We start from the raw sequence: 57671 nt of genomic DNA on the forward strand, positions 1-57671 counted from the left end.
GCCTCCTGGGCGGTGTCGGTGGTGTCGTCGGTGAGTTCCTCGGCGCGTTCGCTGGTGGCGCTTACCTCCTCGGCGTTGGAAGCGATCTCCTCGACGGTCGCCGAGAGGCCGGAGATCTCGCCTGCGATCTCGTTTATCGACCCCTCCTGTTCGTCTGCCAGATCGTCGATCCTCTCCGTCCGCCGTGTGACGTCGTCCGACACCGATCGAACCTCGTCGACCGACGATTTGACGCGCTCCGTCGCGGTTTCGAGGGCTTCTCGGCTGTCTTCGGTTCGTTCGAGTTTCGCTTCGTACTCCTCGATCTGGCGCTCGTAGTCGTCCAGTTTCGATTGCTGGCGCTCGAGTTTTGCCTCGTACGCCTCAACTTCATCGTCGCGTGCACTCGCGTACGCCCGCATCGCGAGTTGTTCGTCGACGTTCGCGACTCGGACGAACGCGAGCGCTCGATCGACGACGGCGTCGACTGCGTCCGAAACCCCGTTCGGTGAGTCGGCGTTGGTCGTGACGGCGCCACCGTCGGTTCGCTCGTCCTCGACCGGTTCGAGGTCGGTCTCGGGAGCGTATTCGGCTTTGACGTCGTCGGCGATCGCCCGGAGAATCCCCTCATAGTAGACTTCCCGAGATCCGAGGTAGGCGTCCGGACCGGCCGCGAGGAGTGTGGCGGTTTCGTCCCCCGAGATCCGACGGTCGAAAAACGCCGCGTCGCACTCGCCGTGGGGGAGCTCCTCGAGTAATTCGCGTTGTTCTCGCTCGAGCGATCCGTCCAGCTCGTCTCGATCGAGGGCGTCGGCCGCTGGGTGTTCGCGAACGGCTTCGACGAATCCCGTGGCGAGGTCGTCGCGTTCCGCCGCGAACACGTGGGCGATCGACTCGAGCGTTCGTTCGTCGTCCGGACGAAGTGACGCAAGTTCTCTCGCCCGGTTCACGTCGGCGGATCCCACGTCGAACGTTTGAATGCGTCGGCCGGTATCGACGTCGGTATCGGTCGCTCCACCGTCGGATCTAGACATAGTCGAGAAAGTGGGAGACAGCTAAATAAGTGTTTTTGCACCTTGGACAGTGGTCGATGGTGCAGTCATGACAGTGTTCGATAGTAGAGTCATGATCGTGGCCGGTGGTTCGGCCAGTGGTAATTCACTCGAGGGGTACGTAACCCACCGCTGGATACGGTGTCCAATAAGAACGATACCGTACAGCTGACCGTCCGATACGGTCTCTCGTCGCTCGGTAGCGGTGATCGATGCTCCCGTTCGAGCGATCTCCGGTAACACGTGACAACAATTCGTATGGACCACGGGATCTCCCGTCCCCGTCGCGGACGGGGAGTTACCCCGTATTTTCGATAATCGCGTCGACGTCGAGCCAGGTGACGAGGCTGGTTTGGTCGTCGGTGTTTTTCTTGATGATCCCTTCGATGAACTCGTGTTGGTGGTCGGTCGTGGTGTCCATGACCGTTCCGGTCTCGTCGATCTGGGATTCCCGGTAGGTCACCGCCTGGGAGACGTCCGTGACGCGAATTCCGAGCTTCTGTTTGTCGTCGTCGCGTTTGAGGACGACGATGTACTGGTCGTCCGAACACTCGTTTCGTTCCACGTCGAGCATGGTCGTTGGATCGAGCACGCCGGTGATCTCTCCGCGGAGATCGGTGACGCCGTCGATCGCGTCCGGTCCGCGAGGGAATCTGGTAATATCTTTCATCTCGACGATGGCGCTGATCCGTTCGATCTCGATGGCGTATCGGTTCTCGTTCAGGTAGAACTCGAGCATCTGAACGGTGTTTTTGGCGTCGTGGGCGGAGTGGATCAGGGTCTCGTCGCGATCGAAGACCCCCTCGTTTTCCCCGATCGAAGCCCTGCTCGCTTCGTCGACGTCGGCCTCGAGGGCGGACGCGTCGACGGTTGGTTCGCCCCCCATCGTCTCGCTCGCCGCCATCATGCTCGAGGTGTCGGGGATCGCCCCTTGGAGGGCGGCGTCGACGCCGCCCTGTGCGTCCGCCCCGGATGGGTCGGTCGACTCCGCTCTCGATTCCGTCTCGGATGGGGCTGACACATTCGCCGTTGACGGAGCGGTCGCCTCCGTATCGGGCGCACCACCAGTCTCCGTGTCGGGCGCACCGCTCGCTGACGAAGCTGGCTCCGATCCGACGTGTTCGGATTCGTCGTACGAGACGGATTCTCCGCTCCCGTCGTCGCTGTTCGAGGCGTCGTCACCCTCGATCGACTGTTCGTCCGCCTCGTCGGTCCGTTCGGATTCGGCGTCGGCGTTTTCGGCTGTGTCGTCTCGGCCGTTTCCGGTTCGGTTCCTGAGGTTACGAAGGCGTTCCGCTCTGTCGTCGGTCATGCGAGTACCTCCGTGTCGGTCATCGATTCCTCGACCTGTTCGGCGACGTCTATGAATACCTCGGCCATATCGATCTCCTCGTCTGCTTCGAACACCGACGTTCCGGCGGTAAACGCCCGCTGGAGTGCGACGCGTTTTCGCACCCGGAAGATCGGGACGTCCGGAAGCGCCTCCTCAAACCACGCGAGCATCGCTTCGTCTTCGCCCGTCGTTTCGATCCGGTTCGCGACGAGTGCGATCGGCTCGATCTCGAGGTCGTGTTCCATCTCGAGTGAGCCGACGTAATCGAACAGCAACTCGAGTGATCGCTTGCTCGTGGGTTCGGTCAGTGCGGGAATTACGATGTTCTCGGTCGCGTATAGGGCGTTGTCGGTGAGTACGCCGAGGTGGGGCGGACAGTCGACGACGACGTAGTCGTAGTCGCCGTCGATCCCGTCCAACAGCGTCGCCAGACGCGTCTCGGGTCCGGACTCCTGTGCGAGCGCCGACGCGGCGGCGTTCATGTCGATGTTGCTGACGACGACGTCCATCTCCGCGTGCGAGTAGACGATATCCTCGGGGGAGACGCCCGTCGGATCGATCAACGCATCGAGCAGCGACGGCGGTTCGGCGTCGTAGGCCTCGAGGAGGCCGAGTCCTTCCGTCGCGTTCCCCTGTGGATCGAGGTCGACGAACAGGACGTCGTGTCCGAGTTCGTTCAACGCACCGGCCAGGTTGACGGCTACGGTCGTCTTCCCGACGCCACCTTTCTGGTTTGTTACACACAGCCGAGCGGGTCCCGCCATTCGCTTGAGTCGTTTCAACTCTGCCTACATAACTGACACGGCCAAATCAGCCAGGGTTCCAGACAGCGAGGCAACTCGATCGTCTCGATCGGCGGTATTGGCCGAATTCTTTATGCGCCGAACCTCACAATCCTGCCCCATGGCAGTGAACGTCTTGATCGTCGACAACTCCGAAGCGGTCCGATCAGTGCTTCGGGGGGCGATCTCCGAGGAGTTTCACGTCGTCGCGGAGGCTGGAGACGGCGAGGAAGCGATCGAGATCGCCCACACGGCGGAGGTCGACGTCGTCGTCATGGATATCGTGATGCCGGGTGTCGACGGAATCGAAGCAACTGCCACGATCAAGGAACTCCATCCGGATGCGAAGATCATCTTCTGTACGAGCGTGACCCAACAGGAACGAATGGAACCGGCAATCGAGGCCGGGGCGGACGGCTACGTGACGAAGCCGTTCGAGAACAGTACGATTCAGAACGCGATCCACGACGTCATCTCCTGATGGTCCGAGCCGTCATTGCGGACGACTCCGCGGTCATGCGCGAAACGCTCGGCAAGATCCTGTCGGACGGCGGAATCGAGGTCGTCGCGCGGGCGAAAGACGGGATCGAAGCGGTGGAACTCATCGCCGACTGCGAGCCGGATATCGCGACGATCGACATCCAGATGCCCGGATTGACCGGCCACGAGGTGATCGAACGCGTGATGGCGGAGAACCCGACGCCGATGCTCGTCATCAGCTCGCAGACGACCAGAAACGCCGACGCCACCTTCGAGGCGTTAGAGGCCGGCGCGGTCGACTTCATCGCGAAACCCTCCGGGGACAACTCGGTCGACATCTGGACCCAACAGGACAAGATCGTCGACCGCGTTCGTGCGGTCGCGGGAGCGACCGTCGACACGAGAGACGACGATCGAGGGCGCACGATCCGGAGCGCGACGCCGACGGTCGACGCTACCGACGAGTTCCCGTCCGATCCGACGCTCGTCATCGGCGCATCGACCGGCGGTCCGCGAGTCGTAGAGCGCGTGCTGTCCGAACTTCCACACCGAGCAGGATTACGAATCCTGGTAGTACAACACATGGCTGATCATTACACGAAACGATTCGCGAAGCGTCTCGACGAACGAACCGACTACGAGATCCGTGAGGCAACCGACGGCGATACGGTCGGGCCCGGCGAGGGAATCCTCGCGAAAGGCGGGTACCACCTCGAGGTGACCGACGTGACCGGCGGTCGGCTCACGGTGGCGAACGACGACGGCCCCAAACGTCACAACGTCAGGCCGGCGATCGACGTGACGATGGAGACTGCAGCGACACACGTCACCGGAAATCTCGTCGGCGTCGTCATGACCGGGATGGGTGCCGACGGCGCGGCGGGCCTCGAGTCGATCGCCGACGCCGGCGGCAAGACGATCGTCCAGGACGAGGAGAGCTCGCGGGTGTACGGGATGCCGAAGGTCGCCGCCGAGCGAGTCGACGTGGATATGGTTCTCCCCGAGGATCGGATCGCCGAGGGAATCACCAACGCGTTCAGGGGGTGGTCCTCGTGAGCGATCCGACGAGTACGTTCGTCCAGGAGAGCCAGGAGGACATCCAGCAACTCAACAACGCGCTGTTGGATCTCGAGAACGCCGACGACCCGGAGAACTCCGATTCGATCGAGACGGTGTTCCGGGTCGCACACAATCTCAAGGGTAACTTCGGCGTCATGGGGTACACCGACGCAAGCGAGATCGCCCACGCGGTCGAGGACTTACTCGACTGTATTCGAAGCGGCGAACTCGCGGTGACGGGCGAGCGAATGGACCTCATCTTCAGCGGCGTCGACCTGCTCGATCGGATGGTCCAGGAGATCTCCGAGGACGGAGAAACCGAGACCGACCCGGAGGCGACGATCGAGGAGATCCGGGCGTCGATCGACGACGAACGAACCGACGGCGAGGACGACGCTGGGGCCGACGAATCCGCCGGCAACGCCGAGAGCTCGGGCGACGTCTCGTCGGGACGGGACGTTCCACTCGCGGCGCTCTCCGAGGAGATCGACGCCGAGTTGCCGGCGGATGCCGACGTCTACCGTGCGGTCGTCGAGTTCGAGGAGACCGGCTCGGAACACGTCGACGCCATGTTCGTCATCGATGCGATCAAAGACGAATACGCCCTCGTCGGCCTCGAGCCGGACAGCGAAACGATCGAGGACGGCGACTTCGACGCCTCGTTCGACGCCTACGTGCTGACCGATCCGGACGTCTCGAGCGACGAGGTGGCGGCGTTTTACGAGAACAACCGATACGTCGATGCAGTTGCCGTCTCCCAGGTGACCGACGAGATCGTCGCCGAGCGGACGGAGGCGGATGAGGACGCCGACTCGGACGGCGAGGACGACGCCTCGACAACCGACTCGGGTTCCGGGTTCGCCCACGCGAGCCAGGAGGTCGAGTCGATCAGGGTCGACGTCGAACAGATCGATCAGCTGTACAACCAGGTCGAGGAGATGGTGACGAGCCGGATCAAACTCCGGAAGATCGTCGAGGAAAACGAACTGGTCGAAGCGGAGGACGAACTCGAGGAACACGGCAAGATTACCGCGAGCCTCCAGGATACGGTCCTCGAAATCCGACTCGTTCCGCTGAAGAAGATCGTCGGTAACTTCCCGCGAGTCGTTCGCGACCTCGCTCGCAAGCAAGAAAAGGAGATCGACTTCCAGATGGACGGCGTCGACATCGAGATGGATCGGTCGATCCTGAACGAACTGGGGGATCCGCTGATGCATCTCATCCGTAACGCCGTCGATCACGGGATCGAGCCGCCGGAGGAACGCGAACGGAAGGGCAAACCGAGAGAAGGGACGATCAAGCTGATCGGCGAACGCGACCGCGACCGCGTCTCCGTTACGGTCCAGGACGACGGTCGCGGACTCGAGGTCGAGGAGATCCGCGAGAAGGCGATCAATCAGGGTGTCCTCACCGAGGAAGAAGCCCGTGTCCTCGAAGACTCGGAGGTGTACGACCTGATCTTCCACCCTGGATTCTCGACGACGGATGAGGTCACGGAGGTCAGCGGGCGCGGTGTCGGCATGGACGTGGTCAACCAGGTTGTCCGCGGCGTCGACGGTTCGATCAGCGTCGAAAGCGAACCCGGAGCGGGAACGAGCGTGACGCTAATGTTGCCGGTGAGCGTCGCCATCGTCCGCGTCCTCTTCGTTACCGTCGGGGACGAAACGTACGGGGTACCGATCAAGAACATCGACGAGATCTCCGAACTCGAGGACGTCACGATCGAATCGGTCGAGGGTCGCCAGACGGTGACACACGACGAACAGATCTATCCGTTGCTCTCTCTTGGCGAGCGACTCGACGTTCCGACCGACGAACCCTCGCCGGACGATATGGTCATTCGGATCACCGAGTCAGTTCGCCAGGTCTGTCTCCGGTGTTCGGACGTCGTCGGCCAGGAGGAGGTCGTTATCAAACCGTTCGAAGGGGTTCTGAGCGGTTCTCCGGGAATCAGCGGCGCATCGGTGCTCGGAGAAGGGGAGGTCGTGATGATCCTGGACGTGGACACGCTGTGACGGTGAACGTGTCCCGGTCTGACTCGAGCGCTGCTGGTCTCTCCGTCGTCGGGGATGTGGACCCGAGTGGGTGTCGGCCGGAGTCGCTGTTCGGGGATGGTGGGCCCGAGTGGGTGTCGGCTCGAGTCGGTGGTGGCGACGATGACTGATCCGGCAGATGGGCCACATCGCCACGACCCGACGGAGGGGGCCATCCTCGTCGGCATTGCCGACTTCGCGGTGACCGACGAGACGGTGTCGCTCAAGACGAGCGGGCTCGGCTCGTGTATCGGCGTTGCGATACACGACGAGTTCGCCGGCGTCAGCGGACTGTTACACTTCATGCTCCCATCGGCGACGGCCGCGAACAGTCGTCACCACCCGATGGCGAAGTTTGCCGATTCAGGGTTGTCGTCGATGCTGTCGGCGTTTCGTAACCTCGGTGGGGAGCCGAGCCGGGCGTGGGCGAAAAGCGCCGGCGCGGCGACGATGGTCGACTTCGACGGTGGCGATCGAACGATCGGCGAACGGAACGTCGACGCGCTCTGTCGTGAACTCGAGGACAACGGCGTAACGTTGGCCGCGACGGACTTTGGCGGACAGTACGGGCGGTCGATCGAGTTCGATCCGGAGACGGCGTCGCTCATCGTCAAGCGGGCGGATGGCGTCGAACGAGTCCTGTGATACGCTCTGCTGTACTGTGAGACTGCTGTGCGTCAGTACCGCCGCACCCGGAAAACGGGGCCCGTGTGCGACAGACAGCGACAGCGATCCGTATCGGTCACGGAGGCGTCTCGAGAGGATTGCTCAGTACTCCGCCACGCGTCGACTGCAGGGTCGACTCGGACCACACCACCGCATTCGACCCTGCAGTGCAGGCGTGTCAAGGCACTCAGTGGACCATCCAGGAAGTTCGTACCCAGATAGAACTGGAACTGTTATTCCTCTTCACCCCTTCTAAATGAGCATTCTCCGCCGAGAGTGCATCTCATGTCGCCAGGACCTCAGCCAGTTACAGTTACATTGACCGCTCAAGATCGAGCCGATCTTGAGGCGGTCACTCGCAAAGCAACCAGTTCACAACGGGATGGATTCCGCGCACGTATTATCCTCCTCGCCGCTAACGGATACAACAATACCGAAATCGCCGTAGAGCTCTCTTGTACACGTAAAACCGTCCGTAAATGGCGCGGTCGCTTTGCCGACGCTGGCCGGGCCGGGCTCGCGGATGCGTCCCGGCCCGGCCGACCACCGATCTACGATGATGCTGTTCGAGCCCATATCACTGCCCTCGCGTGTGAACTCCCCACTACACATGAGCTGCCACTGTCCCGGTTGAGCAGCACCGATATTCACATGATTGCTGTCTGTGAGCTTGATCCTTGTCCCTCGCCATCAACGATCGCCGCCTGGCTCAGGCAGGCGGCGATCAAACCCTGGACCACTACCTCCTGGAAGACACCACGTGATCCAGAATTCGCACAGAAGGCCGCACCAGTCCTTGACCTGTATAACGGTACGTGGAAGGATGAGCAACTCACGGATCGAGATGTGATCATCTGTGCTGACGAAAAGACGGCACTTACCGCCCGGTCCCGGCAGCGCCAGCCGCCGGGACCGGGACGGCCCGTCCGTGTTGAACACGAGTACGAACGCAATGGTGCCTGTACCTATCAGGCAGCACTCTTCGCCACAACGGGTGAAGTCCATGGTCACTGTGTCACTCGGAACACCCGTGCGAACTTTGAGCGGCTTGTTGAGGAGGTCATGGATCACCCGATCTGCACATCGGCAGATCGGGTGTTTTGGGTACTCGACAACGGTAGTGCTCACCATCCAAACACGTTCACGTGGTGGCTGAAGAAACACTACGACAACGTGGAGGTACTGCATCTGCCTACGGGCGCGTCGTGGTTGAATCAGATCGAGCTGTACTTTTCGATAGTGACGCGCAAAGCGTTGACCGGGAGCAGCTTCGAGTCGATTGCTGATCTGATGCGCCAGATGTCTGGGTTTGAAGTGCTCTGGAACGCGGTTCCAGAGCCCTTCGAGTGGACATACACAACAGAGCAGCTGAACAGACGGCTTGAGAACCTCCCTGCGGTAGGGTAAAGCTCGTTGGACGCCATTAGGTAGTATGGCTTCAATTCCTACGATAGAACGTCAGAAACTTGGAGATCGGCTTGAGACCCACGCGCGCACCGCGTGGGACGAGCGGTGCGCGCGTGTAGATGTTCGCTTCCGTGGCGAATATGCATACATTGACGCGCTGGAGAGCGATCCATGGATTGCTCCCTCCGTACCTGAAGAAGAGAAAGAACGGATTCGTCAGATGCCAACGAAACTGTGCCGACTGACGTGGACAGGTGATCCCGACTCGTGGGGCTTTGCCTTCTACAAGTACAGCGATGACCGGTACGAGCCGTCGATTTCTCTCGACGGCTCGTTCGCTGGCTCACCAGAATCGTGCTTTGACACCGCTGCGCAGCTCTACCTCCAATAGGGAGCGCTACTGGGTACGAATTTACTGGACGGTCCACTCAGTACCGTCCCAAGCGTCGACTGATGAGTAAAATCAGTCACCCACACACGGTTTCACCCATCAGTGCAGGCTTGGGACGCCACTCAGTATCGAGTCAGCGGTCGTCGGTTCGGTTCTCGTCGGATCCTCGGTTCGACGAATCGGTCCCGTCCGAGTCGTCTGTCGGCTCTTTCCGTGGTGTCGTCCCGTCACCTTCGTCGCCGCTCGCTCCGGTGGTGTCCCGTTCGTTTGCGGTTCGATCGCCGCCTTCGGCCTCGTTCTCTGGCTCGTCGGTCGACTCCTCGCGGTCGGTGCGCTGGTGACTATCCCCGAGAGACCGACCGAACACCGATTGGTCCTCGTCCGACCCGCTCTGCGGTCTGGCTCCACCGCCCCTCTCGAGAAACGAGGGTTGTCCGACCCGATCGGTGCTGTCGTCCGGTCGGGAATCGACCGCCATACGGCGAAGTGCAGCGGGGACGGTCGTCTCCTCGAAGATATCCGCGTCAGGGTCGATGTCGTCGAATTCGTCGTCCTCACCCCGGTCGGGCGCTTCGACGACTGTTTTTTTCTCGACGAGCATCTCCCAGACCTCGTCGTCGTCGGCCGATTCATGCACTTCTCTCGCCTCGTTTCGCCCCTTCTGGTAGGCCAGATCGACGAAGCTCTGAGCGTAACTCGTCTCCGTCTGGGACTCGAGGCGCTCGAGTTCGCCCGGATGCGTTTCGCCAAGCCGTGCCGCCACGCCGAGTGCGAACGCACGTCGGACGACCTCTTCGCGGTCGTCGATGCGCTCCCAGTCGGTGCCGAAGGCTCGTTCGTACATCTCAGCTCTGGATCTTCTCGCTGGGGTCGACGCGCAGTCCGTGATCCGTGAACTCGACCTTGCGGATATCACAGTCGATTTTCGTCCCCCGCATCTTGATGATCTGGATGCCCCGTGTCATCCCGCCGGACTCGAGGTAGTTGTGCATGAAGATGACGCCGTGAGCGAGATAGTGGCCGTCGGTGTAGGAGGTCGGGTCCGTCATCTCGGAGATCAAAAGCACCGTCGCGTCGGCTCGTTTCAGTTTCGTGAGGAACTTGATTAGCGCGTCGAGGTCGTCGGAGAAGTAGTACTCGAGCAACATCGCGGAGTCGATGACGAGTCGGTCCACGCCTTTCGATTCGACGAACGCGACGAGCTGGTTCGCCAGGTTGTCGACGCTTTTGGGAAACTCGCTCGAGTTCCGTGACGACGACGAGAGGAGACGTTTGGCCTCGCTCTCGAAGGCGTTTATCACCTTCACGTGGCCCGAGTTGACCGCCTGGTCGAATCCGAACGAGTAGTTACCGAGATCCGAGACCAGCTCCGCTTCGGTTTCGTGAAGCGTCAGAAACAGCGTCGTCTCGCCGTCGATCGCCCCTTTCGTCACGAACTGTGCACAGAACGTCGTCTTCCCGCTTCCTGGGGGGCCGCTGATCACGTACAACCGGTCTTTCGGGATGCCGCCGTCGACCAGCGCGTCGAAGCCGGGTACGCCCGTTGTGATTCGCATTATCAACGAACAGGTTTGTCTCGAATAAATAAATTCTGTATTTATATTGAGTTTCACAGCTGGGAAATAACGTCGGACGATACCGTTCCGGCGGAACCGCCGCCCGGGTCGGGGGTGCGCCGGAATTGACCGACAGGAAACCGTATGACTCGCGTGCAACCGCCGGTTACGTGTGGTTCGCGATGAGGATCCCGTCGGTCCGGAGAACGACGCCGATATCGCCGGAAACTCCCTGAAAGACCTCCTCGTGAGCGGTGATGTCGTCGACGCCAGCACCGACTTTGAACTGGCTGACGTTCGGCAACGATCCGAGATCGCGGCGTTCGTCCGGACCCAGTTCCATGTCCTCGAGAACGACCGTGTCGTCGGCGGTCTGACAGCGGACGCGGACGGTCGCCGCTCGAGGCAGTTCGTTCTGGACGACGAGCGTTCCCGGGCCGAGCCCGAGAATCGACTTGAGCGTCCCGACGTCGCCGTTTTTCGCGGCGGTGACGACGGCAGCAAGTGTGGTCTTCGCACGCGATGCGGCGGCCTCTGCGTGTGCCCGAATGGTGTCGCCGTCCGGCGGGAAGTTCTCCGGATCGTTTCGATACAGGAGTGTCGCGGCGGTGACGAGCAAGACCATCACCACGAGTACGAAAAAGACGACGGCTCCCACGGCGACGCGAAGCCAAGAGATCCCACTTTCCGGGTCTTCGACCGCTTCGCTCGGTTCGGATGGTTCGGCCGTTCCTGCAGGTTCGTCGTCGTCGGCGGGCTCGTCGTCGGATTCCGTCTCGTCAGGGTCGGCCGACGCCTCGGTTGGCTCCTGGGTACTGCCAGTGATCGAGAGTGACTCCGTCGCCGTATGGTTCTCGGTCGATACCGAGTACTCGACCGTCTCCTCGCCCTCCGGTACCGTATCGGTGAACGTCACCGTCGTGTTCTCCACCGGGGGAAGGGTGGATCGATCGATGTGGACGAGTTCGTCGGCCGACTCGATTTCGATGTACTGCGTTCCCCCAGCGGCACCCTCGTTCGTAATCTCCGCGGTGATCGGAACCTCTTCTCCCGCTTCGGCGGATTCCGGAAGCTCGATCTCCGTGACCTCGAAGCGTGGTGCGTCCGGTCGGACGGTCGCGGTCACTCGATCCTCGTCGTTCTCGCTTCTCGCGATCAGATCGACGACTGGTGGTTCGTTGCTTCCCGTCCGATAGCTAAACTGCTCGGTCGTCGTCTCGCCGACGCCGAGATTGATACTGGCGTTGTCCTGTCGTCGCTCGAGTCTGTTGTCCGGGTCGTCTCCCGCCCGGTCGACGATCAGCCGCACGTCCTGGGCGTCGGCGATGTCACCGATGTTCTGTATCGCGACGGTGGCCTGCATCCGTTCTGACTCGTTTACCGGCGCGTTCGTCTCGAGGATCTCGACCTGGAAGCCGCTGCCGAACACCCGGACCGATTCGGACTGGCGATCGCCCGGCGTCCGAACGCCGGCAGTCACGTCCGGCGCATCGCCCTGGGTAGTCTCGTAGGTGAACGACTCCGAGACCGAATCGGAGCCCGGACCGGAAAGCGCCACGCTTCGCTCTTCGATCGTCTCGCCGTTCGCGTAGAAGACGACCGGGACGGTGTGAGAGCCGTCCGGCAGGTCGTCGTGTTCGATATCCGCCGTCAGCTCGAGGTCGTCGCCTTCCTCCGGTGCGTTCCAGCTGGTCAGATTCACCGTGGCCTCTTGTTTGTAGGCGTCCTCCGAGACGACCGGGACGGTTCGGTGGTCGACTCTGTTGTGCCACTCCGGATCGTCCGAAATGTCTCCGTCGAACACCGTGAGCCCGACGTCGACGTCCGGCCCGTCACCCTCACTCGTCGAGTAGGTGAACGTCTCCGTCGTCGACGAACTTCCGCCAACCGGATCGACCGCCCTGCTGCTGACACGGCTCCAGTCACCGTCCCGATCCTCGTCGACGAAAAACTCCATCAAAAACTGATCGTCGTAGTCGTCACGCGGAACGTCTCCGATGCGCTCGAGTTCCGCCGTCACCTCGAGATCGTCGCCTTCGGCGGGCCGGTTGTGATCGGCGACGTCGAGAACGATCTTCGCTTCCTCGACGTCGACGCTCGCGTGGTCGGGCGGTGCTGCGACACCGACGGTTCCCGGCGCTCCCCCGATACTGGAACTGATATCGATCACCGGGGCGTCGCCGTTTTTCGTCTCGTAGCTCTCCGTCGTGGTCGTCGACTCCCTGTGTTGCAAGCTGACGCCCGACTCGAACTCCTCGACTGGGCCCGACTCGTTCGCCATAGTCACGGTAACCGTCCCGTCGAACTCGTGGTAGCCGAGGTACTCGACCTCGGTCGTCACATCGAGGGACTCACCCTCGGCGACTTCCGAGGTCGCTTCGAGGATCTCGAGTGACAGCCGGGGATCACCGTCGAAGCGGACGCGGTCGTCGTCCACCCGAAGGTGTTGATCCCCGTCGTCCTCGAGGACGACGAACCCATCGTCGTCGACGACGAGCGACGAGTTGACGAACTCGCCGTCCGAGACGAGGAGATCGGGTTCCTGGCCGTCGAACTGGTGGATCTCCTTCCCGTCGACCGTGGCTTTCTCGCCGCTTTCGGTCCGGACGACGCCGTCGTCGATAGTCAACGTCTCACTCGAGTCCTCGACGTGGACGTACGGATCGGCGGGACAGTCGCCCGCGAGCGAGCCGCTGACGACGTTGTCGTCACCGAATCGGACGACGACGCCGTCCGCCGCGGGATCACACTGCTCGTCGACCTGTAGCGGGACCTCAGGGCCGGCACCCACCGGATCGGCGTGACTCGTACCGGCCGACGCCGCGGCGACGCCGATCGATCCGACTGCCGCGAGAAAACCGACGAGACAGACGATAACTGCGACGCGAACGAGCCGCCGGGACCACCGAGTCGGTCGGCGTGGCGGGACGGCCACCTCGGTCGATCGTCCGATCCGCGACCGGCTCGGCGATGGCTCTTCTTCATCCGGGTGCAGCGGTCCGACACACCCCTGTCCGGTATCGACTCGCCTCGGAGGGATCACGATAGCGGCGATAGGGAACCGACGTTTATTGTATTATCGGCCACGCCCGCGACTCGAGGCGACCGGGTCGACGCATCCCGTGGGAATGGCCGACGCGTTTTTGACCTCCTGGCGTAATTCTCACACAACGTATGCGAAAACCTCCTGTGGACACGGCTGACGCACCCGACGAGTCGGGACGACGCCACGACTCCGAGGAATCCGTGGCGAAATCGCGACTCTCCCGCCGGCAGACGCTCGGTGCGGTCGGTTCGCTCACGCTTTCGCTCACCGCCGGCTGTCTGGGCGTACTTCCGGACGACACACGCGTCGCCGCCGAACCCGAAGCGCCCGGCGACGACCCACAGGCGACCGCCGGGGAGTTTCACCACCTACTCGAGGACAACGGCATCACCGTCGACGAACTGTATCACGACACCGAGGACGACGATCTCGTCCTCTTCTACGAGTCCGACGCGACGAACCGAGAGGAGTCCGACGAGGAGATCGGGCTCATCTACGTCGTGTACCGGGATGGCATCGTCGCCGAAGGGGGATCGTTCGATCACCTCTACACCGAAGTCGGCGATCGGTTCGAGGGACAGGTCGAAGGCTGGGGGGCGAACTCCCGGTGGGCACAGCGCGATCTCGACGGCGAGATCGGCGAAATGGCCGTCTGGAACGCGATCGTCGATACGATGGTCTATCCGGACGGAACGGGCCGCCACGGGGAGGAGTTAAGCGCTACCGGTGTCCACGACCACGAGTACGTCATCGGATCGAACACCAACGCCGACCGTCAGACGCTCTAACATGATCGGGTCTACCCTGCCAGTACCACCCTCCCGGGCGTGGTCTGCCGTGCGAACGCGAGACGGTCCGTCCGATTTCGGCCGGCAGTTCGGACTCGAGACGCCGCCACCGGTTCACCCCTCGACCGTCGGGGAAGATCGGTCCACGCGACGGCGCTCGATCCAGCAGCGACGGCGGGGGCCGGCGTCGTCGAGCAGGGGACCCACCCGTTCGAACTGCCCGCACAGCCGACATGAACAGAACTTTGAATACTCCTGGAGGTCGTATCTCCGCCCAACGTCGACGGTGGGGTCGGGACTGGCGTATACGCACACATGACGCTGTTTGAACTCGAACGAAACGCGGATTTCGAACAACTCACGACGTATCTCGAGCGAAGCTCGAACGCCGACATTCGCCGTCGTGCAGCCGAGATCCTCGGCAGTCTGGCACCGAAGGCCGACGAGACGATCGAGCCCAACAACGACCCCGTCGACGCCCTCATTACGGCGGCCCAGGAAGACGACGAGCAGAAGGTGAAAGCGGCGTCGATCGACGCCCTCGATCAGTACGGCCAGGACGCACTCGAGCAGTTCATCGGCGAGATCTCCGGGCAGGATCTCGACTCCGTCGCGCAGTGGAAGAAAGCGGAACTGCTCGCGAAGGGGTTAGACGCCGACCAGCCGGAGCTTCGGATGGCGGCCGCGACCGGCCTCGGCCGGATCGGCGAGGACAACGTCCTCGAGGCGCTGGTCGACCGCCTCGACGACCCGAACGCTCGCGTGCGAATGCGCGTCTCGCGCGCCCTCGCGCGAATCGAGGATCCACGGGCCATCCCGGCGCTCGCTCGCAAACTCCACGAGGATCAGTACGACGTCCGGGTCGAGATCGCGTACGCGCTCGCGGATATCGGGACCCAAAACGCGCTTCGCGAACTGGTCGACATCGCCGATGACGACGACGAGACGCTCCGTCGGATCGCGGTGGACGCGCTCGGGCGACTCGGGAGCGTCGAGGCGGTCGAGATCCTTGCCGAGGCGTTGAGCGACGACGCGGAGGTCGTCCGCCGGACGGCGATGTTCTCGCTCGTCCAGTTGCTCTCTGAGGCTCCCGCGGATGCGAGTCACACGGTTCGGGAGAAGATCGTCGACGAACTCGAGGAGGCCAACGAACGCGAGGCGGTCCAGCCGCTGATCGAGATTCTCGATCGGAGTTCGGAGACCGCCCAGCGTCGAAACGCGGCGTGGCTGCTGGGGCGGATCGCCGACGAGGAGTACGTCCGCGAGGCCCAGGATGCGCTGATCGAGACGCTGGCAGACGACGACGAGATGACCTCGAAGTTCGCCGCGATGAGCCTCGCGTTGCTCGACGGCGAGGGCCTCGAGAAGCGGTTGCTCGAACTGGTCGAGAGCGACCGGGACGACGGGATGTGCGTGAAGGCGTTGTTCGTCCTCGGGAAGATCGGCGGCGATCGGTCCCGGGAGCGACTGTCGAAGTTCGTCGAGCAAACCGAGAACGATCGGCTGCGAAAGCGTGGGTTCTCCGCGCTGTCGAAGCTGGGTGGATTCGAGATGGCGGGTAGTGATCTCTCATGAGCAAATCCGAACAGAAACTCGCGGACGTGACGGGGCAGTTCACGCAGGTCGTCCGCGACGGGCGCAAGCTGTCGGATACGAACTGGTCGAACGGCCGGATCGTCCTCTCGAACAAGCGGATGGTGATCGTCGGCAACGAGGGAAAAGAGACGGTTCCGCTGTCGAAGATTCAGTCGATTCGGGGCCGCTACGACGTCAATCAGGCGATCGCGAAGGTCTCGAACTACATCAGTATCAACTACGGACAGAACGTGTATCTGATCTCGATGGAGGAAGTCGACACGTTCGAACTCGAGTTACAGAAGGCGATTTTGGACGGCGAGATCGTGTTGATCAAACATCCGGCGGTGAAAGGCGGCGTCGTCCAGGACTCCTCGTGGCAGAAGGCTCGCGTCAAGATCAACCCGGGTCTCGCGAACTTCGCGGTCGAGGACGGCAAACTGGTCCAGATCGAGGTCGACGACGTCGGTACCGTCGAGAGCGACGAGCGGACGGTCCACTCGAGCGAGCGGCCGGTGATCGAAGCCGAGCACACGGAGGAGGGCTCGAGCGTCCAGACCTATCTCTCGGGGTCGCCCCAGAACTGTGCGATTTTGAAGTCGGTGTTGGACCGCGGGGCGGAGAAAAACGCCTCGCAGATCGATCTCTCGGGGAAAGAAGAGGAGGTGTTGATGGCGATCTACTCGGGCGTCTCGCCGTTCGAGGTGCCGGAGTTTCTCGACATGGATATCGACAGAGTCGAGGAGATCTACGAGCGGTTGATCGAACTCGACGTGTTAGAGGAGGTCCGAATTCGTCGCGAGGTCGCGTTGAAACCTCGCGGGCGTAACATCGCGAGCGAGGCGATGAACCACAAGTAGCTGCTCGAGTCGTCTCGATGGTTACTCCGTTTTGAGGTAGCTGACGTCGCGCTCGAGTTCGTACCCTTTCGGAACGCCGACGTTCTGGAGGCAGTCGTTACACAGCGGTTTCGCGTACGTTTGGTTGTTACTCTTTCCGAGGATGTTGGCGTCGTCGAGGTCGATGAGGTCCCCACACCGACTGCACTCGATCTTTTCGCCGTCGACGATATTCATGTGGTGGATATCGCCGGAGGTGGGAAATAAGTCTCTCGGCCGCGGGCGAAAACAGGTACGATAGGTTATACGTCTCGCCGAACTGCTCCTCGCTCGAGTCGCGATAGGCTCCACGCTCGAGGTACGATAGTGTATCCGACGACTACTGTGAAATCAACGCTCGAGGGGGTTTAAGCGGGGTTCCGGCGGCAACAAGATATAACCGTTGCTCTCGCCGTCGGCAAACACAGTTAAGTACCCTGAGGGTCGGCAAGTAGAGTTAAATAGTGTCAGAACGGCGGATACGTTTATTACAGGACAGTCACAAGCCGTATGCACGCTTCGGGAGCCACTGAACTCGAGTCGACCAATCGCCCGCGATGCCGAGCGACCGACGTCGGCTCGAGTGGCTGCCGAAGACGATTGCAAACCAAAACCATGTTCGAACGAATCACAGACGAAGAAGAGCGCGGTCAGGTGGGTATCGGTACCCTCATCGTGTTCATCGCGATGGTACTCGTCGCGGCGATCGCGGCGGGTGTGCTGATCAACACCGCCGGTCTTCTTCAATCGCAGGCAGAGGCAACGGGTGAAGAGAGTACGGCACAGGTCTCGAATGTCGTCCAAATCGAGTCGGCTACTGGGGAGGTAGCTGGTACTGGAGATCCACTCGACAGTGTTGATCTCGAGTTCGAAGCACTTGGTGATAGCGACGAGTTAGCCGGAATCGAGACACAGGTTCTCGTCGGAGAAGACAGTGAAACCAACGACTTCTATGACATCGAGGACGATTTGACAGGACTTTCACTCGATGAAGGAGAAACGGTTACTGTCATGATTGACGAGGATGAACTTACTGACGGCGGCGACGATGTTCAGGCAGAATTTGATGTTTACGAGAGCCTGATCGATGAAGAAGGTGTGGTGACGATATACGTTAATCTCGATGATTCGGCTGGCCCGTCGCTTACACTTACGGATGCCTTCGACGAAGAGGACCTGAGCTCTATCGAAATATACGATCAGACGGGCTCGCTTGACGTTCTTGTCGAAGAAGGAACCAGTCAGGGCGTTGCTAATCTTGAACCACACGATGAGAGCTATGATCTCGATGCCTTGACTGCAGATGACGCGGAGGTCGAATATCGTGTTGATCAGACCAGCGAGGGTGGTGAGCACCTTGACGGTGCTGTCGGGACTCTCGAATTCGACGTGCGTGCTCTCGATAATCAGATTGACATCGTTGAAGACGGTGACGGCGGTATCGACTTCCAGGTTGATGCCGCAGAACGTGGTGGAACCGGCACTGGGGACTACATCGATAGCGTCTCGATGATGGTCTCGCTCGGTCCAGGTGCAGATGCCGTTGACCTCGAAGCAGCAACGTTCGAATACGTCGGCGAAGAAACCGAACGTGGACAGGCAGAGGATCTCGATAGTCTGGATATCCAGAATCTCGAGGGAGACAGTCTGGCTGATGACGAACTCGACAATGCCGTTATGACTGCGGATGATCGATATCAGATCGAACTCGATCTCAACGGCGGCAGCGACAGTTTCACCCCAATCGAAGCGGGTGGATCTGCTGAGTTCACGATCGTCACCGCGGACAGCTCCCAGACCACCGAGGTCCTGATGGCTCCGTCCACGCTCACTGACGACTCGATCAGTCTCTAAGCAGTCTCTAGGGACTGATTATCGATGGTGACAACAGGTGTATCGAACGACCGACGCGGTCAGGTCGGAATCGGAACGCTGATCATTTTTATCGCGATGGTACTCGTGGCGACCATCGCTGCGGGCGCGTTGATCCACACCGCCGGGACCCTCGAGTCCCAGGCGCAAGCCACCGGTGAGGAAAGCGCCCAGCAGGTCTCGAGCGGGCTCGTCGTGTTCTCCTCCGTCGGGGAGGTCTCCGCCGACGGCACTATCGAGACCGTCGAGATCACCGTCGGACCGACGCCCGGTTCGGGCGCGATCGACTTAGAGTCGCTCGTCGTCGACTACACCGGTGCTGGGTCGGGCGGCTACGAGGAGGTCCACGCCGACGACATCCGCGATATCGAGGGGACGGTGCTTCGCTCGGGCTCCGACCGGGCGACGATCGTCTTGGAGGACGTCTCCCTCGAGGCCGGCGACGACGCACACGTCACGCTGATGACGTCGGAAGGCCTCGAGACCAGCACCGAACTGGTCGTCCCCTACGAACTCGAGGCCGGCGAAACGGTTTCGCTGTAAACTCGAGTCGACGACCGCGCTCGCTCGATCGGGGCACAGCCGTCTCGCGATCGGCGATTCGCGCCTCGAGAGCCGATGGCCGGTGCGCTTTTGACCGTGGCATTCGTGATACCGAACGAATGGGATTTAGCACGAGCGCTTCCGCTGCGATTTTGCTTATCGGCTGTCTCGTAGCGGCGAGCGTCTTCGTCCCCACCATGTTCTCGGTGAGTACCGACACCGGGGATGCACTCGCGACCCAGAGCGACCAGACCCGCGACCGACTGAACACCGACCTCAACGTGACCACGGCGATCCAGGAACTCCACGTCGTCGAATACGAAGATAGCAACGGTGATACGTATAACGAGACACACGTCGATGACGTCGTCGTTCGTATCGAAAACACGGGGACGACCGGGCTGGCGATCTCCAGTACCGACGTGTTGCTCGAGGGCAAGTACGTCCATCCGGACGACTACCAGACGACGGTCATCGACGGCGACGACGAGATCTCGGAGACCGACCTCTGGTACCCCGGCTCGACTCTCGAGGTCGTCGTCCCGATCGAAACCATCGAAACGATCTTCGGGGAGGAAGAGTACGAGGTCGACCGGATACAGCTCACGACCGAAACCGGGATATCGGCCGCCGAATCGATCACTCTCACGGAGACGGAGGGGTAACCCATGGCCAGCGTCTCTACCTCCCACCTCATCATGTTCATCGCGAGCGTCATCGTCGCGGCCAGCGTCGCCGGGACGGTCATCCTCGAGGTCAACCAGATGAGCACCGCGATCGAGATGCAAAGTTCGAACGTCGCGACCGAAGTCGAGACCGATATCGCGATCACGAGCGATCCGGGCCACCCGGAGTCGATTTACGACCCGGAAACCGAGACGGTGTCCGTACTGGTCAAAAACGTCGGCTCTGAGACGCTGCAGGTCCATCGCTCCGCGATCGACGTCTTGGTCGACGGCAGATACGTCTCGAACGACCACCTCGCCGTCGAACGCCTCGACGTCGACGCGAACTCCTGGCGATCCGGCGGAATCGTCGAGGTGACGATCGACGTCGGCGAGATCGAGGACCTCGAGGTCGACGGCGATACGCGCGTAACGACGATCGTACACGGCAACGAGGACAGCATCGACTTCCACGTGGCGAACAACGCCGACTAGAGTGAACACAAATGAGTAGCATACTCGACGACGCTGACGAACCGGAGGACGATGGCGGTGACGACCTGCTGACCGACGACGATTCGCTGATCGACGGCGAGATGGAGTTCGGCGACGACGACGAAAACGACGACGACGAACTCGCCTACCGTCTCAACGAAGTCGAAAAGGAGATCGACTCCCTGCAGGGACAGGTCGAAACCGTCCGCGGCGAAAACGAGAAGATCAGCGACTCGATCCAATCCGTCGAGAAGAACGTCGACAAACTCGTCGACCTCTACGAGATCGTCACCCAGGGGATCAACCCGTTCGTCGGCGACCAGGAGATCGGCAACGCATTCGAGAACGCAACCGACGGCGGCTTCGGCGCGACCGACGACCCCGGCGAGGAGATCGACGAGGAGATCTCCGAAGCCAGCGCCGATGAGTTTCTCGACGACGATTTCGATGACGAAAACGACGAGGCGTTCAACGCCGAGTTCGCAGACGAGAGCGCACTCGAGGAGGAGGTAGACGACGACATGACCGACGACGATCTGACCGACGACGATCTGACCGACGACGAGTTGGGCGACGACGAGTTGGGCGACGACGCCCTCGGCGGGGACCTGGCCGACGACGATCCGTCCGCGGCGGACCCGTTCGACGCGGACCCGATGGACGAATCCGACCCGGACGACGGGTTCCCGCTCGAGGAGGAGGAAGACGACGCGTCCGCGGACGAGTTCGCCGACGCCGATTCGGCGGACGGGAAGTCCCCGGACGAGCAGATCGACGAGTTTCTAGCCCCGGACGAGGACGCGACGGCCGACGCCGACGACCCGCTCGAGGCGGACGATCCGTTTGCGGACTCGGAGACGGAACTCCCCGAGGGAGACGACGTGGCCGACGAGTTCGACGACGCGAGCGCAGATCCCGACCTCGAGGGCGGCGAAAACGGCGAGATCGGCGACCCGCCGTATCTCGTCTCTCACCCCTCGCGGCCGGACGCCGAAATCCTGACCCTCGAGTTGCTCCAGTACCTCATCGAGGAGGCGGGAATCGACGGCACTGCCCGGACGATCGCCTACTACCGCTCGCTGGGCTGGATCTCCGAGCCTGTCGAGTCCTATTTCCACCGGCTGCTAAACGGCTTCACCGAGCGGCCCGTGCCGATCGACGACCCCGAACCCCGCTCGTCGTTGACGACCGCAGAGCACAAACGGAGCCTCGAGTACATCGGTGCGATCGCAACCCCGGAGAAGAAGTCGTCGGTCGGGACCGACGACGCTTCGGACGACCGTTCGGACCGCCCCGCCACGGGCGAACGCAGCGACGATCATAGCGACCTCGCGGACGACGAGGACGCGTTCGAACCCACCACTGGATCCACCGATTTCGTCGAACCGACTGCCGTCTCCGATACCCCCGTCGAACCGACTGCTGTATCAGACGCCCCCCACGAATCCACTGCCTCAGCCGAGGAACCCGCTGAGCCGACCACTGCACCCGACGACCCTCTCGACGCTGCCGTCGGATCCGACGAACCCGATCTCGAGTCCAGATCGGACGGGAGTGCGGACGCCCTCGACATACCGGAAGACGATCCAACTCCGTCGAGCACTGGCGATACCGGGGCCGATGAACCGATCGATGCGGCCGTCCTCGACTCCGAACCCGGGGACATCCTCGATTCCGACTCCGAAGACGTTCTCGAGGACGGCGTCGACGGCGCTCACACCGATCCGTGAGCGGGTCGATCCGGTAGCCAGAAGTTTTGTATGGGGTGCAGACCGACGTAATTTGTGAGACGCGGGTGGAGATATGGTACTAGCCAGTGACGGAGCATCCATCAACGACCTGAGCAGGTCCATTATTCAGGCCTACGACGAGATGGAGCTCCCGGCGAGGATCTACGTCCTCTTGATCTTGCTGCCGGCGTTTGCGTTTTTCGCTGGCACGGTCGCCGTCGCGATGTTCCTCGAGACGTTTCTCGTCGTCCGTCTCCTCGTTCCCGTTTTGGGCTTGCTCATTCTCGTATCGGCGATCGGCTACCCACGGCTCGCGGTCGACCAGCGCCGAATCGAGATGGAAAATCGGTTCCACCTCTTTGTCATCCACATGACGATCCTCTCGACGACGAACATCGATCGGATGGAGGTCATGAGAAAACTCGCCCAGGAAGAGGAGTACGGCGAACTCGCCGACGAGATGCAACGGGTCGTCGACCTCGTCGACGTCTGGCACCTGAGCCTCGACGACGCCTGTCGGCGACGCGCCAAGGAGGTTCCGAGCGAATCCGTCGAGGACCTCCTCGAGCGCCTCGCGTACACGCTCGGTGCCGGTCAGGAACTCGACGAGTTCCTCTTTCAGGAACAGGACGTCCTCATCGACAAGTACTCCACCGTCTACCGCCAGTCGTTGTCGAACCTCGACGTGTTGAAAGACCTCTATCTCTCGCTTATCATCTCGATGACGTTCGCACTGGTGTTCGCGATTGTCTTGCCGCTTTTGACGGGGAACAACCCGACGCTGACGACGAGCATCGTCATCGTGCTGTTCGTGTTCGTCCAGATCGGTTTCTTCTTCGTCATCCGTGCGGTCGTCCCGGACGACCCGATCTGGTACCTCGAGGACGGCTACCGAACCGCGACGAAAAAACGGATGCTCGGGTCGACGATCGCCGGCGTCGGCCTTAGCGTGCTGGTGATCGTCGGGATGACGCTCGCGTTCTTCGAGCTCCTCCCGGGAACGGCGACGATTCGGTTCGGTTCGGTACCGTTGCTGTTGTATATGCCGATCGCGACGCTTCCGCTTTTGATCCCGGGGGGTATCTTTCTCTACGAGGAACGGCGCGTCTTCGATCGGGACCGGGAGTTTCCCAACTTCATCCGTGCGTTGGGTACCAGCGAGAGCGTCAAACAGAGCACGACGACCGAGGTACTGGCCACGCTTCGAACGAAGGACTTCGGGCCGCTGACGCCCGATATCAACGACCTCTATCGTCGGTTGAACATGCGGCTGAACACGGAGAAATCCTGGCGGCTCTTCACTGGCGATTCACACTCGTTTCTGGTCCAGAAGTTCAGCGAGATGTATCTCGTCGGTCGCGACATGGGTGGCGGACCGAAACGACTCGGCGAACTCATCAGCCAGAACATGAGCGAGATCGTCAACCTGCGCGAGGAACGTCGCCAGCAAACGACGACGCTCGTCGGCGTCATCTACGGAATCACGGCGGCGTCGTCGTTCTCGTTTTTCATCGGACTCGAGCTCTCGCTGATGCTCTCGACGTTCGAGATCGACCTCGAGGGACAGGTCCTCGGCGGCTCGCTCGTCCACACAGAACAGTACAACGTTCCCGTCCTTCGGTTTCTCATCGTCTTCGTGTTGATCTTCAACGCATTTATCTCGTCGCTCGTGCTTCGGGTTGCTGACGGCGGCCATTTCGGCAACTCCTATCTCCACTTTACCGCGTTGCTCTGGGTGGGTGCGATCACCGGCACGCTGACCGAGCGATTGGTCGATCTGATCATCTCGGTCGATCTCTAACCGCCTTTCGCGCTTCGACGATCGACCGGTGGTGACTTCGGCCGACGCCTGCGGCCACAAGATCAATGAGTCGATAGCGACGAGTGGCAGGTAACCACGTATGATTGGACACGGTGTCAGTGACGACGCGAAATCACGCGCGATTCAGTCGGCTCAGAGCGGACTCGTTCTGTTCGGGTTTGCGATTTTGCTGACGCTGTATATGGCAGCAGTAATCTTCCTGAACGGCTCCTGACCGCTTGCTGTTTCCGACTGTCGGTCGGTGGCAGTGATCGCTCGAGTGAGGTCAGCGGTCACTGGTAATGGCTGCCAACAGTTCCTGCCATCCGGTCTGCGATACACCGTTACAGCAAACCGTATCAGTCCTCGAGTGCGTCGAGGAGGTCGCCGAGGGTGCTGGATCTGTTGAGACCGTGGGCTCGCGCGGTTCGACGGATCTGTGCTGGCGACAGCGGTGGCGTGAATTCGGATTTGGCCATCAGCAGCGACGTGGTCCGCTGGGTCGGCGTCTCCGGTGCGACGTGCTGTGCGTACCAGAGGACGAGGTTGTCGAAAATACCGATCGGATCGTCCGAGGTCGTTCGGTGTCGAACGCCGTTGTCGTCGAACTGGGAGACGATATCGACTGCGAACCTGGCGTCGGCTCGCTCGAGTTCGTTCGCGAGTATCGACCGGGCGGCTTCCGGGCTCTGTATTGGCTGGTGGTCTCGCTGTGCATCGGCGGCTCGATCGGTCCCCGTCTCGTCCGTATCTGACTTCTGCGTCGGCTGTGGGTTTGATCGGCTTCGTGACTGTGGCGGCGAGGAACGTGTATCGTCGGCGACGTTCGGTGGGCTGTGGTCCGCCGAGACGACGTATCGCCCGTCGGAGACCTCTGAGACGTACGGACTCTCCGTAAAGTCGAGGTCCTCGGGCGACAACGCGCCCCCACCGGCGGACGATCCCGATGGCTGTTCGCCCGGAAGTACGGGCGGCACGTCGGCGTTTTCTTTCGGGTTTTTCTCGTTGTTGCTGTCCGTCATTCGCTGCCCCTACGGAGAGTTCTATCCGAACCGAAAAGAATCATTTGTTGGATATACTGACAGTATACGGTCGAAACGCGTTCCGTCGCCGCTCGTCTGACCTTCGTCGGACAGTCGTCACATCGGCCGAAATCACTTAATACGTAGGTTCGTATAGTGTTCACAGATGAGGTTTCGAGACCGTACTGAACGGGACGATACGGGTCTGGTCGGCCGTCGGTCCGGTCTCGAGTGCGGCGCCGTCAACGTGATGGGTTCACCATGTTACTGTCCATAATCGGTAATATACTCGGAAACGAGGACGACGACGGGAGTACTGACTCCGGGAACGGTGATGACCCCCTCGCGGACGGCAATCTCGCGGGAGGGATGAGCGAGGAGGCGCTCATGCCCGGAACGTCGACGGGCGGCGGCGAGAGCGCCACCGACGGCGGCAGCGGGAGTATGGGTGGCGGGATGGATGACGCCGATCTCTTCGACGACGGCTCCGGCTCCGACGATACTCTCCTCGGTGACGACGGTTCCGGCTCCGACGACGACCTCCTCGGCGAGGGCGACGAAATGGGCGGTGAGGCCGAATTCGAGATGGGCGACGGCGGTGACGCGACGTTCGACGGCATGGACGAGGATACCGGCGGCGTCTCGAGTGAGATCGAAGCTCGCGTCGAGGAGATGGAAAACGAGGTCGGTTCGCTCTCGTCGACGGTCAACACGGTCCAAAGCGAGAACGAACAGATCGGCGAATCCTTAGAGGAGATCGAAGAGAACATCCGGAAACTCCTCGAGGTGTACGAGATGGTTACACAGGGTGTCAACCCGTTCGTCGAGGGCGATTCGTTGAGCGACACGTTCGACGGCGGTGCCCAAGGATCGGGCAACTTCGGCGGCCAGAGTTTGTTCGACGGCCAAGACGACGGCGACGACCAGGAGGACGTCGACGAGGACATCGCGAACGCCGAAGCGGAGGCGTTCCTCGACGAGAGTTTGATCGACGACGAGGACGACGAGGAGTTTGCCGACCCCGAGGAGGGCGACGAATTTAGCGACCTCGACGAAGACGACGAGTTTGCCGACCCCGAGGAGGGCGACGAATTTAGCGACCTCGATGAAGACGACGAGTTTGCCGATCTCGAAGCGGACGACGAAACCGACGACGATGGCGGCGACCTCTCGTTTGACGAGTTAAAGTCACAGTACGACTCCGGCGATGCCGACTGGGAGGACGAGGAAGACGTCGGTGCGGATTCAGCCGACTCTGGTTCCGAACTAGACGCCGAGTCCGACTCCGAACTGGACGAGCCGGACGACCCATTCGACGACGTGCAGGCGGACGACGAGTCGGACGACCCACTGGCTGCGGACGATTCCCTGGCGGAACCCGATGCCGACGGTGACGACCTCGAGACCGACGACGCCGGCTTCGAGGCGGACGATCCCCTGCCAGCGGACGCTGGCGGAGCGGCCGTCGACGACGCCGACGCATCCGAGGAACCGTCACTTCCGGACCCGCCGTGGGACGATGGCGGCCGGCCGTATCTCGGGTCGATCCCGTCGGCGTACGACACCGAGTTCGTCGTGATGGACTGGCTCGACTACCTCGTCGACGAGGTCGGGTTGAACGGGGCGGCGCGGACGATTCGATTTTACGGCTCGATTCGATGGATCGATCCATCCGTCGAGTCCTACCTGCTAACGACCTTAAACGGGTTCGAGGACGGCCCTGACGTCGACGATCCCGAGCCGAGTTCCGCACTCGGCGTCGACCACAAACGAAGTCTCTGGTGGATCAACCGGATCGCGACGCCCGAGAAAAAACGTGTCCCATTCGATCAGTGGCTGGTCGAAGAGGGCGTTACGGACGACCGGCCTGACGATCTCGAACCGTCCACGACCGGGGATACCGTCGAGGATGCCAACTCGAACGTGACCGAGGAGTCCGACTCGTTCGCACCGACCGACTCTCCCGCGGAGATGGAGGTTTCGTTCACCGAAGAAGCGATCGACCCGCCGTCGCCCGACGCCGACGGACACTCGCGCGAGACGACTGTCGATGCAAAGACGGATCGGGATGCCACCTCGCTCGAGCTGTCAACGGACGATTCGGTCGACGACGAAGACCGGGAGGCGAGTGCTGGATCCGCCTGCAAGATCCACATCGACGAATCCGAGTCGACCGGCCGGAGCGATTCGGTCGACGACGCTGACCGGTCGGTGGTCGAGGCGGACGAGCCCGACCGTCCGGTTGTCGCCGACCGGGACGCGCCGGAGCGCGACCAGCGGATGATCTGGGTCGACTCGGACGTTATCCTCTCGGAGTCGGGGATCGAACTCCGAGAACCACGTCCCGACCACGACGAGGCCACCGCTCGATCGGTCCTTGAACCGGGTGCACAGTCGGAGGTCCGTGAGGTCGAGCGGGGCGACCGTGAATCCGTCAAACCGGTCGTCGAACGCGGCGGGGATTCAGAACTCGAGCGGTGGCAAGTCGAACTAATCACGTCGCTGTTCTCTGGGGCTGACGAGGGGCCACGACGATAGGTATGAGTCACCAAAATAATATCTTCTCTATCGGTCTCGACGATCGCGATCGCCTCAACAAGGAACTCGGTGGCGGCATTCCGACCGGAAGTATCGTCCTGATGGAGGGCGATTACGGGGCGGGAAAGAGTGCGATCTCACAGCGGTTCACCTACGGGCTGTGCGAGACGGGCAAGTCAGTGACGTTTCTCTCGACGGAACTCGAGGTCAAGGGGTTCGTCGATCAGATGAACTCGCTGAACTACAACGTCGAGGAACACCTGCTGTTCGAGAACCTGTTGTTCCTCCACGGCGATTTAGACAGCGGTGGCGTGCTCTCTTCCGATCCCGACGAGCAAAACCGGCAGGATCTCCTTACCGACCTCATGGACGAGGAGACGATCTGGTCGGCGGACGTGATCATTATCGATACGTTCGACGCGATACTGCGCAACGATCCGAAGTTCGAGGCGCTGGTCCGGGAAAACGAGGAACGTCAGGCCGCTCTCGAGATCATTTCCTTTTTCAGGAACGTGATCTCCCAGGGGAAAGTCGTCATCCTCACGGTCGACCCTTCCACCGTCGGCGAGGAGGCGATCGGTCCGTTCCGGTCGATCGCGGACGTCTTTATCGAACTCGAGATGATCGAGGTCGGCAACGATATCCGGCGACAGCTGTTTATCAAGCGCTTTGCCGGGATGGGCGAACAGGTCGGTGACCGCGTCGGTTACTCGGTTCGGTCCGGTGTCGGAATCGTCATCGAGAACAGGAGCGTCGCCTGATTTCCAGTCAATGACTGAAATGGGAACGCCGAAGCCGTCGGACGAACTCCAGGAGCTGGCGGCTCGTCGGCCGCATCTTCGCGAGCACCTGAAGAAGTTTCGCCAGATCACCGGCGAGTTTCCGATACTGATCAACGAGCCGACTTCGGAGTACGAGGCTGAACATCCGAACGTGTTGTATCCCGTCGGTGGTCCGATCTACAGTCACGTCTACGGCGACGTCGGAACGAAGATGCAGTACTTCGCCGTCGAACCGACGCTCTCCGAGGACGAACAGGTCGTTTTCTCTCACGTCAAAGACTCGTTGCTTCGCCGAAGCGCGAGCAAGCAGGCTCCGGAGAAGGAAGCGGAGTACGACGATCGGATCGAGGAACTGCTCGAGGAGTCGACCCACATCAAAGGCGAGGAGGTCGACAACATCATCGAGCAGCTCAAAGTCAGGTTCCACCCGGGGATTCAGGAGGTCTCTCGGGAGACCTACGAGAACATCCGCTATCGGTTGAATCGCGACATCGTCGGACTTGGTCCACTCGAGCCGGTCATGCGGGATCCGGCGAACGAGGACATCCACGTGATCGGACCCAGCGAGTGTTACGTCGACCACGGCGTCTACGGCATGGTCGAGACGACCGTCGACTTCGGCACCAGGGAGGAGTTCGACCGCTGGCTGTCGAACATGGGTGAGCGCATCGGGAATCCGATGACGGATGCGGAGCCGATCATCGACTCGACGTTGCCGGACGGATCGCGTCTGAACGTCATTTACAGCGACGACGTAAGCGTCAAAGGACCGAGCCTCACGATCCGCCAGGGCGACGAGGTTCCGCTTACCGTCACCCAGATTACGAACTGGGGGACGCTTTCGCCGGAACTGGCTGCGTATCTGTGGCTCTGTCTCGAAAACGAGCGGACGGTGTTCGTCGTCGGCGAGACGGCCTCCGGCAAGACGACGACGCTGAACTCCATTATGTCCTTTATCCCGCGGGATTCGAAGATCTACACCGCGGAGGACACGGCTGAGGTGTTGCCACCCCACGACACCTGGCAGCAACTGTTGACTCGAGAGAGCCAAAGCGAGGACAGCGTCGACGTCGACATGTTCAATCTCGTCGAGGCCGCACTCCGTTCTCGCCCCGAGTACATCGTCGTGGGCGAGGTTCGTGGTGAGGAGGGCCGAATGGCGTTCCAGGCGGCCCAGACCGGCCACCCGGTCATGCTGACGTTCCACGCCAGCGACATCGTCTCGATGATCCAGCGTTTTACCGGGGACCCGATCAATGTCCCCGAGACGTTCATGGACAACGCCGACGTCGCGCTGTTCCAGAACCGCGTCAAGCAAGGAGACGACGTGCTCCGCCGGGTGACGAGCGTCCAGGAGATCGAGGGCTACTCCGAGCAGATGGATGGCGTCGTCACTCGACAGGTCTTCTACTGGGACCCTGTCGAGGACGAAATCGTCTTCCAGGGGATGAACAACTCCTACGTGCTCGAAGAACAGATCGCGACCCTCCTCGGCTACGCGGACACCCGGGACATCTACGACGACCTGCAGTTCCGCGCCGACATCATCGAACGCATGATCCAGGAGAACATCCTCGAGTACCACGAGGTCAACTCGACCATCGACGCCTTCCAGCGTGACGGCGTCGAAGGGCTGCCGTTCCACGCGACGCGACCGGACTAGTACCGCCCGCTCGTCGTTCGATCCTGCGCGTTCGCTCTCTCCGAGTGTTCCCTTCCGTGCGTTCGTCTGCCCTGATTGCTGTCCCGATGGTCTCTCGATTTCGAGGGTTCGATCGTGACGGTGTACGGCTATCTCGCTTTCTGTCGGCTGTTTTCGGGTCGCGTTTCGCGTGCTGGGGTGTGAATTTCTCCACCTCACGAATGGGATAGCTACCTCAGTCACCTATTCTAAATAGTTGGCTATTGCAACTATTGTGGACGCGGAACAACTGAATCGATCTACCACCGCTCGTAGCTGTCTCTCGGCGTCCGGCCCGTCCGCTCTCCGGGTCGATACTCTAGTGATCGTTTCAACGATTACTATAGCGAACGGGTGTGCAACGACGTTCAGTGGCTACTACGGCTTACACGACGAGCGGCCGTTCCGTTTACGGATCCGCAATAGCTGAATCCTCGAGTTCGACCACGGGGAAACCAGCGGCGAACCCGAAGCTACTATTGAACGTACTTCGTTTTTTACCTAACTCGGAGCCGTGCGGACGGATCCACGACCAACTCGAGACTCGCAACTATGTCTGAGACAGATGCGGATACGGATCAACAACGGAGCTATCAGTCGTTCCCCAACGCGACGGTAACGTGTCGGATCGTCCGGGTGGAATCGAACTATCTTCACGCAGTTGTCCTCGATTCGGATACGAAACTCGTCGAACTCCCCGACGGCGTGTCCGAGGACGGCGTTCGAACACACCCGTCCGTTCAGCTTCTCTCCCAGTACGGTGACTCGGAGTTCACGCAGTCGATGCAATCGCTCCGTCCGGGGAACGTTATCCAGGCGGAACTCCTGGGTGATTTCGTCGTCAACGATCCCGTCGCTCACGTCCGACGATTCCAGAAGGAAACGGACGATCGGTTGTCGTTCGTCGCCGGAGCCGCCGATACCGATAGTTTCGTCCTCGATATCGTCGGTAAAACAGGGGTCGACCCTGGGCAGTATTTCGACGGCGAGATCACGAACGTTGGGTTGGACAACGCTGTTGGGCTAACGGTTTACACGTGCGATGAAGAACGGTTCGCGGAAGCGTACAACGGTTCGGCTCACCTGGTCGTAAATTCGTTCGACGAGTCGGTCGACGGGAACGAAGTAACCGACGTGATCTTCGTCAACCCGACGAACACACCGTTCGCTCTCGTCTTCAAACTGTTCAGCAAAACAGACGGACGCGCGTTAGTTCAAAAGATTCTCGACGAGATCGAGCCGAAATCCCTTCACCATTACGCGAGGGAACTGGAGAAGGAGTCGTTCGAACTGTCGGAACGACCGAACTTCCGGGTCACTCACGTTCCACAACTGACCGAGGGGACGATCACTCCGATGAAGACGGCTCGAGTGAGGGATCCGTCAGAATCGACGGAGTCGCCGTCTGAATCACCACAGCCGCCGGAACCGCCGTCTGAAACAACACAGCCGCCGAAACCCGCCCCCACGGGGAACGGACAGAATCGGCCAGCACAGAGTGAGGGGATGGACTCCGTCCAGGAACTGATCGATGCCTGTACGTACGACTGGTCGACGTCGACGAGTACGACGCTGGACGAATACGGCGGGCGCAGGGAACTCTGTCGGTCAGTTCGACGCCGGATCATCATCCCGTACCGGGATCGACGTGAGCAGGCCGAAGAGCTCGGCATTCCGATCCCGAGTCTGTTGCTCTATGGACCACCCGGAACGGGAAAGACGTACCTCGCGGAGGCTATCGCGGGCGAACTCCCGTATCCGAGTGCGTTCCTGAGCGGGGGAAACATCCTCTCGGAGATCGTAAACGAGACACCGAGTCAGATATCCACACTGTTCGAAGAAGCGGATGCCCTGGCGGCTGACGCAGGTGGCGTGGTCCTCTTCATCGACGAGATCGATTCCGTTCTCAGGGCGCGAAGCAGCGTGAATCAGCACAACGAAGATCGAAAGGCCGTCAACGAATTTCTCAACCACCTGGAGGGTGCCGGAGAGCGGGGGATCTTGTTTATCGGTGCCACGAACGAGTACGATCAGATCGATCCCGCTGCGCTCAGTCGATTCGACGAGACGATCCGAATCGGCAAGCCGGATGCCCAGACGCGAAAGGAGATGTTCGCGGTCCAACTTCGAGAACGACCACACACGATCTCCGAATCCGAAATCGAAACGCTGGCATCTGGGACGAAGGGGTTCACCGCCCGGGACATCAAGAAAGTCGTCACCAACGCCGCTCGAGACACGCTCATCGATGACGAATCGTCGACGATTTCCTACGAGTTCCTGCGCCGATCGGTAATCGAGTACGGGGCGTCGTCGGAGGATGGGTGACCGTACTACAAAGCGGTCGTATATTGGGAGTGGTGTGTTGGCGTTCGGTCTGGCGCGGGTGATCTCCCGGACAGTGAGGTATGTGCGCTAACCTGGCTGCCCTCCATACAGAAAAGATATGGGAACGAGGTAGTCGCCCTTTCTACCATATAGAATATGTGTCCTGTAGCGTTCATATCGCTCGAGACTGAGACTCGAGTCGCTGGAGTGGCGTCTGGGGAGAGGGTGTGCTAACCGAGACCGACGGTATCAGGGACGTCGTAATTCTCGATCAGTCCTTCACCCTGCTCGGGCAGTTTTCGGAGCCGGAAATAACCGCGTGTGGTGTTGATCTGTTCGATTCGAGGGAAAGCTACCCCGAACCGCCAGTCCCGTCGATCGTCCGACCGACGGTCCGTCTCGTCGCGTACAACGCGTTTCGAAACACTACCGTCAGCAGGCTACGGATCGAGTTCGTTCACCACACGTAAACAGCTCTTTGCGATCGTTGGTGCCAACCTCTATCCACTCATAATTGTCCCTGAATCCGAGGGATCAGCGAGAACGACGAGCGACCAGCGCCAAAGCGTCGGACGACAGACTCAGTTACCGGTTCAGTGTGTGGATCGCTTCCCCGAGTGCGTTCTCGGCCGCTTCCATCACCGACTCCGACAGCGTCGGGTGAGCATGAACCGTCGAGGCGACGTCCTCGAGTGTCGCGCCGAGTTCGATCGCGAGGCCGAGTTCGGCGATCAGTTCGGAGGCCTCGGGCCCGACGATGCTCGCGCCGAGTACGTAGCCCGCCTCGGCGTCGGCGACGACCGTGACGAACCCGTCCGACTCGCCGGTCGTCAGCGCGCGACCGCTGGCCTGGAACGGGAACTGCCCGGTAACCGTCTCGAAGCCGGAGTCGATGGCCTCCGCCTCGCTCAGCCCGATCGTCGCGATCTCTGGATCGGTAAAGACGACGGCGGGTATCGCCTGGTGGTCGATCGCCGCGGGCTCGCCTGCGATAACTGCGGCGGCGACTGCACCCTCCGCACTGCTTTTGTGGGCGAGCATCGGTTCTCCGGCGACGTCGCCGACGGCGAAGATGTGCTCAGTGGATGTGCGTGCTTGCGAATCGGTCTCGACGAAGCCGCGCTCGTCGGTTTCTACACCGGCGGCCGCGAGGTCGGGCGTGTCCGAGACGGGTTCGCGACCGACGGCGACCAGGACACTGTCGGCCTCGAGACTGAGAGCGTCGCCGGTGTCTGTCGTTTCGCCGGCTGCGACACCGCCGTCGGTCGCGGCCCGTTCGGCGAGGACCCGAATCCCGCCGTCGTCGCCGTGCTCGTGCCACTCCGAGGCCGTGTAACCGAACTCGAACTCGATGCCGAGATCGTCTGCTCGCTGTCTCACTGGCCGTGTCAGATCGTCGTCGTACCCAGGCAGGATCGAGTCACGCATCTCGATCACCGTCACGTCGGTTCCGAGTTTGGCGAAAACGCTCGCCAGTTCCATTCCGATGTACCCGGCTCCGACGATGACGAGCGAGTCGGGAACGGACTCGAGGGCGAGTGCCTGCCGTGAGTTCAGAACGGGTTCGTCCGCGTAGGAGAAGTTCGGGATTTCGATCGGGCGCGAGCCAGTGGCGACGATGGCGTGTTCGAACGACACCGTTTCCGAGCCCTGCCCGTCACCGTCGTGTGAGACGCGAACGGTGTTCTCGTCGACGAACGTCGCGGTTCCTTCGAGCAGGTCGACGCCGTTGGCTTTACAGAGCTTCTCGACGCCACCGGTCAGTTGCTCGACGATGTCGTCTTTCCAGTCGACCATCTCGCCGAAGTCGACGTCGGGGTCGGCGTGGATCCCCATCTCCTCGGCGTAGCGTGCCTCGTGAGCGACGTCCGTTGCGCTAATCAACGCCTTCGACGGGATACAGCCGTGATTGAGACAGGTGCCGCCGTAGGCGTCCTTTTCGACGAGCGTCACGTCTAGCTCGAGCTGGCCGGCACGAATCGCGGCTACGTAGCCGGCCGGCCCAGCACCGATAACCAGAACGTCCGTTCCGGTCGTGACGTCACCGACGACCATCGGTTTCGACCTCGTTCGTGGGAATGTGTCGTAATATCATGGAATCTCTCTCGTCTGAATGGAAGTTCGGATCGATCATTCGAGCAACAGCAACTCGGGGTTTTCTAGATGCTCTATGACCGTGTTGGTAAACCTCGCACCGACTGCGCCGTCGATCAGTCGGTGATCGAACGACAGCGAGAGCGTCAGTACCGAGCGCGGCTCGATCGACTCCTCGCCGTTTTCGTCGGTGACGACGCGTGGTTTCCGTTTGATCTCGCCGACCCCGAGGATACCCGATTCCGGGTAGTTTAGGATCGGTGTCGCGTACTCGCCACCGATCCCGCCGACGTTCGTGATCGTAAACGTCGACCCGCGGAGTTCGCTCGGACTGATCGAGCGTTCACGTGCCTTTTTGGCCAACTCGTTCGTCTCCGAGGACAGCGACAGCAGCCCCTTCCGATCGGCGTTCTCGACGACCGGGACCATCAACCCGTTGTCGGTTGCTGCCGCGATTCCGATGTTGTAGTAGTCGCGATAGACGATCTCCTCGTTTTCCTCGTCGAGGACGGCGTTCATCTCGGGATACTCTTTGAGGGCAGCGATGACCGCTTTCGTGATAAACGGCATGTACGTGAGGTTTATCCCCCGCTCCTCGGCACGTGGTTTGAGTCGCTCGCGTGTCTCGACGAGCGCCGTCACGTCGACTTCGTCGTGGTGAGTGACGTGAGGGGCACTGTACTTGGATTCGACCATCGCCTCGGCGATTCGCTTTCGAACGCCCTGGAACGGCTCGCGGCGTTCGGACTCGCCGGGGGCGAACGCATCCGTCCCGGCTCCGCCGACTGGTTTGCCGGCTTCGACCGCCGCTCGATCGGCGTCCTGCGCTCGTTTCTGGGCCGCCGCGTAGTTCTCGACGGCTTCGCTGGTGACGAACGCCTCTCCCTCGCGCTCCTCGACCGCCGGAACCGAATCGAGGTCGATCCCCTTCTCACGGGCGATCCGTCTGGTCGCGGGGGCGGCGAGTGTCCGATCCCTGTCCGCCGACTCGAGCGACGATGGTGGGGGGCTCGTCGCTCTCGAGTCGGTCTCGGGGCCTGTCCTCGTGTCGGCGGTTGTCTCCGCGTCGGAAGCCGCTGTGACGTCTGAACCCGTCTTCGCGTCGGAATCGGCAGGTGCGTCTGCGCTCGTAACCCCGCTGCCAGTGCTCGCCTGCGAGTCGCCGGCAACGGCACTACGAACGTCGGCGGCGGTGATCCGGCCGCCGGGGCCACTTCCCTGGATCGACGTCAGATCGATCCCCTCCTCGCGAGCCAGCCGCCGAACTCGCGGTGGCGCGAAGACGCGGTCCTGGGGCGTGGCAACCTCGTCGGCCTCCGCGCCGGTTGCGTCGGGGCTCCCGGCACCGTGCTCTGCTGATTCGGGGTCGTCCCCGGCCGTGTCGGCGGCGTCATCGGTCGATTCGACTGGCTCCTCGCCATCGACGTCGAAGGTTACGAAGACGTCTCCGACGGGAATCACGTCGCCTTCCTCGTACCGAAGCTCCCGAATCGTCCCGTCGACGGGGGAGGGAACGTCAACCAGCGCCTTGTCCGTCTCGACCTCGGCGATCGGCTGGTCTTCCGAAACCGCGTCGCCCTCTTCGACCAACCAGCTAACCAGTTCGCCCTCTGCAACACCCTCGCCGACGTCCGGTAGTTCGAATTCCCTGACCATGTCAGAACTCCGTGACTGTTCGGATGCCGTCCTCGATGCGCGTCGCCTCGGGGAGATAGAACTCCTCGAGTGAGTACAGCGGGAACGGAACGTCGAACCCGGTAACTCGTTCGATCGGTGCCTCGAGGTAGAGCAACGCTTCCTCCTGAATCCGTGCGGTGACCTCGGCCCCGAGTCCGACCGACTTCGGGGCTTCGTGAACGACGGCGCTCCGTCCGGTCTTTTTGACCGACTCGACGATCGTCTCCGTATCGAGCGGGGACAGCGATCGAAGTTCGACGACCTCGACCGATATCTCGTCCTCGACGTTCTCGGCGGCCTCGAGCGTCGGCGGGGTCATCGAGCCCCAGGTAAACACCGAGACGTCCGATCCCTCGCGACGGACTGCTGCGTCGCCGATCGGGACGGTGTAGGACTCCTCTGGAACCTCGTCTTTGAAGCCGCGATACAGCCGCGCGGGCTCGAGGAAGACGACTGGGTCCGGATCGCGAATTGCGCTGGTCAACAGCCCCTTCGTGTCGTAGGGTGTACTCGGGACGACGACCTTCAGACCTGGGTAGTGTGCGAAGAAGGTCTCGGTGGACTCCGAGTGGTGTTCGGGTGCGCTAATCCCTCCGCCGTAGGGCGTTCGGATGACCATCTGACAGCTGTACTGGCCACAGCTTCTCGCCCGCAGCCGCGCGGCGTGGTTGATGATCTGCTCGAACGCCGGGTAACTAAAGCCGAGGAACTGCATCTCGGGGACGGGTTTCATCCCGTGGGCTGCGAGGCCGACGGCGGCACCGGCGATACAGCTCTCCGCGAGCGGGGTATCGACGACGCGATCCTCACCGTACTCCTCGTAGAGACCGTCGGTTGCCCGGAAGACGCCACCGTTCTGTCCGACGTCCTCGCCGAGAACGATGACGTCGTCGTCTCGAGCCATTTCGGATCGGAGTCCGTCTTGAACCGATTCAACGATCGTAAGCGACTGCGTGTCTTGGTCTGAGTCTGTCGTAGCCATGTTACTCGTGGTCGGTAAGTTCGTCGTCGCCGTACGTTTCGCGGAGGTACTCGAGCTGTTCGCGCTGGTCTTCGAGCAGCGGGGTCGCCTCTTCGTAGACGTGGTCGAACATCTGTTCGGGATCCGGCGGTTCGGTCGATTTGACCGTCTCGATTACGTCCGCGAGTTCGTCTTCGACGCTCGAGCGGATCGCATCGTCTTCCTCTTCGTCGAGACGTCCGGTCTCGATGAGATACGTTCGGAATCGGGGGATCGGATCCTTCTCCTGCCACTCTTCGGGTGGTTCGTCCCCGCGGTACTTGGTGGGGTCGTCGGCGGTGCTGTGGGCTCCCAGTCGGTACAGCATCGCCTCGATGAACGTCGGTCTGAGTTCGTCGTCGGCTGGGGATTTGGCCTTTTCGACGGCGGTCCGCATCACGTCGTAGACGGCCAGTGGATCCATCCCGTCGACCTGGATGCCCTCGAACCCGTACCCCTGAGCACGGCTCGCGAGGGAATCGGCCGCCGTCTGCTTTTCGAACGGGACCGAAATCGCCCACTGGTTGTTCTGACAGAAGAAGACGTTCGGCGTGTCGAACACGCCGGCGAAGTTCATCGCTTCGTGAACGTCTCCCTGACTGGTCGCGCCGTCTCCGAAGTAACACGCGTACACACTTTCGCTGTCGTTTACCAGTGAATCAGCCCACGCGAGGCCGACAGCGTGTGGTGGTTGTGAGCCGACCGAGCCGTTGATCGGGAACACGTTGACGTCGTCGGGAATGGCGTTTCCTTGCTCGATTCCCTTGTAGTAGAGCAAGATGTTCCCCAAGTCGAGCCCGTGTACGTGCAAGGCAGCGTGATCCCGATAGCTCGGAATCACCCAGTCTTCCGGCTCGAGGGCGTGAGCGCTTGCAACTTGCGCGGCCTCGTGGCCGTACAGCGGCGGAAAGGAACCAATCTCGCCGGTTCGGTTGAGCTTGACCGTTCGTCGGTCGAACCGACGAGCGAGGTACATGTCACGATACAACTCGAGCATCGTGTCATCCGTCATCGATGGATGGTCGACGTCCTCTAATGGCATTCCGTCCGTGTCGATGAACTGAACTCGATCGGAAGGTTGCCGAAGTGTACTCATGATACGAAACTATATTACGGCAAGATTCATGAAATATATTTTTGCTCCCTTCTGTATCCCATTGGGCAATAACTGACATTGACGCTCAGTCTTTGGTACGATCTGTGATGACTGATTGCCGGTCGATCGCCCGTCGGTCTGCACTCGACCGGTACTGACTCGTAATCGTCCGCATGAAACAGTTCGATGTTCGAACGGTTATCGCTACTCTCGAGTTTCGGTTACTCTGATCGAGAACTGATTCTCATACGGTTTCACGTCAGGTAGTTCCGGTGCACCCGCCGCACTGGCTGCGGTTTCGCCGGTCGATCGGCACCGCAATCCGCATCACATGAACTGTGCTTCGAAGCCGGTCTTATCCTGTGACGATACTAATAATATAATTGTCTCGTTTCCATCTTCGATTGCGTTTGCCTGTTGAGTGATTGATGTGGTCACTGCGCGTTATATAGTTGTATAAAACAAACAACACTCCCCTGCCGACCGTCCGATTTCTCAGCCACGAGTTGTGGGGACAGCCAACTCACATCTATAGCGTATCAAACCTATTTACGATCGGGTTTCGCTCGACGTAATCAAGTTAATAGCTCGACGAAAGCCGAGTGACGATAGTCTGGTGGCCGTAGCAATCGAGAAAAAACGCTGGCTCTGAGACCCCATCTATCTCGGCTAACCGATACAGGACTGTCGCGGCCAGCTCGGTTCCTTGTCGTCCGATCGCTGCGACGCCAAACACGATCTCGGATCGAAGTTACTTGTAGTATGTGTACAAGACTAATCGCTGGTGATCGTGATCGCAGTCTCAGCAACCGCGACCTGCGACGGATTCGCCGTCGACCGAATCGATACGTTGCAGAAAATGAACAAATTTGCTGTCTGATTATCGTCTGAGAACGACTCACGCTGATCAACGAAGAGTCGTTTGGCTCCCGAAGCGACGTCCTGTCGTGTGGTTTCGGACGACGAACATCCTGACGGGCGTCGCCGTCCTCTCGTACCGAATGTTGTACCGATCTACCGGCACGATCGCAGGACTGCTTGTGGTCGCACTGGAACTGACTGACAGTAGACCGTATCAAGGCGCTCGAGACTACGGTACTGATACGGTCTTCGATGGCTGATTGCCGGTCGATCGCAGACCGACGGGTGATCGACCGGGACGGACTCATGACGGTCCGTATGATGCGTTTGGCGGGAACGGCCGGACACGTCAGTCAAATCTACATTTTGCACAACGTATTAGTCGGCCCGCGCCGATTCTCGGAACGACACGATGTGTACAAAGGTTATCGAGTGCCATACACTAGTAGATGGCATCAGTGACACGCCGGTCGACGATGCACGTCTCGTCGTCGACGACGGTCGGATTCAAGCCGCAGGACCGAAGGAGTCGGTTGCTGTCCCCGATGGCGCTGAGATCGTCGATCATTCGGAGCAAACGATCACTCCGGGGTTCATCGATGCGCACGTTCACCTGAACGGAACGCGATCGTTCTCCCCGTACGAACGCATTTCTCAGGACGTTCCGTACAAAACAGCGGTCGCCACGACCGATGCAAAGCGGCTCCTCGAGGCGGGATTCACTACGGTTCGGGACGTCGGCAGTGTGGCCGCCCTCGGACTCAGAGATGCAATCGACGCTGGCGAAATTCCTGGCCCACGGATACACGCGGCTGGGCGTGCATTCTCACAGACCGCTGGCCACGTCGACATGCACTCGCTGCCCCACGAGTGGGTCGACGAGGATCGAACGCTGGGCGTCCTGGCGGATGGCGTCCCCGAGTGTCGAAAGAAAGTCAGGCAAGAGCTTCGACGCGGGGTCGACGTCGTCAAGATCATGACGACCGGGGGGATGGCGTCGGAGAAAGATACGCCGGATCACGTTCACTACACGGACGAAGAGATTCGGACGTTCACCGAAGAGGCACACCGACTCGACGTTCCGGTTGCGACACACGCACAGGGTGCAGCAGGTATCAACGCCGCAATCCGGAACGGAGTCGACACCATCGAACACGCGATCGGGTTCGACGACGAGGGAGTCGAGCTTGCCACCGAACACGGCGCGACGCTCGTCCCGACTCTCAGTGCAATCTACCGTCTCGCACACGACGGACCGGAGCACGATCTCCCCGACTACCACGTTCGAAAGGGGAAAGAGTACGTCGACATCCACGCCGAGTCGATCGTTCGAGCGTACGAGGCGGACGTTCCCATCGCACTTGGGACCGACTGCAACGGTTCGTACCTTCACCCCCACGGCGAGAACGGGATCGAATTCGAACTGCTGGTCTCACAGGTCGAGATGAGCGAAATGGACGCGCTCAAAGCGGGAACGAGCGTCGCCGCCCAGGCGCTCGAAGACGATTCGATTGGCTCACTCGAGCCAGGGAAGTACGCCGACATGGTCGTTCTGGACCGGAACCCCCTCGAGGATATCGAAGCGGTTCGGGACGACGTCGCCGCCGTCTACAAGGGCGGGGATCGGGTCGACTCGCGTGGCCCCGTGGACGCGTGACCAGTTGACCTCCTGATCTTTCCTCCGAGTTTCCGAAGAACGGGCGTTTCGTAAGGATCGTTGCAACGACAGGCCCGGGATCTACCTGTAACAGCGCGAGAGTCCCGCCCTTCCCGTGAGGGACGAGTGTTCCGACATCCGGTCGGAACCGAGGACCGAACAGGGCGGGCGTGAAGCGCGTAACCTTTAGTGAGATTCTGCCGAAAGCTCGCTGGCCCTGAGTCACCAACAAGACGGACGAGTTTCACTTCCACTGCGGATGGCTGACATTCAAACCAGAAGCGGACGTATACAGGAGTGGCTGATGAAGCGTACCAACACGTTCGCCGTGCGACCGCTCTCCGACGACGATGAGCAGGTGCTACGGGACCTGTTGGACGCTTCCGCCGCTCTCTGGAACGAAGTCAACTTTCAGCGTCTCATGCGGTACTGAGCGGAGCAAAGCTCCGCGATGTCCGCAAATCTACGATTTGCTTGACAACGACGAAAACGGCTTCGAGGGCGACGTGTTCGAGGCTGATACAGGCCGACTCGAAGGGAAGTACAAAGGCGTTCTCGGTGCGTCCACTGCCCAACAAGTAATTGGAAAAAACACCGAAGCGTGGAAGTCGTTTTTCACGCTCAAAGACCAGTATCACGACGAGTCAAACACGTCGGTCACGGAACACCCGGGGCCGCCGGGATTCCGTGGGAACGAAGACGACGGACGTGTTCTCAAAGGCGTCATTCGCAAAGATGCGTACACTGTCGAATGGGGCGCTCGCTCCCGACTTGAGATCGTTGTCGGAGAACAACTCCGAGACAGGCACAACAGCCCAAAAAGCCGTCTCCGGTTGGAAGTCGTCGGCGACCCGAACTGGCCCGACTACGAGGACCAGAGCCGGTTAGACCTGTGGTACGGCGAGACTGATAGCACCTTCCGAGCTTCGCAACCCGTGACTGTTTCTGACGATGCACGGGGCACTCCACTGGCCGACCACAAGGCCGCTCTGGACATTGGTGCAAACAATCTCGTCGCCTGTACCACGACGACCGGCGACCAATATCTGTACGAAGGCCGCGAGTTGTTCCAGCGGTTCCGTGACACGACACGAGAAATCGCCCGGTTACAGTCGAAATTGCCCGAGAGACGAAGTCTCTCGGAATCACGGAAGACTTCGTCTTCCGAACGACTCGAAGAAGGCCGATACAGTAGCGAGCGTATCCGGCGGCTGTACCGGAAACGGACCCGCCGCCGCGACCACGCTCAAGAAGCACTGTGTCGTGACCTGCTCGAACGACTGTACGCCGAGGGTGTGGACACGGTGTATATCGGTGGCCTGACCGACGTGTTGGATACACACTGGTCAGTCGAAACGAACGCCAAGACGCACAACTTCTGGTCGTTCAAGAAGTTTACCGAGCGTCTAGCCTGTACCGCCGAGGAATACGGTATCTCCGTAGAGGTCCGGTCGGAAGCGTGGACCAGCCAAGAGTGCCCGCAATGCGGTTCGACAGACCGAACGACACGGCATCAGGACACGCTCACCTGCCCGTGTGGGTTCGAGGGGCACGCCGACCTTACGGCTTCAGAAACGTTTCTGAGACGGCACACAGAGAAGGCAGTCAGGCCGATGGCACGGCCCGTGCGGTTCGAGTGGGACGACCACAACTGGTCGGAGTCACCACGCTCTCACGAAAGTCCCAAAGAACAGCGCACAGACCCGAGTACCGTCCACCGTGACGGGAATGTTGCCTCCGGGGAATCGGCATAGCCGAGACTCCCACGAAGGAAACCGCGCCGTTTACGACGCGGAGGATGTCATGGATCGATCGGGTTGTTTCGCCGCTGCGTTCCCACTGTCCGTCTCAATCCGTGGTCTCGAGGTCTTCTCCCGAGACGTCGTCGTGGTTGAACTCGCGCGTTCCGATTCGGGTTATCTCGAACACGCCGCCGACGTTCGGGTCCGGTCCTGCCACTCTGGTATCCGTCGTCATCCAGTCTTTCTCCCCGGTTTCGCGCTGCTTGGCAGGAAGGAGTGGGAGCAGGGACGAAAGCGCATAGAGCGAAAACGTCTGGCCCTCGGGCAGAACGATCTCTTCGCCGTGTACCTCGAAGTAGTCCCCGACTTCGTAGCTTGAAACGGCGTCGCCAGTTATTTCTACGCACTCGACTCGCAGGTCGTATAGAGTGAACGTATCGTCCTCTGTCATCAGCTATCGTTTGCCATATCGACTATGGAGAATTAAACCTTTCCACCTCGAAGACCTGATAATCGAGACTGGCTGTCGGTGTCTCCCCCTCAATCCGAGATTTCAGAGCTACATTCACGGATCTCCACTGTTCGGTCCCCTGACTGAAACTCACTCACCAGGACTGCCCAATCGGTAATACTATTACTGTAGAATATCTCCTATGTGATGTCGACTCATGCTAAAGTACGTCATCCGACGGTTACTGGTAATGATACCAGTCCTCCTTGGAGTCACTGTTCTTATTACACTACTCATCAATCTCTCACCGGGAGATCCCGCTCGAGCGGCACTCGGTGCACAGGCGGATGCACAGGCGGTCGCGAACCTTCGCCAGGAAATCGGGTTGGACCAACCGGTGTACATTCGGTACATCGAGTGGGTCGCCGGTGTTCTTCAGGGTGATCTCGGGACGTCGATCGTGACTGGTGAGCCGGTAAACCAGATGATCATGGAACGGTTGCCCGCCACGCTGGAACTGTCGATCGTTGCAATCGCCATCACGTTCGTTATCGCACTGCCGTTGGGCGTGATCAGCGCCGTCCGTCAGTACACGTGGATGGATACCGGATCGATGGTCTTTGCGATTTTCTGGCTCTCGATGCCCTCGTTCTGGCTCGGGCTGATCCTCATCTTACTGTTTTCCGTCGAACTGGGAATCACGCCGATATCCGGCCGCAGTGGGACAATTTTCACGGTAGAGTGGCTGAGTTATCTCGCGTTACCGGCGTTTGCGATCGGGGCTCGTCGGGCGGGCTTGTTGACGCGGTTGACGCGTTCTTCTATGCTCGAGATCATCAACGAAGAATACATTCGCACAGCTAAGGGGAAAGGAATCGGTGGTCGTGCGGTCATCTACACGCATGCGATGAAAAACGCGATGATACCGATCGCGACGCTCGTCGGATTGCAGATACCGATGGTTCTCTCGGGGTCGGTGATCATCGAATACGTGTTCTCCTGGCCGGGAATCGGTCGGCTACTGGTCGATTCGGTCAGCCGCCGTGATTATCCGGTGGTTCAGGGGATCGTTCTGGTGTACGCCGTTATCGTGTTGTTTGCGAACCTGATCGTCGATATCGCGTACACGCAGTTCGACCCACGAGTGACCTACGACTAACTTACCACAATGAGCTCTAAAACGAACCAATCGATACTCGGTCGACTCCGTACTTCAGCAACGGCTCTCAGAGAGAACAAGGTGTTGCGCCGCATTTTCCGGACGAAAACCGGGTTGATCGGCGCGTCGATAACGATCGGACTCGTAATGGTTGCCATCTTTGCACCGGAGATTGCCCCGTACGATCCGATCGAACAGAACTACGGCAGCGTAAACCAGGCCCCCAGCCTGTCCCATCCGTTCGGAACGGACCGATTCGGTCGGGATATCTTCTCGAGGGTGATATACGGATCCCGGTACGCCCTCGGTCTCGGCGTCGGCATTGTTGCGATCCAGGTGCTGATCGGCGTTCCGCTCGGACTGATCGCGGGCTACTACGGGGGCCACATCGAGGCAGCGATCATGCGTCTCGTCGATATTACGTTGGCGATTCCCGGAATCGTGCTGGCGCTCGCTATCGCCGGGATGCTCGGCGGTGGACTCGTCCCGCTGATCGTTGCCCTTGCAGGCGTCGGGTGGCGTGGCTTCGCTCGCCTCGTTCGCGGTGACGTAAAGAGTGTCATGGAAGAAGAGTACATCGAAGCTGCAAACGCGGCCGCGGTGAGCGACGTCAGAATCATGCTTCGTCACATTCTGCCAAACGCCAGCGCAAGCATCATCGTCTACGCGACGCTAACGTTGCCGTCAGTGATCCTTCAGACGGCTGCGCTGTCGTTTCTCGGTCTCGGTATCCAGGCACCTGCCCCCGAGTGGGGGGCGATCATCGAAGCCGGACGTGGTCAGCTCGCGACCGAATGGTGGATTTCGACCTTCCCCGGGTTTGCGATTATGATCGTCGTCATTGGGTTCAACGCGCTCGGTGATAGCCTGCGCGATGCGCTCGATCCCAAACAATCCAGACCGTTCTAACCATGACAGAACCACTCCTCGCAATAGACGACCTCAACGTTCGATTCCGGACCGAAGACGAACCAGTATACGCGTTAAACGGTGTCGACATAACAATCGAACATAACGAAGTGATGGGGATTATCGGTGAAAGTGGCTGCGGGAAAAGTGTGACCGCTCTCTCGGTGTTACAGTTGCTGCAGTCACCACCAGCAGAGATCATCGGCGGCGAGATCAGGTACAAAGGGGAGAATCTCCTCGAGCGGTCCGATTCGGAGATGGACGAGATCAGAGGGAACGAGATCAGTATGATCTATCAGGATCCGATGAAGGCCCTCAACCCGGTGCTTACGATCGGCCAACAGGTGACCGAACCGCTGTTGGCTCACCGGGACGTCACCAAAGACGAGGCCATCGACGAGGCGATCGAGATGCTACGGGCCTGCGGGTTAGCGGATGCAGAGCGACTCGTCGACGAGTATCCACATTCGCTCAGCGGGGGAATGCGCCAGCGTGTCATGATCGCGATGGGGTTGATAACGAAACCAGACCTGCTGATCGCCGACGAACCGACGACGGCCCTCGACGTTACGACGCAGGCAAAAATCCTCGACCTCCTGGAAGACATCAGCGACGAGTTCGACATGTCGATCATGTATATCAGTCACAACCTCGCGACGGTAAGTGAGGTGGCAGATCGCATCACGGTGATGTACGCCGGAACTGTCGCAGAGCGATGCACGATGAACGAACTCTTCGAACTACCGTTGCATCCGTACACGCGAAAACTGATCGAGAGTATCCCGAAACTCGATACTGTCCACGAGCGTCTCCCGGCAATCGAGGGATCGGTCCCAACGTTCAACGAACCACCGTCAGGTTGCCCGTTTGCGTCTCGCTGTCCACAGTACATTGGCTCGGCCTGTGACGAGGTCGTTCCACAGGCGCAACCGCCAGGCGAAGCGTACGACGTCGAGGCAGAGCACACCGTTGCCTGTCACCTCTACACTGACGCGAGCAGCGAGAAACCACCATGGACCACCGAGGAACAAACTCATGACTCAGCGTACTGAACGAGATCGAACGGACGCGACGGATTCGATACTAGCAGCGAACGACGTGTGTAAGTACTTCCCGGTCAACGGCGGGATACTCAACCGACAAGTCGGCTCCGTCAAAGCGGTCGACGGCGTTTCGCTCGAGATCGCCGACGGAGAGACGCTCGGTCTCGTCGGTGAGTCGGGCTGTGGCAAGTCGACGCTCGCCAGAACGTTGCTCCGGTTGCACGAACCGACCGACGGTTCGATCCACTACCGCGGTGAGGATATTACGGCTGCGTCGTCTTCGCGCATGCAGGAACTGCGCGCAGACATGCAAATAATATTTCAGGATCCTGGCTCGAGTCTCAACCCGAGAATGACGGTCGAAGAATGCATCGAAGAGCCGATGCAGTCACTGACTGACTGGTCGAAACACGAACGGAAAGACCGGATCGCCGAACTGATCACGGAAGTCGGCCTTACTGAAGACCATCTCTCACGGCCCCCTCATAAGCTCAGCGGCGGCCAACAACAGCGCGTTGGTATCGCTCGAGCACTCAGTATCGAACCGAAACTCGTGGTCGCCGACGAACCAACGAGCGCCCTCGACGTAAGCGTTCAGGCGAACATTCTGAACCTCCTGGACGATCTCCAGTCGGAATACGATCTCACCTATCTGTTCATCAGTCACGACCTCAGCGTCGTTCGCCACATTGCAGATCGGATCGCGGTCATGTATCTCGGGGAGATCGCGGAAATCGCTCCCACGGAAACACTCTTCGAGGACCCAAAACACCCCTACACCAGGGCGCTCCTCTCGTCGGTTCCCCGGGCGACACCCGAATCCATGGAGGACAGAATACTGCTCGAGGGATCCGTTCCGAGCCCGGAGAACCCACCGGCCGGCTGTAAGTTCCATACGCGATGTCAGGAGTATATCGGCGACATCTGCGAAACGGAGTGTCCGTCCCTCGAATCCGTTGGACCTTCCCACGAGTGTGCCTGCCACCACCACGACTAACAGTTCACTCGACCGTCCAGCGTTCGACGCTCGAAAACGACATTCAAAACGGAAATCCGGTTCTAGAATTCGACTTCGCGCCAGTGGAGATGGTACTGTCCCCACCAGAGCGGGTTCTCGGTCCAGGTATCGATCCCTTGTAACTGGGTGTCGTACCCGTAGTTTCTGTTGAGGAGGTTGAGGTTCACAGCGACGGCATCGTCGTGGAGTATCCGCTGGGCCTCCATTGCGGCGTCGTCGCGGGCGTCCGGGTCCGGGTCCGTCTGAATCTCGCCGATCAGATCGTTCACTTCGGGGTTGTCGTAATTCGAGTAGTTACGCCCTCCCTCGGAGACCCGCTCACTCCCGTGGTAGTATCGGGAGAGAACCGACGACGCAAACGGCGTGAAGCTCCCGCCACTGGTCGCAATGTGGTGTTCGTCGTTTTCGAGGTCGGTGTAGAACGTCGAGGCTTCGGGTGCGCGATAATCGGTCGCGATCCCGACGTCTGTAAGCATACTCTGGATCGCCTCGGCCATATTCTCGAGCAAACCCAGTGGGAACGACAGCAGATCCAGCTCGAGTTCTTCGCCGTCTCTCGACCGCACCGCTCCTTGTTCGTCGTTGGTCCAGCCCGCCTCCTCGAGCAGTTCGCGGGCTCGATCGGGATCGTATTCGTACGCCAGCTCTTGGTTTTCGGACTCGGAGAGTCCGCCGCCCCAGAATGGGGGGACGTACCCGTACAGGAGCTCACCTTCGCCGTCGAGACCGACCTGTAACAACGGTTCGCGATCGATCGCGTGTGAAATTGCACGGCGAACCTCGACCTCGTCGGTTGGTGAACGGTCGACGTTGATTGGAAGGAACGTCCACGTTCCCTGATTCCGCTCGACGTCGGTCCCATCGTTGGACTCGACCTCCCCGGTCTGAGCTAACGAGAGTTCGTATGCTGCGTCGACGTCGCCCACCATGAGTTCGTTCGTCAGTGTCGATGCCTCCGGAATGATTCGGATCTCGACCTCTTCGACGCTCGATTGCTGTTGTGTGGCGAAATCGGGCCCCCAATCGTAGTCGTCGTATCGCTCGAGACGGATGCGGTCTGCGGCTTCCCACTCGACGAATTCGTAGGGTCCAGTTCCGACGATCACCTCGCGGCCGAAATCGTCCCCTGCTTCTTCGACGGCTTCCCGCGAGACCATTCCGTGGAAATTACTGAACTCCGCGAGTTCCTGGAGCAACAGTGGAAACGGCGACTCCGTTTCGATCGTCAGTTCGTGTTCGCCAGTTACGTCGAAAGACGTAACGGGATCTAAATCACCCGAGTTGATTCCGATATCGATGATCCGATCGAAGTTCCACTCGACGACTTCGGCATCGAGTGGTTCGCCGTTGTGAAACGTTACGCCTTCTTGGAGCTGGAAGACGAACTCGGTCGCGTCCTCGTTAATTTCGTAGTCGGAAACGAGATGCGGTACCGGCTCGGCGTCCGGGTTGAGATAGAACAACGGCTCGTGAATCGCCGAGAGCGTCAATCGCTCCGGAATACGCGTCGATTCGTGGGCATCGAGCGTCGTCGGCTCGCTGTTTATCCCAACCGTCAGCTGGTCGGTATCGATCCCGCCGTTACCATTACCATTTCCGTTACCGTTCCCATTGTCGTCGGTCTCACCGAGACAGCCAGCCAGTGCACCCGCGCTTACACCAAACACGGTGAGGAGCCCCCGTCTATTGAGCTCACTGTGGTTGTTTTTCACCATTCCGTACCACACTTAGAGAGGAACATACATATAGTTAACTAATGGCATGAGAGTTGTTCTCTCTTGGGTGGAACCGGGGGTACGCGTATCGCTTCGGGGATACTTACGTTGGTAAGTACCGTAATCGTGTCATCGAGAACCAACCCTGGTCGGAGGCAGGTTGCGGTCGTTCACGAACACGACTCATACATTATATTCGCTCTTCCTCGTCACGGTAGTTCCTCTCGTTCAGTCTACGTGTTCGAATTGTACTTCATAATGTTCGCGTGTTTTGGGTCCTCACGCTCGGCGATATACACACCGCCGGGCACCCCGTCGAACTCGTCTAACGCTCGCTCGATTCGCTGCGTATCCTGACTGTCGAGTTTGAATTCGGTCGTTCGAAGGTTATCGTCGATGTGGTTGGTATTGCGAGCACCGACGATTGCAGAACAGACGCGTGGGCGTTGTAAGATGTATCGACTCGCAACATTGGCGATCGATACCTCGTGTTTGTCCGCAATGGTGGAGAGTTCCTCGAGTAGCATCTGGAAATCGGACCAGCTGCCGTTTTCTTCGATGATGAGTTTGTACTTGGTCAGTGACCGATTCTCCATCGGGTGCTCCGGTTCGGGTTCGCCGAGGTAGCGCTCCGTGAGAAAGCCGCCCGCGAGCGTTCCGTAACACAGCAACTTGATATCGTGTTCTTCACAGAAATCTACGAGTTCTCTCTCGGGTCGGTCGTCGAGGAGGGAGTACTGAACCTGATTGCTGATAACCGGAATACCTGCATCGATGAGTTCCTCGAGATGTCGGACGTCGAAGTTCGTTACGCCCAGGTGGTCGATTTTCCCATCTTTTTTCAAGTCGTGCAGTATCTCCATCGTTTTGACGTAGTTGTCGATCTCGTAGTCCCACCAGTGGAACTGAACGAGATCGAGAGAGTCAACGTTGAGCCGACGCCGGGAGCGGTCGATGATCCGCTCTACGTACTCGGGGGTAATACTGTCGAGTTTGCTTTTATCCGGGACGAACTTCGTATGAACGTTGATGCCTGGATAGCTGCCCGTTTCATCCCTGTACTGTTCGCGGAACGTTCCGAGTAGTTCTTCGACCCCGGTGTAGTGGTCAGCACAGTCGAACGTCGAGAAGCCGGCGTCGACGAACGTAAATAAGTCTTCGACCGGCGTGTTGGTCCGGTTATCGCTATGATCTTCGGCTAGTTGCCACGCACCGGTGATTATCGGCTCGATAGTGTAGCCGTCGGTAAGTCTCCGAGACTCCATAGCCCCATATTTTCCGGCCCACCTATTTATTAGTATTGAATTTATACATACTGCTTAAAACAGCCGGGAATATAGGGTGAATAATTCAGAAAATAACGACCAACGCTTTCGTATCGTTTGCAAACGGGTAGGTTGTCGGTCCAACCAACAGATCGATCACGTCGTTCGAATATGCGGAAGGTTGAAGTCTCTCTAACTCGTGTGGTTTCATAACATGGTGGATGGAACCGATCGACGAAACGAGGTACAGACCGCACACACGGCCTTCGATATTTTAGAATTGCTCAAGGAGACCGATGGTGCCGATCTCTCGACCGTCGCTTCACGACTGGATATCGCGAAGAGTACCGCCCATAGACACCTTTCGACGCTTCTCTCTCGGAACTACGTCGTAAAAGAAGGCGGTGAGTTCGTCGTGAGCCTCAAGTTCCTCGAGTTCGGCTCGTACGCGTCGAAACGGAAACCTGGATACGACCTTGCGACGGAACTGGTCGACCAACTTGCAGCGGAGACCGGGGAACACGTTCAGCTCTTCGTTGAAGAACACGGACAGGCGGTGTATTTGTACGGACAGGCTGGTGAACAGGCAGTCGAGAGCAGTCCGTTACTGGGTAAAAAGCTCCCACTCCATGCAACCGCGGGGGGAAAAGCGATCCTTGCCCGTCTCTCGGACGCACGCGTAGAGGAGATCATCGAACAACACGGTCTCCCCGCTCTCACGGAGAATACGATCACCGACGAAGAACGGTTGTGGGAGGAAATTCGGACCGTTCGTACCCAAAACTACAGCCTGAATCGAGAGGAAGACCACGAGAACTTGTGTGCGGTCGGTGTGCCGATTCGGAAGGGGAAAGATGGGATTTTCGCTGCGGTGAGTATTTCTGGTCCAACGCGTCGAATGCAGGGCAATCGTCTCGAAAACGAGCTTCCCACGTACTTACTCGGCCGGGCTAACGAACTCGAATTGAACATCCAGTTTTCGAAGACGTCGTCGAACGATTCGCTCTGATCCGTGTCATTCTACTCTCACATTCCGCATAGTGGAATCGATATCTGGCCGAGCACATTCGGTTGATTTCGCCGATGGAGCGTGTCTAGAGGATCTCTGAAAAGGAGTTACTCCGCCCTTCGGTCCAACGTCACGCTGTGGCCCCGTCTTCTCCCACCGTCCGACACTCGGTCAAAATGCGATGATTGGACTCCCAAAGAGATCGGAGGAATACTGCTCATTTGACAATAGTACTATTGTAATATTTGCGCCCGCTGCGCTCGAGCAATTGGGTCGAATGAGTGGGGAGGTCCGTCGGTCATCACTAATATCGAGCTCGCGGTCGCAGTGATGATCGGTACGACTTGGTCAAATTACAAATCAATTCATGTATCTTAATATATTCTGTCTATACCACTATATGTACATAGCACTAATAGTATTGGTGTAACATATACCTTCTCGAAATATACAAAAAACCACAATAAATACTACGAAATCACTATCTAAAACCCTAACCGACTAATTTGATCGGAAACAGTATATTGTGTGGCTATCACCTCATTAAATAGTATATAACTAGTGATTACTGTATATCCGATGGGACGTCCCATTCCAAACGCCGGTCAATGAGTGATACGGTTTACTGTCCGTCGGTACCGCCGGACCCGCGACCAGTCTGCGGTTTCAGCGGTAACACGGTACAGCAATCCGTCTGAAACCGGGCGACGCCATCGGTTTCACTACCTGGAAACTGTGGCGTGGCCGTACTCGCTTTAGCAACTTGTTTAACCCGTTGTGAATTATCCTGAGAAGGGAGCCCGGAAGGGGATCTCGAGGAGCCACATGCATGTTACGCTATCTCATACCAGTGGTGGAGCGTTTCGTCGTTCCACCCGATCACGGAGGCGAGTCGAACGCAGACGCACGCACCACGACGAACCGACCGTCGGAGGTGACGGTGCGTGAGTAACGTCCGAATCGGGGGTGTCGGAATGACGCCGTTCGAGAACGCCTCCGACCGGTCCGTCGTCGATCTCGCTGGGGTTGCGGCCGAACGTGCCCTTGAAGACGGTGACTACTCGAGAGCGGAAATCACGTCAGTCCACGTCGGCAACGCGCTCTCGGAGGGACTCGGCACCCAGGCTGGTCTCGCGAACGCCCTGTCGTCGGCACTCGGCGTCGAAGGAGTCCGTTCCGACCGGATCGAGAACACGAGCGCGACCGGGGCGAGCGCCGTCCACCGCGGCGTCGAAGCCGTCGCGAGCGGCCAATCGGACGTCGCGCTCGTCGTCGGCGTCGAGAAGATGTCCGTCGGCGAGACCGCAGACGTCACCGATTCGATTCGCCAACTCGTCCATCCCCGGGAGTACGAACAGGGGCTAACCCTCCCGTCGTTCGCCGGACTGGCTGCGAACGTCTATCTCGACCGGTACGACGCACCCCACGACGCGCTGGCTGCGGTCGCCGAGAAGAACCACCGGAACGCGGTCGACAACCCGGTGGCGCAGTTCCAGAAACGGATCTCCGTCGACGACGTTCTCGAGTCGCCGGTGATCGCCGATCCGCTTCGACTCTACGATTGCTGTCCGATGACCGACGGGGCCGCCGCGCTCGTCCTCTCGCGCGAGGAGGGAGTTCAGGTGACGAGTATCGCCAGCGCGACGGGGACACACGCTGTCGCGGCCCGACCGGATCCGCTGGCGATCGAGAGCGTCCGGCTCGCGGGCGAGCGGACGTTCGACGGGGTGGATCTCGAACGCGACGACGTCGACGTCGCCTGCATCCATGACGCGTTCACCGTCCTTGAGTTACTGGAACTCGAGGAACTCGGGTTCTACGATGCCGGAACCGCGTGGGAAGCGACGCTGGACGGTAAAACCCGGCTGGACGGCGAGCTCCCGGTCAACCCTGGTGGGGGGTTGAAAGCTCGTGGCCATCCGCTCGGAGCGACGGGGATCTCCCAACTGATCGAACTAGTGTGGCAGTTGCGAGGTGATCTTCCCGACCAGCGGCGCGTCCCCGACGCGGAGGTCGGATTCGCTATCAACGTCGCGGGATTTGGAAACAACAGCGTCTGTACTCTCCTGGAATCATGACTGACTCGAACGATACAGCCGAATTCGACTCGATTCCGGTCGACCATGCGTTCGTCTGTGCGGACTGCGGGCACCGGTGGTACTACACGCGCCGTCGGTGTCCCGACTGTGGCGGGACGGACGTCTCGACGTACGAACTTGCCGTCGGCGAACTCATCGCCTGGACCGAAAACAGGGTTACGCCGGCGGACATCCGGTCACCGAATCGGCTCGGTCTCGCCCGGTTCGGCGAGGTCCAGTTGATCGCACAGCTTTCGGACGACGAGGTGTCGGTCGGCGACCAGGTCGCCTTCGAGGGTGCGTACCATCTCCGACACGGAAGCGAGACGCCGAAGCCTCGATTGACTCCTCTCGAGTGATACGGATTGCTGTCCCTGTGTCCCGCCACACCCGGAGAACGGGTCCCGGGCTCGGCGGTACTGACGGACAGCAGACCGTATGAGCCGTTCGGCTTCACGTGGTTCCCGGTGGCCAGAGGACTCGTTCGTCAGTTCTCGGGAGACGCCTCACCCGTCTCATATATTCGGAGCTATTTCCCACTCGCTCTCGATTTGTGGTCGTCTCGTCGTGTGAATTTCGTTCTATCCCACTATGTGGGATTTTCTCTCTCGTGCCGGACGGATCGATCGGACAGATAGGGACATTGTCGGAAGATCTCGTCCGCGTCCGGATACTATAGCGTCCGGTTTCGAGTATTCGGATCGCGTGCGACGTTCGATCTTAGCCGCGAACTGCGTGTGCGATCTCGAGTTCGAGTTCGTTGATCGCGCCAAGTACGTACGCCGGGAACTCCTCGGTCAACCGATCGCCTTTCAGCCGATTTGCCGGCCCCGAGACACTCAACGCGCCGAGAACGCGTTGATCGGCGTCCGTCACGACGGCACCGACCGCGTTGACCCCTCGAGTCGTCTCCTCCACGTTGAACGCGTATCCCCGTTCCCGAATGGTTTCCAGTTCGTCGGACAACTCCTCGACCGATCCGATACTGGCGCTCGTTTCCGTCTCGAACGCGAGGTCGTCGACGATCTCGGTCCGTCGGTCGTCGGGGAGGTGTGCGAGGATGGCCTTTCCGCCCGCGCTCGTATACAGTTCGCCGCGTTTTCCGACGTGTGCTCCCGTCTGTACGGCGCTCTGTCCGACCTCGGTATAGAGATAGATTCGCTCGCCGTGTTCCTCGACGATGAACTGGGCTCGCTCTCCCGTTTTCTTCGCCAGTTCGTCGACTTTCTCCTTGATCGTGGGAAACGCGGTAACCCGTCGCTGGGCGACGCCGCCGACGGTCAGAAACTGCAGTCCGAGCCGATACTGGTTGTCGGTCTGCGTGACGAACTTGTGTTTCCGCAGCGTCGCCAGATGCCGGTGGGTGGTACTCGGCGAGAGATCCAGCTGGTCGGCGAGCTCCTCGAGCGTCGCCTCGCCGAGTTTCTCGAGTGCATTCACTACCTCGATCGACGTTTCGGTCGTTTTTGCCACCGATTTGACCCCGTCTTCCATACGCCCACGACGCGTTCCTCGCACATAAAATCCCGCATATTCGGACGCGGCCCGACCGCGGACGCACCGGGACTGGCGTGGACGGATCGTCAGCCGTTCCGATTCTCCGCCCCGTCCGATTCGTCTTCGTCGCGCTGGACGACTCTCGGACGGATGCTGAACCTGAAGTAGCCGGTCCAGAACAGCGCGAGCACGAGACCGACGCCGAGCAACGGCACCCGGTCGTCGACGTCGAGCTGGATGACCGTGTATCCCGCCGAGAGGATCACGGCGTAGTTGTAGAACAGAACAACCAGATCGTCCATGGTCGGTCGCATACGTCAGCATCTCCCGGGTAGGTGTTAAGTCATTATCTCTCGAGTGACGTCGAGGGCTCGTTTGCACACGTTCGAGCCGGTGTTGGGGAACCGAACGCTTATATTCGCGATCCGACGAGCGCATGTATGAACGACGCTGGCGAGGACGAGGCGATCTACGACGAACTGGGAGTCCCCTCCGTGATCAACGCGGCGGGAACCAAAACGCGGATCGGGGGGAGCCGAATCCGGAGCGAAGCGGTTGCGGCGATGCAACGAGCGTCTCGTTCGTTCGTCCGCCTCTCCGACCTGCAAGCCGAAGCGAGTTCGCGGATCGCCGACGCTACCGGGGCCGACGCAGGGTACGTGACCAGCGGTGCGTCCGCCGGGCTCGCACTCGCGTGCGCTGCAGCGCTCGCAGGGCGGGACGTCGAACGGATGGCACAGCTCCCCGACACGACCGGCATTCCTGACGAGGTCGTCATGGCCCGGACCCACCGGATCGGTTACGATCACGCCTTTCGCGCCGTCGGTGCGACGATCGTCGACGTCGGAACGAACGACAGGCACCTCGGAACCGGCGCGACGAACGTCGAACCCTGGGAGATCGAGGCTGCGATCTCCGAGGAGACGGCCGCGATCGGTTACGTTCAGAAACCGTACACCCAGCCCCCGCTCGAGGTCGTCACCGACGTCGCCGCCGACTACGACGTCCCGGTGATCGTCGACGCGGCGGCCGAACTCCCTCCGGCCGAGAATCTCTCACGGTTCGTCGACGAGGGAGCGGATCTCGTCGTTTTCAGCGGCGGCAAGGCGATTCGCGGCCCGCAGACGACCGGAGTCGTGGCCGGGCGGGCGGAGTTGATCGAATCGATCGCCCTCCAACATCTCGACATGCACGCGGCGGCCGACGTCTGGACTCCTCCGTCGGGACTCGTCGACGTCGACCAACTCGACGGCGTCCCCCGTCAGGGCATCGGTCGATCGATGAAAGTCGGGAAGGAAGAACTCGTCGGCCTCATCGTCGCCCTCGAGTCGTTCCTCGAGGAAGACCACGACGAGCGCCGGCGTGTGTGGCGAGAACGCGCCGACCGTATCGCGGCCGATCTCTCCGACGTCGCCGGACTCGAGACGGCCGTGACCACAGGCGACGGCGTCTCGGTCGCGCCGGAGGTCGTCGTTCGCGTGGATTCGGACGCCGCGCGGTCGTCGGCGACGAACCTCGTCCGTGCCCTCAGAGCGGAAACGCCACGCATTTTCGTCGGGTCGGACAGACTCGAGGAGGGTATTGTGACGATCTCCCCGCTCTGTCTCGAGGCGGGCGAGATCGACTACGTGCTCGAGCGAATTCGAGCGCACGCCGCGTGCGATTGTTGATCCAGGAAGTATCGATCAATCGAAACGACTCCGTGATCTCTCTCGAACGTAATCGTCGCTCACGTGCTTTTGCCGACTGCGATCACTGATCACGATACTAAACTTTCGATTACAGTGGTATGGCTGTAAATACTGCACGCGATAGGCGTCGGATCGCGCGTCGGCTGGAACTCGTCTGGAGGGAGTCGATCCATCGGCTTCGTTCGAGTTCGTTCGAAGAAAGATTCTTGTCCCGGCGCTTCGTGGTCGAACGTGATGCTCGATTACGTCGATCTCGAGGCCGACCTCGGGCCGGAAGAGCGATTGATTCGCGACACGACCCGTGAGTTCGTCGACGAGCGGATTCGCCCGGAGATCGCGGCCCACTACGAAGCCGGAACGTTTCCGACGGAGCTGATCCCCGAGATGGGTGAGATGGGATTTTACGCGCCGAATCTCGAGGGGTACGGGTTGCCGAACGTCTCGGAGACGGCCTACGGCGTGTTGATGCAGGAACTCGAGGCCTGTGACTCGGGGCTGCGGTCGATGGCGTCGGTCCAGGGGGCGCTCGTGATGTATCCGATCCACGCCTTCGGCAGCGAAGCACAGAAAGAGCGGTGGCTTCCGGCTCTCGGCGACGGCGACGCCGTGGGGTGTTTCGGCCTGACCGAACCCGAACACGGCTCGAATCCAGCGGGAATGGAGACCGCAGCCGAGCGGGACGGCGACGGCTACGTCCTCGACGGGTCGAAGACGTGGATCACGAACGCACCGATCGCCGACGTCGCGGTCGTCTGGGCGCGCGACCGCTCGCACGAGGACGATCCAGTTCGGGGCTTTCTCGTCGAAACCGACCGCGACGGCGTCTCGACGAACGAGATCACCGAGAAGCTCTCGTTGCGGGCGTCGATCACAGGTGAAATCGGACTGAACGACGTCTACGTCCCCGAGGGGAACGTGCTTCCCGACGTCTCCGGGATGAAGGGGCCGCTGTCGTGTCTCACCCAGGCCCGCTACGGCATCGCGTGGGGTGCGGTCGGCGCGGCCAGAGACTGCTTCGAGACGGCGCGTGCGTACGCGACCGACCGCGAACAGTTCGGCGGACCGATCGCCCGCTACCAGCTTCAACAGGAAAAACTGGCCGAGATGGCGACGGCGATTACGCTCGCCCAACTGCTCGCATACCGCCTCGCAGACCTCAAGGAACGTGGCGACCTCCGGCCCCAACACGTCTCGATGGCCAAACGAAACAACGTCCGAACGGCTCGA

At 60.3% G+C, this 57671-nt stretch carries 45 protein-coding genes and 2 pseudogenes (1 of these 47 running past the window's edge); 30 read left to right on the forward strand and 17 right to left on the reverse strand.

The features are described from left to right. The 3 genes and pseudogenes from FYC77_RS12195 to FYC77_RS12205 form a co-directional block, all read right to left on the reverse strand. A pseudogene (locus FYC77_RS12195) lies at positions 1-1013 on the reverse strand (protoglobin domain-containing protein); the annotation flags it as partial. 316 nt (positions 1014-1329) lie between these two features. Beyond that, complete coding sequence (locus FYC77_RS12200; protein WP_149081775.1) at positions 1330-2343, reverse strand: chemotaxis protein CheW; 1014 nt, start codon at positions 2341-2343, stop codon at positions 1330-1332. Then, positions 2340-3128, reverse strand: a complete 789-nt coding sequence (locus FYC77_RS12205; RefSeq protein WP_149081776.1) for a ParA family protein — start codon at positions 3126-3128, stop codon at positions 2340-2342. The genes FYC77_RS12200 and FYC77_RS12205 overlap by 4 nt, the downstream gene beginning before the upstream one ends. Before the next feature lie 139 nt (positions 3129-3267). Here FYC77_RS12205 and FYC77_RS12210 point away from each other — a divergent pair, with 139 nt between their 5' ends. The 5 genes from FYC77_RS12210 (at position 3268) to FYC77_RS12230 (ending at position 8791) form a co-directional block, all read left to right on the forward strand. After that, positions 3268-3627 (forward strand): response regulator, encoded by a 360-nt coding sequence (locus FYC77_RS12210; protein ID WP_149081777.1) that lies wholly within the window; start codon positions 3268-3270, stop codon positions 3625-3627. Further along, entirely contained in the window at positions 3627-4682 is a 1056-nt protein-coding gene (gene cheB / locus FYC77_RS12215; protein WP_149081778.1) for a chemotaxis-specific protein-glutamate methyltransferase CheB, read from the forward strand. The genes FYC77_RS12210 and cheB overlap by 1 nt, the downstream gene beginning before the upstream one ends. After that, positions 4670-6700, forward strand: coding sequence for a chemotaxis protein CheA (gene cheA, locus FYC77_RS12220; RefSeq protein ID WP_149081779.1), 2031 nt, complete (start codon positions 4670-4672; stop codon positions 6698-6700). Before cheB ends, cheA begins: the two co-directional genes overlap by 13 nt. A 141-nt stretch (positions 6701-6841) precedes the next feature. Further along, on the forward strand, positions 6842-7363 hold the full coding sequence (locus FYC77_RS12225) for a chemotaxis protein CheD (protein WP_149081780.1): 522 nt from the start codon (positions 6842-6844) through the stop codon (positions 7361-7363). Between the two features lie 306 nt (positions 7364-7669). Continuing rightward, complete coding sequence (locus FYC77_RS12230) at positions 7670-8791, forward strand: IS630 family transposase (protein WP_238386933.1); 1122 nt, start codon at positions 7670-7672, stop codon at positions 8789-8791. 524 nt (positions 8792-9315) lie between these two features. Here the strand turns inward: FYC77_RS12230 and FYC77_RS12240 are convergent. The 3 genes from FYC77_RS12240 to FYC77_RS20165 form a co-directional block, all read right to left on the reverse strand. Then, positions 9316-10026, reverse strand: coding sequence for a hypothetical protein (locus tag FYC77_RS12240; protein WP_149081782.1), 711 nt, complete (start codon positions 10024-10026; stop codon positions 9316-9318). A 1-nt stretch (position 10027) separates the two neighbouring features. After that, the gene (locus FYC77_RS12245) at positions 10028-10738 is read right to left on the reverse strand and encodes an RAD55 family ATPase (protein ID WP_149081783.1); all 711 of its coding nucleotides are present in this window, start codon (positions 10736-10738) and stop codon (positions 10028-10030) included. A gap of 166 nt (positions 10739-10904) precedes the next feature. Beyond that, on the reverse strand, positions 10905-13673 hold the full coding sequence (locus FYC77_RS20165) for a hypothetical protein (RefSeq protein WP_162354521.1): 2769 nt from the start codon (positions 13671-13673) through the stop codon (positions 10905-10907). A 239-nt stretch (positions 13674-13912) separates the two neighbouring features. Between FYC77_RS20165 and FYC77_RS12250 the strand changes: the two genes are divergently transcribed. The 3 genes from FYC77_RS12250 to FYC77_RS12260 all read left to right on the forward strand — a co-directional run bounded on the left by FYC77_RS12250 (position 13913) and on the right by FYC77_RS12260 (position 17007). Beyond that, entirely contained in the window at positions 13913-14572 is a 660-nt protein-coding gene (locus FYC77_RS12250) for a hypothetical protein (RefSeq protein WP_149081784.1), read from the forward strand. A 315-nt stretch (positions 14573-14887) separates the two neighbouring features. Beyond that, on the forward strand, positions 14888-16147 hold the full coding sequence (locus FYC77_RS12255) for a HEAT repeat domain-containing protein (RefSeq protein WP_149081785.1): 1260 nt from the start codon (positions 14888-14890) through the stop codon (positions 16145-16147). After that, positions 16144-17007, forward strand: a complete 864-nt coding sequence (locus FYC77_RS12260) for a CheF family chemotaxis protein (RefSeq protein WP_149081786.1) — start codon at positions 16144-16146, stop codon at positions 17005-17007. The genes FYC77_RS12255 and FYC77_RS12260 overlap by 4 nt, the downstream gene beginning before the upstream one ends. Positions 17008-17028: 21 nt before the next feature. Here the strand turns inward: FYC77_RS12260 and FYC77_RS12265 are convergent, their stop codons facing one another. Further along, entirely contained in the window at positions 17029-17223 is a 195-nt protein-coding gene (locus FYC77_RS12265) for a hypothetical protein (protein WP_149081787.1), read from the reverse strand. Between the two features lie 417 nt (positions 17224-17640). On the opposite strand from FYC77_RS12265, the gene FYC77_RS12270 reads away from it, so the two are divergent. From FYC77_RS12270 to flaJ, 6 genes are all read left to right on the forward strand, one after another. After that, positions 17641-18879, forward strand: a complete 1239-nt coding sequence (locus FYC77_RS12270; RefSeq protein WP_149081788.1) for an archaellin/type IV pilin N-terminal domain-containing protein — start codon at positions 17641-17643, stop codon at positions 18877-18879. Between the two features lie 24 nt (positions 18880-18903). Beyond that, positions 18904-19440: an archaellin/type IV pilin N-terminal domain-containing protein gene (locus FYC77_RS12275; protein WP_149081789.1), complete on the forward strand. Its 537-nt coding sequence runs from the start codon at positions 18904-18906 to the stop codon at positions 19438-19440. Between the two features lie 119 nt (positions 19441-19559). Continuing rightward, positions 19560-20105, forward strand: a complete 546-nt coding sequence (locus FYC77_RS12280; protein ID WP_149081790.1) for a flagellin — start codon at positions 19560-19562, stop codon at positions 20103-20105. 3 nt (positions 20106-20108) lie between these two features. Further along, positions 20109-20600, forward strand: a complete 492-nt coding sequence (locus tag FYC77_RS12285) for a flagellin (protein ID WP_149081791.1) — start codon at positions 20109-20111, stop codon at positions 20598-20600. An 11-nt stretch (positions 20601-20611) separates the two neighbouring features. Then, entirely contained in the window at positions 20612-22330 is a 1719-nt protein-coding gene (locus FYC77_RS12290) for a FlaD/FlaE family flagellar protein (RefSeq protein ID WP_149081792.1), read from the forward strand. 73 nt (positions 22331-22403) lie between these two features. Beyond that, complete coding sequence (gene flaJ / locus FYC77_RS12295; RefSeq protein ID WP_149081793.1) at positions 22404-24131, forward strand: archaellar assembly protein FlaJ; 1728 nt, start codon at positions 22404-22406, stop codon at positions 24129-24131. A 359-nt stretch (positions 24132-24490) separates the two neighbouring features. Here the strand turns inward: flaJ and FYC77_RS12300 are convergent, their stop codons facing one another. Continuing rightward, positions 24491-25153 carry a DUF7500 family protein gene (locus FYC77_RS12300; RefSeq protein WP_149081794.1) on the reverse strand — a complete coding sequence of 221 codons (663 nt, stop codon included), beginning with the start codon at positions 25151-25153 and terminating at the stop codon, positions 24491-24493. A 261-nt stretch (positions 25154-25414) separates the two neighbouring features. Between FYC77_RS12300 and FYC77_RS12305 the strand changes: the two genes are divergently transcribed. The 5 genes from FYC77_RS12305 (at position 25415) to FYC77_RS12325 (ending at position 32952) form a co-directional block, all read left to right on the forward strand. Beyond that, positions 25415-27691, forward strand: coding sequence for a FlaD/FlaE family flagellar protein (locus FYC77_RS12305; protein ID WP_149081795.1), 2277 nt, complete (start codon positions 25415-25417; stop codon positions 27689-27691). A gap of 2 nt (positions 27692-27693) precedes the next feature. Further along, a complete protein-coding gene (locus tag FYC77_RS12310; protein WP_149081796.1) occupies positions 27694-28452 on the forward strand; it encodes an ATPase domain-containing protein in 759 nt (252 codons plus the stop codon). Between the two features lie 10 nt (positions 28453-28462). Continuing rightward, the gene (locus tag FYC77_RS12315; protein WP_149081797.1) at positions 28463-30136 is read left to right on the forward strand and encodes a type II/IV secretion system ATPase subunit; all 1674 of its coding nucleotides are present in this window, start codon (positions 28463-28465) and stop codon (positions 30134-30136) included. A gap of 570 nt (positions 30137-30706) precedes the next feature. Further along, the gene (locus FYC77_RS12320) at positions 30707-32482 is read left to right on the forward strand and encodes an AAA family ATPase (RefSeq protein ID WP_149081798.1); all 1776 of its coding nucleotides are present in this window, start codon (positions 30707-30709) and stop codon (positions 32480-32482) included. 227 nt (positions 32483-32709) lie between these two features. Then, positions 32710-32952: a hypothetical protein gene (locus FYC77_RS12325; protein WP_149081799.1), complete on the forward strand. Its 243-nt coding sequence runs from the start codon at positions 32710-32712 to the stop codon at positions 32950-32952. 115 nt (positions 32953-33067) lie between these two features. Here FYC77_RS12325 and lpdA read toward each other — a convergent pair whose 3' ends face one another. From lpdA to pdhA, 4 genes are all read right to left on the reverse strand, one after another. Continuing rightward, positions 33068-34537 (reverse strand): dihydrolipoyl dehydrogenase, encoded by a 1470-nt coding sequence (lpdA, locus tag FYC77_RS12330; protein WP_149081800.1) that lies wholly within the window; start codon positions 34535-34537, stop codon positions 33068-33070. Positions 34538-34612: 75 nt separating this feature from the next. After that, positions 34613-36232: a dihydrolipoamide acetyltransferase family protein gene (locus FYC77_RS12335; RefSeq protein ID WP_149081801.1), complete on the reverse strand. Its 1620-nt coding sequence runs from the start codon at positions 36230-36232 to the stop codon at positions 34613-34615. Position 36233: 1 nt separating this feature from the next. After that, positions 36234-37235 carry an alpha-ketoacid dehydrogenase subunit beta gene (locus FYC77_RS12340; RefSeq protein WP_149081802.1) on the reverse strand — a complete coding sequence of 334 codons (1002 nt, stop codon included), beginning with the start codon at positions 37233-37235 and terminating at the stop codon, positions 36234-36236. A gap of 1 nt (position 37236) precedes the next feature. Beyond that, positions 37237-38349 (reverse strand): pyruvate dehydrogenase (acetyl-transferring) E1 component subunit alpha, encoded by a 1113-nt coding sequence (pdhA, locus tag FYC77_RS12345; RefSeq protein WP_149081803.1) that lies wholly within the window; start codon positions 38347-38349, stop codon positions 37237-37239. Positions 38350-39622: 1273 nt separating this feature from the next. Here pdhA and FYC77_RS12350 point away from each other — a divergent pair. Continuing rightward, positions 39623-40867: a metal-dependent hydrolase family protein gene (locus FYC77_RS12350; RefSeq protein WP_149081804.1), complete on the forward strand. Its 1245-nt coding sequence runs from the start codon at positions 39623-39625 to the stop codon at positions 40865-40867. Between the two features lie 304 nt (positions 40868-41171). Beyond that, positions 41172-42621, forward strand: a pseudogene (locus tag FYC77_RS12355) (RNA-guided endonuclease InsQ/TnpB family protein). A gap of 94 nt (positions 42622-42715) precedes the next feature. On the opposite strand, the gene FYC77_RS12360 reads toward FYC77_RS12355, so the two are convergent. Continuing rightward, positions 42716-43060 (reverse strand): TIGR04076 family protein, encoded by a 345-nt coding sequence (locus tag FYC77_RS12360; RefSeq protein WP_149081805.1) that lies wholly within the window; start codon positions 43058-43060, stop codon positions 42716-42718. A gap of 217 nt (positions 43061-43277) precedes the next feature. On the opposite strand from FYC77_RS12360, the gene FYC77_RS12365 reads away from it, so the two are divergent. From FYC77_RS12365 to FYC77_RS12380, 4 genes are read left to right on the forward strand one after another with little or no spacing between them, the layout of a single operon-like run. Continuing rightward, positions 43278-44219 carry an ABC transporter permease gene (locus FYC77_RS12365; RefSeq protein WP_149081806.1) on the forward strand — a complete coding sequence of 314 codons (942 nt, stop codon included), beginning with the start codon at positions 43278-43280 and terminating at the stop codon, positions 44217-44219. Between the two features lie 9 nt (positions 44220-44228). Then, positions 44229-45128 (forward strand): ABC transporter permease, encoded by a 900-nt coding sequence (locus FYC77_RS12370; RefSeq protein WP_149081807.1) that lies wholly within the window; start codon positions 44229-44231, stop codon positions 45126-45128. A 2-nt stretch (positions 45129-45130) separates the two neighbouring features. Then, entirely contained in the window at positions 45131-46180 is a 1050-nt protein-coding gene (locus FYC77_RS12375; RefSeq protein ID WP_149081808.1) for an ABC transporter ATP-binding protein, read from the forward strand. Next, entirely contained in the window at positions 46164-47168 is a 1005-nt protein-coding gene (locus FYC77_RS12380) for an ABC transporter ATP-binding protein (protein WP_149081809.1), read from the forward strand. The genes FYC77_RS12375 and FYC77_RS12380 overlap by 17 nt, the downstream gene beginning before the upstream one ends. A 62-nt stretch (positions 47169-47230) precedes the next feature. Here FYC77_RS12380 and FYC77_RS12385 read toward each other — a convergent pair whose 3' ends face one another. Next, positions 47231-48904 carry an ABC transporter substrate-binding protein gene (locus FYC77_RS12385; RefSeq protein WP_149081810.1) on the reverse strand — a complete coding sequence of 558 codons (1674 nt, stop codon included), beginning with the start codon at positions 48902-48904 and terminating at the stop codon, positions 47231-47233. Between the two features lie 233 nt (positions 48905-49137). Further along, positions 49138-50169: an aldo/keto reductase gene (locus FYC77_RS12390; protein WP_149081811.1), complete on the reverse strand. Its 1032-nt coding sequence runs from the start codon at positions 50167-50169 to the stop codon at positions 49138-49140. A gap of 214 nt (positions 50170-50383) precedes the next feature. On the opposite strand from FYC77_RS12390, the gene FYC77_RS12395 reads away from it, so the two are divergent. From FYC77_RS12395 to FYC77_RS12405, 3 genes are all read left to right on the forward strand, one after another. After that, positions 50384-51178, forward strand: a complete 795-nt coding sequence (locus FYC77_RS12395) for an IclR family transcriptional regulator (protein WP_149081812.1) — start codon at positions 50384-50386, stop codon at positions 51176-51178. A gap of 974 nt (positions 51179-52152) precedes the next feature. Beyond that, on the forward strand, positions 52153-53256 hold the full coding sequence (locus FYC77_RS12400; RefSeq protein WP_149081856.1) for a thiolase family protein: 1104 nt from the start codon (positions 52153-52155) through the stop codon (positions 53254-53256). Further along, a complete protein-coding gene (locus tag FYC77_RS12405; protein ID WP_149081813.1) occupies positions 53253-53615 on the forward strand; it encodes a Zn-ribbon domain-containing OB-fold protein in 363 nt (120 codons plus the stop codon). Before FYC77_RS12400 ends, FYC77_RS12405 begins: the two co-directional genes overlap by 4 nt. A 361-nt stretch (positions 53616-53976) precedes the next feature. On the opposite strand, the gene FYC77_RS12410 is transcribed toward FYC77_RS12405, so the two are convergent. Together FYC77_RS12410 and FYC77_RS12415 are read right to left on the reverse strand one after the other, a co-directional pair. Beyond that, positions 53977-54750, reverse strand: a complete 774-nt coding sequence (locus FYC77_RS12410; protein WP_149081814.1) for an IclR family transcriptional regulator — start codon at positions 54748-54750, stop codon at positions 53977-53979. A gap of 89 nt (positions 54751-54839) precedes the next feature. After that, a complete protein-coding gene (locus FYC77_RS12415; protein WP_162354522.1) occupies positions 54840-55067 on the reverse strand; it encodes a hypothetical protein in 228 nt (75 codons plus the stop codon). 126 nt (positions 55068-55193) lie between these two features. Between FYC77_RS12415 and FYC77_RS12420 the strand changes: the two genes are divergently transcribed. Beyond that, positions 55194-56423, forward strand: coding sequence for an aminotransferase class V-fold PLP-dependent enzyme (locus tag FYC77_RS12420; protein ID WP_149081816.1), 1230 nt, complete (start codon positions 55194-55196; stop codon positions 56421-56423). Between the two features lie 255 nt (positions 56424-56678). Beyond that, on the forward strand, positions 56679-57671 hold the 5' portion of the coding sequence (locus tag FYC77_RS12425) for an acyl-CoA dehydrogenase family protein (RefSeq protein WP_149081817.1). Its footprint extends 171 nt past the window's final position; the window shows 993 of its 1164 coding nt (coding positions 1-993); the start codon lies at positions 56679-56681; its stop codon lies off the right edge, out of view.

This window comes from Natrialba swarupiae (assembly GCF_008245225.1).
Lineage (GTDB): Archaea > Halobacteriota > Halobacteria > Halobacteriales > Natrialbaceae > Natrarchaeobius > Natrarchaeobius swarupiae.

Coding starts and splice junctions, on each gene's coding strand:
- FYC77_RS12370 (WP_149081807.1), top strand. CDS start 44,229: ATGAGCTCTAAAACGAACCAATCGATACTCGGTCGACTCCGTACTTCA.
- FYC77_RS12210 (WP_149081777.1), top strand. CDS start 3,268: ATGGCAGTGAACGTCTTGATCGTCGACAACTCCGAAGCGGTCCGATCA.
- FYC77_RS12205 (WP_149081776.1), bottom strand. CDS start 3,128: ATGGCGGGACCCGCTCGGCTGTGTGTAACAAACCAGAAAGGTGGCGTC.
- FYC77_RS12400 (WP_149081856.1), top strand. CDS start 52,153: ATGACGCCGTTCGAGAACGCCTCCGACCGGTCCGTCGTCGATCTCGCT.
- cheB (WP_149081778.1), top strand. CDS start 3,627: ATGGTCCGAGCCGTCATTGCGGACGACTCCGCGGTCATGCGCGAAACG.
- lpdA (WP_149081800.1), bottom strand. CDS start 34,537: ATGGTCGTCGGTGACGTCACGACCGGAACGGACGTTCTGGTTATCGGT.
- FYC77_RS12310 (WP_149081796.1), top strand. CDS start 27,694: ATGAGTCACCAAAATAATATCTTCTCTATCGGTCTCGACGATCGCGAT.
- FYC77_RS12360 (WP_149081805.1), bottom strand. CDS start 43,060: ATGACAGAGGACGATACGTTCACTCTATACGACCTGCGAGTCGAGTGC.
- FYC77_RS12420 (WP_149081816.1), top strand. CDS start 55,194: ATGAACGACGCTGGCGAGGACGAGGCGATCTACGACGAACTGGGAGTC.
- FYC77_RS12405 (WP_149081813.1), top strand. CDS start 53,253: ATGACTGACTCGAACGATACAGCCGAATTCGACTCGATTCCGGTCGAC.
- FYC77_RS12245 (WP_149081783.1), bottom strand. CDS start 10,738: ATGCGAATCACAACGGGCGTACCCGGCTTCGACGCGCTGGTCGACGGC.
- FYC77_RS12230 (WP_238386933.1), top strand. CDS start 7,670: ATGTCGCCAGGACCTCAGCCAGTTACAGTTACATTGACCGCTCAAGAT.
- FYC77_RS12250 (WP_149081784.1), top strand. CDS start 13,913: ATGCGAAAACCTCCTGTGGACACGGCTGACGCACCCGACGAGTCGGGA.
- FYC77_RS12255 (WP_149081785.1), top strand. CDS start 14,888: ATGACGCTGTTTGAACTCGAACGAAACGCGGATTTCGAACAACTCACG.
- FYC77_RS12270 (WP_149081788.1), top strand. CDS start 17,641: ATGTTCGAACGAATCACAGACGAAGAAGAGCGCGGTCAGGTGGGTATC.
- FYC77_RS12380 (WP_149081809.1), top strand. CDS start 46,164: ATGACTCAGCGTACTGAACGAGATCGAACGGACGCGACGGATTCGATA.
- FYC77_RS12415 (WP_162354522.1), bottom strand. CDS start 55,067: ATGCGACCGACCATGGACGATCTGGTTGTTCTGTTCTACAACTACGCC.
- FYC77_RS12350 (WP_149081804.1), top strand. CDS start 39,623: ATGTGTACAAAGGTTATCGAGTGCCATACACTAGTAGATGGCATCAGT.
- FYC77_RS12240 (WP_149081782.1), bottom strand. CDS start 10,026: ATGTACGAACGAGCCTTCGGCACCGACTGGGAGCGCATCGACGACCGC.
- flaJ (WP_149081793.1), top strand. CDS start 22,404: ATGGTACTAGCCAGTGACGGAGCATCCATCAACGACCTGAGCAGGTCC.
- FYC77_RS12365 (WP_149081806.1), top strand. CDS start 43,278: ATGCTAAAGTACGTCATCCGACGGTTACTGGTAATGATACCAGTCCTC.
- FYC77_RS12305 (WP_149081795.1), top strand. CDS start 25,415: ATGTTACTGTCCATAATCGGTAATATACTCGGAAACGAGGACGACGAC.
- FYC77_RS12385 (WP_149081810.1), bottom strand. CDS start 48,904: ATGGTGAAAAACAACCACAGTGAGCTCAATAGACGGGGGCTCCTCACC.
- FYC77_RS12225 (WP_149081780.1), top strand. CDS start 6,842: ATGACTGATCCGGCAGATGGGCCACATCGCCACGACCCGACGGAGGGG.
- FYC77_RS12200 (WP_149081775.1), bottom strand. CDS start 2,343: ATGACCGACGACAGAGCGGAACGCCTTCGTAACCTCAGGAACCGAACC.
- FYC77_RS12265 (WP_149081787.1), bottom strand. CDS start 17,223: ATGAATATCGTCGACGGCGAAAAGATCGAGTGCAGTCGGTGTGGGGAC.
- FYC77_RS12320 (WP_149081798.1), top strand. CDS start 30,707: ATGTCTGAGACAGATGCGGATACGGATCAACAACGGAGCTATCAGTCG.
- FYC77_RS12315 (WP_149081797.1), top strand. CDS start 28,463: ATGACTGAAATGGGAACGCCGAAGCCGTCGGACGAACTCCAGGAGCTG.
- pdhA (WP_149081803.1), bottom strand. CDS start 38,349: ATGAGTACACTTCGGCAACCTTCCGATCGAGTTCAGTTCATCGACACG.
- FYC77_RS12260 (WP_149081786.1), top strand. CDS start 16,144: ATGAGCAAATCCGAACAGAAACTCGCGGACGTGACGGGGCAGTTCACG.
- FYC77_RS12275 (WP_149081789.1), top strand. CDS start 18,904: ATGGTGACAACAGGTGTATCGAACGACCGACGCGGTCAGGTCGGAATC.
- FYC77_RS12300 (WP_149081794.1), bottom strand. CDS start 25,153: ATGACGGACAGCAACAACGAGAAAAACCCGAAAGAAAACGCCGACGTG.
- FYC77_RS12340 (WP_149081802.1), bottom strand. CDS start 37,235: ATGGCTACGACAGACTCAGACCAAGACACGCAGTCGCTTACGATCGTT.
- FYC77_RS12395 (WP_149081812.1), top strand. CDS start 50,384: ATGGTGGATGGAACCGATCGACGAAACGAGGTACAGACCGCACACACG.
- FYC77_RS12335 (WP_149081801.1), bottom strand. CDS start 36,232: ATGGTCAGGGAATTCGAACTACCGGACGTCGGCGAGGGTGTTGCAGAG.
- FYC77_RS12410 (WP_149081814.1), bottom strand. CDS start 54,750: ATGGAAGACGGGGTCAAATCGGTGGCAAAAACGACCGAAACGTCGATC.
- FYC77_RS12390 (WP_149081811.1), bottom strand. CDS start 50,169: ATGGAGTCTCGGAGACTTACCGACGGCTACACTATCGAGCCGATAATC.
- FYC77_RS12280 (WP_149081790.1), top strand. CDS start 19,560: ATGGGATTTAGCACGAGCGCTTCCGCTGCGATTTTGCTTATCGGCTGT.
- FYC77_RS12290 (WP_149081792.1), top strand. CDS start 20,612: ATGAGTAGCATACTCGACGACGCTGACGAACCGGAGGACGATGGCGGT.
- FYC77_RS12375 (WP_149081808.1), top strand. CDS start 45,131: ATGACAGAACCACTCCTCGCAATAGACGACCTCAACGTTCGATTCCGG.
- FYC77_RS12285 (WP_149081791.1), top strand. CDS start 20,109: ATGGCCAGCGTCTCTACCTCCCACCTCATCATGTTCATCGCGAGCGTC.